The sequence below is a fragment of the Lysinibacillus antri genome, assembly GCF_003977595.1.
GTDB classification, from domain to species: Bacteria; Bacillota; Bacilli; order Bacillales_A; family Planococcaceae; genus Ureibacillus; species Ureibacillus antri.
On the sequence record NZ_RYYR01000013.1, the window covers coordinates 57,672 to 105,036 of the forward strand.

At 34.4% G+C, this 47,365-nt stretch carries 38 protein-coding genes and 1 pseudogene; 25 read left to right on the forward strand and 14 right to left on the reverse strand.

The features are described 5' to 3' along the window. Positions 1-665 precede the first annotated feature (665 nt). Complete coding sequence (locus EK386_RS11175; RefSeq protein WP_126659254.1) at positions 666-1,781, forward strand: M20 metallopeptidase family protein; 1,116 nt, start codon at positions 666-668, stop codon at positions 1,779-1,781. A 444-nt stretch (positions 1,782-2,225) separates the two neighbouring features. On the opposite strand, the gene EK386_RS11180 is transcribed toward EK386_RS11175, so the two are convergent. After that, a complete protein-coding gene (locus tag EK386_RS11180) occupies positions 2,226-2,615 on the reverse strand; it encodes a hypothetical protein (RefSeq protein ID WP_126659255.1) in 390 nt (129 codons plus the stop codon). 325 nt (positions 2,616-2,940) lie between these two features. Here EK386_RS11180 and EK386_RS20640 point away from each other — a divergent pair, with 325 nt between their 5' ends. The 8 genes from EK386_RS20640 to EK386_RS11220 all read left to right on the forward strand — a co-directional run bounded on the left by EK386_RS20640 (position 2,941) and on the right by EK386_RS11220 (position 10,938). Continuing rightward, positions 2,941-3,090 carry a helix-turn-helix transcriptional regulator gene (locus EK386_RS20640; RefSeq protein WP_342774254.1) on the forward strand — a complete coding sequence of 50 codons (150 nt, stop codon included), beginning with the start codon at positions 2,941-2,943 and terminating at the stop codon, positions 3,088-3,090. 187 nt (positions 3,091-3,277) lie between these two features. Continuing rightward, positions 3,278-3,721: a histidine utilization transcription antiterminator HutP gene (gene hutP / locus EK386_RS11190; protein WP_126659256.1), complete on the forward strand. Its 444-nt coding sequence runs from the start codon at positions 3,278-3,280 to the stop codon at positions 3,719-3,721. Positions 3,722-3,850: 129 nt separating this feature from the next. Further along, a complete protein-coding gene (gene hutH / locus EK386_RS11195) occupies positions 3,851-5,371 on the forward strand; it encodes a histidine ammonia-lyase (RefSeq protein ID WP_126659257.1) in 1,521 nt (506 codons plus the stop codon). 65 nt (positions 5,372-5,436) lie between these two features. Further along, positions 5,437-7,113 (forward strand): urocanate hydratase, encoded by a 1,677-nt coding sequence (gene hutU, locus EK386_RS11200; protein WP_126659258.1) that lies wholly within the window; start codon positions 5,437-5,439, stop codon positions 7,111-7,113. Further along, positions 7,113-8,369, forward strand: a complete 1,257-nt coding sequence (gene hutI, locus EK386_RS11205) for an imidazolonepropionase (protein ID WP_126659259.1) — start codon at positions 7,113-7,115, stop codon at positions 8,367-8,369. Before hutU ends, hutI begins: the two co-directional genes overlap by 1 nt. A 5-nt stretch (positions 8,370-8,374) precedes the next feature. Next, on the forward strand, positions 8,375-9,364 hold the full coding sequence (locus EK386_RS11210; protein WP_126659260.1) for an agmatinase family protein: 990 nt from the start codon (positions 8,375-8,377) through the stop codon (positions 9,362-9,364). A 502-nt stretch (positions 9,365-9,866) separates the two neighbouring features. Beyond that, on the forward strand, positions 9,867-10,286 hold the full coding sequence (locus EK386_RS11215; RefSeq protein WP_126659261.1) for a CidA/LrgA family protein: 420 nt from the start codon (positions 9,867-9,869) through the stop codon (positions 10,284-10,286). Then, on the forward strand, positions 10,261-10,938 hold the full coding sequence (locus tag EK386_RS11220; RefSeq protein ID WP_126659262.1) for an LrgB family protein: 678 nt from the start codon (positions 10,261-10,263) through the stop codon (positions 10,936-10,938). Before EK386_RS11215 ends, EK386_RS11220 begins: the two co-directional genes overlap by 26 nt. Positions 10,939-11,049: 111 nt before the next feature. Here EK386_RS11220 and EK386_RS11225 read toward each other — a convergent pair whose 3' ends face one another. Then, the gene (locus EK386_RS11225; protein WP_126659263.1) at positions 11,050-12,519 is read right to left on the reverse strand and encodes an aminotransferase class I/II-fold pyridoxal phosphate-dependent enzyme; all 1,470 of its coding nucleotides are present in this window, start codon (positions 12,517-12,519) and stop codon (positions 11,050-11,052) included. A gap of 144 nt (positions 12,520-12,663) precedes the next feature. On the opposite strand from EK386_RS11225, the gene EK386_RS11230 reads away from it, so the two are divergent. Together EK386_RS11230 and EK386_RS11235 are read left to right on the forward strand one after the other, a co-directional pair. Further along, a complete protein-coding gene (locus tag EK386_RS11230) occupies positions 12,664-13,623 on the forward strand; it encodes an NAD(P)H-dependent flavin oxidoreductase (RefSeq protein WP_126659264.1) in 960 nt (319 codons plus the stop codon). A gap of 20 nt (positions 13,624-13,643) precedes the next feature. Then, positions 13,644-13,922: a UPF0223 family protein gene (locus EK386_RS11235; protein ID WP_126659290.1), complete on the forward strand. Its 279-nt coding sequence runs from the start codon at positions 13,644-13,646 to the stop codon at positions 13,920-13,922. A 345-nt stretch (positions 13,923-14,267) separates the two neighbouring features. Here the strand turns inward: EK386_RS11235 and EK386_RS11240 are convergent, their stop codons facing one another. Beyond that, entirely contained in the window at positions 14,268-14,894 is a 627-nt protein-coding gene (locus EK386_RS11240) for a YktB family protein (protein ID WP_126659265.1), read from the reverse strand. A gap of 118 nt (positions 14,895-15,012) precedes the next feature. On the opposite strand from EK386_RS11240, the gene EK386_RS11245 reads away from it, so the two are divergent. Both EK386_RS11245 and EK386_RS11250 read left to right on the forward strand, forming a co-directional pair. After that, a complete protein-coding gene (locus EK386_RS11245) occupies positions 15,013-15,210 on the forward strand; it encodes a YkzI domain-containing protein (protein ID WP_126659266.1) in 198 nt (65 codons plus the stop codon). Positions 15,211-15,350: 140 nt separating this feature from the next. Then, positions 15,351-16,142 carry an inositol monophosphatase family protein gene (locus tag EK386_RS11250; RefSeq protein ID WP_126659267.1) on the forward strand — a complete coding sequence of 264 codons (792 nt, stop codon included), beginning with the start codon at positions 15,351-15,353 and terminating at the stop codon, positions 16,140-16,142. 164 nt (positions 16,143-16,306) lie between these two features. On the opposite strand, the gene EK386_RS11255 is transcribed toward EK386_RS11250, so the two are convergent. Beyond that, positions 16,307-16,492, reverse strand: coding sequence for a DUF5325 family protein (locus EK386_RS11255; RefSeq protein ID WP_126659268.1), 186 nt, complete (start codon positions 16,490-16,492; stop codon positions 16,307-16,309). A 143-nt stretch (positions 16,493-16,635) separates the two neighbouring features. On the opposite strand from EK386_RS11255, the gene typA reads away from it, so the two are divergent. Together typA and EK386_RS11265 are read left to right on the forward strand one after the other, a co-directional pair. After that, positions 16,636-18,477 carry a translational GTPase TypA gene (typA, locus tag EK386_RS11260; protein ID WP_126659269.1) on the forward strand — a complete coding sequence of 614 codons (1,842 nt, stop codon included), beginning with the start codon at positions 16,636-16,638 and terminating at the stop codon, positions 18,475-18,477. 119 nt (positions 18,478-18,596) lie between these two features. Continuing rightward, positions 18,597-18,899, forward strand: a complete 303-nt coding sequence (locus EK386_RS11265) for a YlaH-like family protein (protein WP_126659291.1) — start codon at positions 18,597-18,599, stop codon at positions 18,897-18,899. A 173-nt stretch (positions 18,900-19,072) separates the two neighbouring features. Here the strand turns inward: EK386_RS11265 and hpaB are convergent, their stop codons facing one another. From hpaB to EK386_RS11280, 3 genes are all read right to left on the reverse strand, one after another. Next, positions 19,073-20,524 (reverse strand): 4-hydroxyphenylacetate 3-monooxygenase, oxygenase component, encoded by a 1,452-nt coding sequence (gene hpaB / locus EK386_RS11270; protein WP_126659270.1) that lies wholly within the window; start codon positions 20,522-20,524, stop codon positions 19,073-19,075. Between the two features lie 699 nt (positions 20,525-21,223). Beyond that, on the reverse strand, positions 21,224-23,680 hold the full coding sequence (locus EK386_RS11275; RefSeq protein ID WP_126659271.1) for a heavy metal translocating P-type ATPase: 2,457 nt from the start codon (positions 23,678-23,680) through the stop codon (positions 21,224-21,226). A 12-nt stretch (positions 23,681-23,692) separates the two neighbouring features. Then, complete coding sequence (locus EK386_RS11280; protein ID WP_126659292.1) at positions 23,693-23,992, reverse strand: ArsR/SmtB family transcription factor; 300 nt, start codon at positions 23,990-23,992, stop codon at positions 23,693-23,695. 399 nt (positions 23,993-24,391) lie between these two features. On the opposite strand from EK386_RS11280, the gene EK386_RS11285 reads away from it, so the two are divergent. Next, a complete protein-coding gene (locus EK386_RS11285) occupies positions 24,392-25,507 on the forward strand; it encodes an S-layer homology domain-containing protein (protein ID WP_126659272.1) in 1,116 nt (371 codons plus the stop codon). A 381-nt stretch (positions 25,508-25,888) separates the two neighbouring features. After that, positions 25,889-26,440 (forward strand): annotated as a pseudogene (locus tag EK386_RS11290) (ABC transporter substrate-binding protein); the annotation flags it as partial. A 210-nt stretch (positions 26,441-26,650) separates the two neighbouring features. Here EK386_RS11290 and EK386_RS11295 read toward each other — a convergent pair. Next, positions 26,651-28,054, reverse strand: coding sequence for a restriction endonuclease (locus EK386_RS11295; RefSeq protein WP_126659274.1), 1,404 nt, complete (start codon positions 28,052-28,054; stop codon positions 26,651-26,653). Between the two features lie 283 nt (positions 28,055-28,337). Between EK386_RS11295 and EK386_RS11300 the strand changes: the two genes are divergently transcribed. After that, entirely contained in the window at positions 28,338-29,336 is a 999-nt protein-coding gene (locus tag EK386_RS11300) for an SMODS domain-containing nucleotidyltransferase (protein WP_126659275.1), read from the forward strand. Then, positions 29,329-30,222, forward strand: coding sequence for an S-4TM family putative pore-forming effector (locus EK386_RS11305; protein ID WP_126659276.1), 894 nt, complete (start codon positions 29,329-29,331; stop codon positions 30,220-30,222). The genes EK386_RS11300 and EK386_RS11305 overlap by 8 nt, the downstream gene beginning before the upstream one ends. Before the next feature lie 462 nt (positions 30,223-30,684). Here EK386_RS11305 and EK386_RS11310 read toward each other — a convergent pair whose 3' ends face one another. The 5 genes from EK386_RS11310 to EK386_RS20235 all read right to left on the reverse strand — a co-directional run bounded on the left by EK386_RS11310 (position 30,685) and on the right by EK386_RS20235 (position 36,080). Further along, positions 30,685-32,277 (reverse strand): recombinase family protein, encoded by a 1,593-nt coding sequence (locus EK386_RS11310; protein ID WP_126659277.1) that lies wholly within the window; start codon positions 32,275-32,277, stop codon positions 30,685-30,687. A 48-nt stretch (positions 32,278-32,325) separates the two neighbouring features. After that, positions 32,326-32,529: a hypothetical protein gene (locus tag EK386_RS11315; RefSeq protein ID WP_126659278.1), complete on the reverse strand. Its 204-nt coding sequence runs from the start codon at positions 32,527-32,529 to the stop codon at positions 32,326-32,328. Positions 32,530-32,994: 465 nt separating this feature from the next. After that, positions 32,995-34,521 (reverse strand): recombinase family protein, encoded by a 1,527-nt coding sequence (locus EK386_RS11320; protein WP_126659279.1) that lies wholly within the window; start codon positions 34,519-34,521, stop codon positions 32,995-32,997. Then, complete coding sequence (locus tag EK386_RS11325) at positions 34,518-35,903, reverse strand: recombinase family protein (RefSeq protein ID WP_158674413.1); 1,386 nt, start codon at positions 35,901-35,903, stop codon at positions 34,518-34,520. The genes EK386_RS11320 and EK386_RS11325 overlap by 4 nt, the downstream gene beginning before the upstream one ends. Positions 35,904-35,924: 21 nt before the next feature. Then, a complete protein-coding gene (locus tag EK386_RS20235; RefSeq protein ID WP_158674414.1) occupies positions 35,925-36,080 on the reverse strand; it encodes a hypothetical protein in 156 nt (51 codons plus the stop codon). 568 nt (positions 36,081-36,648) lie between these two features. Here EK386_RS20235 and EK386_RS11330 point away from each other — a divergent pair. From EK386_RS11330 to EK386_RS11345, 4 genes are all read left to right on the forward strand, one after another. Next, positions 36,649-37,593 carry a helix-turn-helix transcriptional regulator gene (locus EK386_RS11330; RefSeq protein WP_126659281.1) on the forward strand — a complete coding sequence of 315 codons (945 nt, stop codon included), beginning with the start codon at positions 36,649-36,651 and terminating at the stop codon, positions 37,591-37,593. 11 nt (positions 37,594-37,604) lie between these two features. Then, positions 37,605-38,984: a hypothetical protein gene (locus tag EK386_RS11335; RefSeq protein ID WP_126659282.1), complete on the forward strand. Its 1,380-nt coding sequence runs from the start codon at positions 37,605-37,607 to the stop codon at positions 38,982-38,984. Between the two features lie 88 nt (positions 38,985-39,072). Beyond that, a complete protein-coding gene (locus EK386_RS11340) occupies positions 39,073-39,879 on the forward strand; it encodes a hypothetical protein (protein ID WP_126659283.1) in 807 nt (268 codons plus the stop codon). 35 nt (positions 39,880-39,914) lie between these two features. After that, positions 39,915-40,955, forward strand: a complete 1,041-nt coding sequence (locus tag EK386_RS11345) for a ferredoxin (RefSeq protein ID WP_126659284.1) — start codon at positions 39,915-39,917, stop codon at positions 40,953-40,955. 378 nt (positions 40,956-41,333) lie between these two features. On the opposite strand, the gene EK386_RS11350 is transcribed toward EK386_RS11345, so the two are convergent. After that, on the reverse strand, positions 41,334-44,384 hold the full coding sequence (locus tag EK386_RS11350) for a metallophosphoesterase (RefSeq protein ID WP_158674415.1): 3,051 nt from the start codon (positions 44,382-44,384) through the stop codon (positions 41,334-41,336). A 1,075-nt stretch (positions 44,385-45,459) separates the two neighbouring features. Between EK386_RS11350 and EK386_RS11355 the strand changes: the two genes are divergently transcribed. Both EK386_RS11355 and EK386_RS11365 read left to right on the forward strand, forming a co-directional pair. Next, a complete protein-coding gene (locus EK386_RS11355; RefSeq protein WP_126659286.1) occupies positions 45,460-46,476 on the forward strand; it encodes a hypothetical protein in 1,017 nt (338 codons plus the stop codon). 648 nt (positions 46,477-47,124) lie between these two features. Beyond that, the gene (locus EK386_RS11365) at positions 47,125-47,349 is read left to right on the forward strand and encodes a hypothetical protein (RefSeq protein WP_126659288.1); all 225 of its coding nucleotides are present in this window, start codon (positions 47,125-47,127) and stop codon (positions 47,347-47,349) included. Positions 47,350-47,365 lie beyond the last annotated feature (16 nt).

Here is a 47,365-nt window from a genome sequence, read left to right on the forward strand (position 1 = left end):
ATAATGAGGCAATAGAGTGACACTTGAATAATTACTATGGAAAGGATATTAAAGATAAAAGGGGTACCTTCTTCGCAAAACACTTTAATATTTTTGGCATAGGTATTTTTTGCTTCGAGAGTTCCAGGGGCCTTAAAAGAGCGCATTATTTTTTAGTATGGGTGCATTACTAAAATGCAATGAGGTATGGAATGAGTATGGTTCTTAGTCAAGCAGATGTTTCGGTGAAGAGCTATAATAGATTATAAAAAAATGTAGAGGTTACTATATGTAATACCACTATAATTCGAAAAAGTATTTATTCAATAGCATAAAAACAATCCTGTTTCAAAAGAGATAGGGTTATTTTTTTATTGAAAAAACAAAATATAATATATAATATATAATATACAAAAATACTTAAAATTCTATTTATCTCGCATTAACGGGCAGTAAAGACTCCCACCTCAAGACTTAAGTAAAACAAAAAGGATAGGTGGGAGATCAACTGCCCGTAAAAGCCCGATTAGTTCAACTAACAATCCGTGGGGGATGAAGAAAACTCCCACGGATTGAAGTTTCACTTTATCTATATATTTAGAATATATACTTTCTAAATCAAGAAGTAGTATTAAGTAGAAAAATGAGCTAGATGAAAGAATTGAGATTATAGGGGGATTACTTAATTGAAAAGTCAAAATTACCAATTAGCAACTAAATTACGACATGAGTTACATCAGCATCCTGAACTTTCGAACGAAGAAATTTGGACAAAACAACACTTGATGAATTTCTTAAAAACAAATACAAATTTAGAAATTGTAGATAAAGGAAATTGGTTTTATGCGATTTATCGCGCAGGAACGGATAAGCTAAATATTGCATTCCGAGCAGAATTTGATGCACTTCCAATGGATGAAGTCATTGATCTTCCATGGGCTTCTCAATTCCCTGGGAGAGCACATAAATGTGGTCACGATGGCCATTCAGCAACACTGGCAGGATTTGCCCTTGAAATTGATCAAGAGGGTGCAGATAAAAATATATTTTTCCTCTTCCAACCCGCTGAAGAAACAGGAGATGGAGCGATTCAATGTGTTGATTTCATTAAAGAACACAATATTGATGAAATTTATGCCTACCACAATATGAGTGGTATCCCTTACAAAACTGTAGGAATTATGGATGGAACGATAATGTGTGCATCTAAAGGAATGACGATTCATTTGGAAGGTGCTCCTGCTCATGCTAGTCAGCCAGAAACAGGTATTAACCCATCTTTCGCAATCGGAAATATTCTCAGAGCAATTCCTGAATTCACCTCTCCAGAAAAAAATAAAGGTCTAATTTTGTGCACAGTTGTACAAATTGATGTAGGTGAAAAAGCATTCGGTATTGCTGCTTCACAAGGGAATCTTCGTATGACAATACGCGCTCTGTACGAGGAAGAGTTAGACCGTCTTCAAGAAAACCTTGAAAACTTTACAAAAGCGCAGGCCGAACAATTTGGGCTAAAAGTAAGCTTCCATTACAACGATGAATTCCCGGAAACGTTTAATCATAAAGAAAGTTCGGATAACATTCGTTTTGCTGCAAAATCCAAGGAAATGAAATTAATTGAACTGAAAGAAGCTTTTCGTGGTTCTGAAGACTTTGGTCACTTTACAAAGTTAACAAAAGGTGCATTTTGTCTAATTGGGAATGGAGAAGATTATCCGCATGTTCATACCTATGAGTACGACTTCCGTGATGAACTTATTGAATCGGGAGTTGAACTATTCAAGGGATTAGTTCAACTGTAATTTTAGAGAAAATGTCAGAGTGGTTTGGAGATTTTCATTAAAACAATAAATTTTGTGGCATTTATATAAATTTAAATGCTGATTATATAAAGTTAGGACCATTCCGACTATGTAATTCTAGAAAAAGCAACATTAAGCGGAAATATGCGTAGCTATGACTAGGAAGTTCGTAATCATTTATGTACACATATTCCAGAAATGATTGATCATGTTGTAAAAGCTTGGTGCGGGGAATATAGTATAACGAAATTCCTTACACCAACAACCTATAATGATCCTGAATTTGTTGATACCATTACACTTTTCTTATATCTCGATCACTGCACATACAAGAATTCAATTTAAATAGAGGACTATACATATTAGTTGATGATATGTATAATCCTCTATTTTTTTTAGAAATGAATAATTATACAATGGATTACTAATATGATTCGAAGAGACCTATTTTTCTTCCTTAATAAATAACGTTATTAGGCAAAACAAGAAGAAGCTTGCAAGCAATGTAACCCCACCAACGATATAAAAAATTAGCGTTATTCCTTCAGGTAGATTAAATGGTTTAACCATGTATAACCACATACCAAGTGTTAAACCAACAGATCCTATTATTGCAGTCCAAACATGTAGCCTGGTTAAAATCGTCTCGGATGTTTGGAAAACCTTATAAAAAACAGCCCATCCGAAAAGGGTTAACCAACCAACGACAAGAATATGTGCATGAATTGGACGAAATGCATACGAACCAGAACCGGCCATATGTGCGCCTAATATTGCTCCAATCAACCCGAAAACTCCTGCAAATCGTAACAGAGTTTTACTGTTTTTATTCATACAAAATTTTCCTCCATTTGTTCATCATTGTTTTTAAATCAATCATCTATAATGTACTTCTCGAATATGAACGGAGAATGAACAAATGTTTACAAAAAATAGCATGCAAACTAATGGATTAATTTCTACGGTATGAAATTATTAATCTTTCAACGTTTGAGTTGTTATCCTTTTGAAAATTAAACTATCAATTATTTAGGTGAAGGAAATACTTTTATAGTAATCATTACGTTGCATTATATATGTATACCATGTTCAAGCACTTGAAAATGTTCTATTAAGTTGTTAATATACTCGCCAAAGATAAAAGGTGCACTAAGTACGAATTCGGGAAGCTAAACGCGTTTTACAGGAAACGGATTTACCGCTAGAAGAAATTTCACGGTTAACAGATTATTGGCATCAAACGTATATTAATGCCAAGTTCAAGCAGCTAGAGGCATGCACACCATTAACACGTCGGTCTAGAATATAAAAAAGTGCTACGAATACTAAACTACACTATAATCTATTATTAGCTTTACAATTAACTAGTTTCGTTAACTTTGGAAAATTCTCGTTGACACTCTTTTTTTAAGCGTTTACAATGAAAATAGCTATTAGACATTAGAGAATTCAGCTAACTACCCTACGTTATTTAGAAAAGAGAAAGAGTTGTTTAAATGGCATTAATTAAAGATCGTCGTATTGGTAAACACGCTATCTTACTTTTACTTTCTGATAATTCTACTGAATATCTGGCAACACTTGAACAGTTGAATTGGAAGAGTTGTACAGGAAAAGTTGGAGCAATGGATGCGCATAAGGTAGTTGCTGCAATTGAAACAGCAGCTAAGAAAAGTGGAGTTATTCATCCGGACATTTATCGTGAATCACATGCATTATACCATGCGATTATTGAAGCGTTGAATGGGGTAACAAGAGGTCAAGTACAGATTGGAACGGTACTAAGAACAGTTGGCTTATCATTTGCGGTTTTACGAGGAAACCCATATGAAAGCGAGCATGAAGGCGATTGGATTGCCGTTTCCTTATATGGAACAATTGGCGCACCTATTAAAGGATCTGAGCACGAAACAATTGGTTTAGGTATTAATCACATATAATATGCCCATAGTATTTTAGTTAATAGGGGGCTATATCAAGAAATCGCTTTTTTAGTGATTTCTTAGATATAGTCTCCTTTTTTTATTGGGACTTTACCTAACTAAAGGATATTGAAGGGAGAAGAAAAGATGGTTATATTAAATGGTCAAACGCTTACTTTTTCAGATGTACAAAAAGTTTTATTTAAGGGAGAAAAAGTTACTTATTCCGAAGAGAGCATGAAAAAAGTTCAAGAAAGTCGAAAAGCGGTTGAAAAAATCGTTTCCGAAGGGCGAATTGTTTATGGTATTACAACGGGATTTGGAAAATTCAGTGATGTGTTTATAGGCAAAGATGATGTTGAGGCGCTGCAGCTAAATTTAATTCGTTCCCACGCCTGTGGGATTGGGGAACCTTTTCCAGAAGTTGTATCACGCGCGATGATTCTCCTTCGAGCAAATGCATTATTAAAGGGCTTTTCTGGTGTACGTCCTGTTGTCATTGAAAGATTACTAGAATTACTAAATGCCGGTATTCATCCGGTAATTCCTCAGCAAGGATCACTAGGCGCTAGTGGTGATTTAGCTCCACTTTCACATTTGGCCTTAGTATTAATTGGTGAAGGAGAAGTCTTTTATAAAGGCGAGAAAACATCTGCAATACATGCATTAAGGAAAGAAGCCATTTTCCCGATTACTTTAACAGCAAAAGAAGGTTTAGCTCTTATTAATGGTACTCAGGCGATGACAGCAATGGGTGTTGTGGCTTACTTGGAAGCAGAAAAATTAGCTTACCAAACAGAACTAATTGCATCCGCTACAATAGAAGGACTGCGTGGTATTATTGATGCATTTGACGAAGACATTCATCTTGCTCGTGGCTATAGAGAGCAAGTAGAAGTAGCTGAACGTATGCGTTCGTACTTAGTAGATAGTTCTTTAACAACAAAGCAGGGAGAACTTCGTGTACAAGATGCATACTCAATTCGTTGTATTCCTCAAGTACATGGGGCTACATGGCAAACATTAAACTATGTGAAAGAAAAATTGGAAATCGAAATGAATGCTGCTACTGATAATCCGTTAATTTTCGACGATGGTAAAAAAGTTTTATCTGGTGGTAATTTCCACGGGCAACCGATTGCATTTGCCATGGATTTCTTAGCAATTGCCGTAGCGGAACTAGCAAACATATCAGAACGCCGAATTGAACGACTCGTAAATCCACAATTAAATGATTTACCACCGTTTTTAAGTCCTGAACCAGGCTTACAATCAGGGGCGATGATCATGCAGTATGTGGCAGCATCACTTGTATCTGAAAACAAAACTTTGGCACACCCAGCAAGTGTTGATTCTATTCCTTCATCAGCGAACCAAGAAGATCACGTTAGTATGGGAACGATTGGGGCAAGACATGCATATCAAGTGATTACAAATACACGTCGAGTATTAGCAATTGAAGCCATTTGTGGACTACAAGCTGCAGAAATTCGTGGGAAAGATAAAATGGCTTCTGCTACACGCAAATTTTTAGAAAATGCTAGAAAAATTGTTCCATTTATTCATGCCGATCGAGTATTTTCTAAGGATATTGAAGCGATGAATACCTGGTTAAAGATTGAATCTTTCCAGTTTAGTAATTGTAAAGATAAAAACGCTACTTGTTAAGAAATTTTATAAAGAAAACATAGGATAAATTGTAAAAAGTATAAATTTATTAGGGGGAATTTAATATGAAAGCAACAAGTAACAATAGAGTTATTCGTTATGTAGGAACAAAACTAAATACGAAAGGCTGGCAACAAGAGGCCGTACTTCGGATGTTGATGAATAATTTAGATTCAGATGTGGCGGAGAGACCAGAAGATTTAGTTGTATATGGTGGAATTGGAAAGGCAGCACGTAACTGGGAATCCTTCGATGCAATTGTTAAATCACTTAAAGAATTAGAAAGTGATGAAACTTTACTTGTACAATCCGGTAAGCCAGTAGCTATTTTTAAAACGCATACTGATGCACCACGAGTTCTTCTTGCAAATTCTAACATTGTACCAGCTTATGCAAATTGGGAAACATTCCATGAACTTGATAAAAAAGGTTTAATAATGTATGGACAAATGACAGCGGGTAGTTGGATTTATATTGGATCTCAAGGCATCGTCCAAGGAACGTATGAAACATTTGCGGAGTTAGCGAAGCAGCATTTCAATAATACTCTTAAAGGTACTATCACTGTAACTGCAGGTTTAGGTGGAATGGGTGGTGCACAGCCACTTGCCGTAACAATGAATGGTGGTGTATGTATTGCCATTGAAGTGGATGAAACAAGAATTGACCGCCGAATTGAAACTCGTTACACAGATGTAAAAGCGTATACATTAGATGAAGCTATTCAGTTGGCTGAAGAGGCGAAGAAAGAAGGAAAAGCGTTATCCATTGGTTTATTAGGTAACGCAGCAGATATTCTTCCTGAAATGATTGCAAGAAACTTCATTCCTGATGTATTGACAGACCAAACATCTGCTCATGATCCGCTAAATGGCTACGTTCCTTCAAAGATGTCACTTGAAGAAGCAGCGTCTTTACGAAGCTCGAATCCTGAAGAATATGTGAAGCTTTCAAAAGTATCGATGGCAACACATGTAAGAGCAATGCTTGAGATGATGGAAAAAGGAGCAATTACCTTTGACTACGGAAACAATATTCGTCAAGTTGCCAAAGATGAGGGCGTAGAAAATGCATTTGACTTCCCAGGATTCGTACCAGCTTATATTCGTCCGCAATTTTGTGAAGGAAAAGGACCTTTCCGTTGGGTAGCATTGTCAGGAGATCCTGAAGATATTTATAAAACAGACCAAGCAATTTTACGTGAATTTAGTGATAACGAACATTTATGCAACTGGATTCGTATGGCGCAAGAAAAAATACAGTTCCAAGGTCTTCCTTCCCGAATTTGTTGGTTAGGCTATGGTGAACGTGCTCGTTTCGGAAAAATCATAAATGACATGGTGGCAAGCGGCGAACTAAAAGCACCTGTTGTAATCGGTCGTGACCACTTAGATTCTGGATCTGTTGCTTCACCAAATCGTGAAACAGAAGCTATGAAAGACGGATCAGACGTTGTAGCAGACTGGCCAATTCTAAATGCAATGGTAAACGCAGTTGGCGGCGCTACTTGGGTTTCTGTACACCACGGCGGTGGAGTAGGAATGGGTTACTCATTACATGCAGGAGTAGTTATTGTTGCAGATGGTACGAAAGAGGCAGCGGCACGTATTGAGCGAGTATTGACAACAGATCCAGGTATGGGTGTCGTTCGTCACGCTGACGCTGGATATGAACTTGCAAAGAAAACTGCACGTGAAAAAGGGATCAAGATGCCAATGCTTGATAAAGGGGCTGATCAGTAATGACAAAACCTCTCTGGATTAAACATGCTGCACAATTAGTGACACTTGCTTCTGATGTAAAGGGTCCACGCACCAAAGAAGCTATGTCTAATCTAGGTTTAATCGAAGATGGCAGCTTGTGGATTGAAGATGGAATTATTCAAGCTGTAGGGACAACGAAAGAGCTTGAAAAACGCTATTCAGAAAAGCTACATGAAGCAGAAATTGTTGATGCCAAGAACCATTTAGTCACTCCAGGATTAGTGGATCCCCATACACATGTTGTTTATGGGGGGAGTCGTGAGCGTGAATTTGAAATGCGCCTTGAAGGTGCGACTTATATGGATATTATGAACGCGGGTGGCGGAATTCATGCGACAACCCGTATGACAAGAGAAGCAACAGAAGATGAGCTAATTAAGCAAACAACACGTCGCCTTGACTCATTTCTAGCACATGGTGTAACAACTATTGAAGGAAAAAGTGGTTACGGGATGAATCTTGAAACCGAACTGAAACAGTTGCGCGTCATGAAAAAGCTACAAGAACAACATGTGATTGATATCGTTCCAACATTTATGGGTGCCCATGCTGTACCACCAGAATATAAAGGGCGTGAGGATGAATTTGTCGACCATCTTATTCAAGACATGTTACCAGTAGTAGCTGAGGAAAAACTGGCAGAATTTAATGATGTGTTTTGTGAAAAAGGTGTTTATACACCTGAACAATCTGAGCGCATTTTAGAAGCAGGAAAACGCTTTGGGTTAATTCCGAAAATTCATGCAGATGAAATTGAGCCTTATGGAGGAGCAGAATTAGCTGCAAAAATAGGGGCCATTTCAGCCGAACATTTGTTAAAAGCGTCAGAAGCAGGTATTAAAGCGATGGCGAAGTCAGGAACAATTGCTTGTTTACTTCCTGCAACAGCCTTGTATTTACGAGAGGAAGCAGCTGCAGGAAGAAAAATGATTGACGAGGGTGTAGCTGTAGCAATTTCAACGGATTGCAATCCAGGATCTTCACCAACAACATCAATGCCACTTGTTATGAATTTGGCTTGTATATCTATGCGACTTACTCCTGCAGAAGCATTAACAGCAGCAACCTATAATGCAGCTTGTGCAATCAACCGACAGGAACAAGTGGGGTCGCTTGAAGTTGGGAAACAAGCGGATATCGTGCTATGGAAAACGAAAAATTATCAGGAACTGCAATATTTATTTGGTGTGAACCATGTAAAATCTGTATGGAAAAAAGGGATAAAGGTGGTGTAAGTAGTATGAGTAAGCATTGGCTTCAAGTTCCTGAATGGTCTTGGAATCATCCTGAGGAAAATCAACCAACTTATGTTCATCATTGGGTTCAACAACTTAACAACATAAAACATACGCCTGATATGATTCTCTACGGTGCACCCATTTCGAGATCTTCGATTAGTGTTTCCGGAGCTTCCTTATATCCAACAGAGTTCCGACGAAATTGGAAAGGTTTTGCTACATATAATTTGGACGAAAATGTTGATCTAGTCCACTATAGAGTAGCAGATGCTGGAGATGTAGCAATGCATACGACAGATATTCTTTTATCACATCAACGGATTCAAGATACAACTACTTATCTAGCAAAACATTATCCAAGTACAACTACATGTATGATTGGTGGCGACCATTCCACAACAGCATGTGCTGTTCGCGGAATTAAAGAAGCTTTTTTTAATGAAACAATCGGAATCTTGCAGCTTGATACCCACCTTGATGTGAGAGATCCAAAAGAATTAGGACCGGCAAACGGAACACCAATTAGGCAATTAATTGATGGGAATATTGTCAAGGGCGAGAATGTCGTTAATATTGGTTTACATGGCTACTATAATGCGAGACCGCTGATTGATTATGCGAACGAACATAATATTCAGATGGTGACATTAAAGCAAGCACGTAAGCAGGGGCTGATCAAGACAATTCAAGGAGCACTTGAGCAATTAGCAACAAAAGTTGATCGTATCTACGTCACTGTTGATATGGATGTACTTGATATATCAGTTGCGCCGGGTGTACCAGCGTCTACCCCAGGTGGTATGACAACGATTGAACTGTTTGATAGTTTACTTGAAATCGGAAAGCATCCTAATGTACAGCATATTGATTTTGTTTGTCTAGACCCTAGCAAAGATTCGGCGGTTGCCCAAACAGTTAAGACTGGGGTATATGCATGGTTACAATTTGTTACAGGGTGTATTTTACAGACTAGGCAATTCAAAAGGGTTTGATATTGATTATTTACTCGAACAATGGGATAGCTTTGGTATATTAGTATCCTTTCAAAATTAGCTTTATTCTAGAATAAGTATATAAGGGATTATGTAGTACTTGTAAAAGCAGGGATTGAATGTTGCTATTCAATCCTTGTTTTTTATTTTTCGATTGTAGAGAGCAAGCTCGTTGATTAGGAAATAAAACATACATTCCGCAAAAAATAATCTACTACAGGTTTAAAGTCTATTGAATATGAACGTGCTTAATAGTAACAAAGAAAGAGAGATTACTATTAAGGAGTGTTGTTATGGGAGTATTTAATTAAGAAAAACGGACAATATTTAGCTTCCATCCGATCTCATCCAACAATTAATAACGAAATTCTACTAAACTTCAATCTGATATTTTTGTTATTCGTAGACAGTCGTTTTTCCTAGGCGTAAAATAGCTTTTAGGGGGGGTGTATGGCAATTAAGGAAGACAACCATAAATGTAGTGCCTTTTTTTGCCTTAACAATGAGAATAATCCGAACAATTTTACAAATTATCATATTATATATTTTTTATTATATGGGCGTATTAATCGTCCATTATACAGGGTTGCCATTACCTGCCAGTGTTATCGGATTAATTTTATTAGCCGCATGTCTACAATTTAAGCTAGTTAAAGTAGATTACATTCGTGAAGGTGCGGGGTTTTTACTTGCCTTCATGACGTTATTCTTTATTCCACCGATGATTGGGATTATTGATTACCCAGAGTTGCTATCTCTTCACGGGGTTATATTAATGATAGCAGTCTTTCTTAGTACCATGTTTACAATATTTATTACGAGTACATTGAGTGAGAAAATAGAGAAAAAGGAATTAGCGGTAAAAGAAAAAAAGGATCGAGAGGGGGAAGGGGCAATTGAAAGCAGTCATATTCATCATTAGTACGGTTGTCATTTTTTTGATAATGAATCAATTATATAAAAAATATACATACCCATTTCTATTGCCTCTTTTGACAACGACCATTATATTAGTGATCATTTTACTTTCATTTGATATTCCATACGCTGATTATATGGAAGGTGGTCAATATATTCAGCATTTATTGGGACCAGCTGTCGTAGGGTTGGCCTTTCCTTTGTACAACCAACGCCATTTAATTAGCAAATATAAATATACAATCATCTCAGGAATATTCATTGCTATGATCAGTGGGCTCTTTACGATTTATTTTATGTTAAGGATTTTTAAACTCGATGAATCGCTTATTTTAACAGCCTTACCCAAATCATTAACAACACCTATTGCGATGCAAGTAAGTGAAACAATTAACGGAATTCCGCCGTTAACAGCAGTCTTAGTAATGATTGCTGGTTTTGGTGGTGCTTTATTTGGACCATTCGTTTATAAATTAGGGAAAATCCAATCGCCCATTAGTAGAGGTATTTCGATGGGAAGTGCAAGTCATGGAGTGGGTATTTCAAAGTTAAGGGATTATAGTGAAGAGGATTTATCAATGGGTTCTCTTGCAATGGGGTTAAGTGCAATCGTTGGAGCAATTTTATGTCCGATTTTTGTTATGATCTTTTTTTAAATTGTATAGTATTGTCAGAATTGTTTGCGTGCCAGGCACCAAAATAAAAAGCATTCTAGTTATTTCGAACTAGAATGCTTTATTCGTCTGAAAAGGATTTATAGGTGCACATTAATAAATTGGTTTTCTCTCTTTAATGACACGAATTGTCTTCAAGCTACTATCTTCAGGGCCTTGAACAGGTAATCCTGCGTCAATATTCATTTTAATGTACTCAATATTATCTTCAGTTATTATTTCCCCGGGAATGAAAATTGGAATTCCTGGAGGGTATACCATAATAAATTCTGCGCAAATATACCCAGCAGACTTATCAAAATCTATTACTTCTGTACTAGCGTAAAAGGCGTCTCTTGGTGACATTGCTAAAGCAGGAATATCCGGAACATTTACATTTGTTTCCTTTACTGTCGCATCCGATTCAAATGCATTTGACATTCTTTGGAGTGCATTAATCAGTAAATTAATTTCCTTTTTCGTATCCCCTAAAGTAATAAGGCAAAGGATATTATAAAGATCGGATAATTCTACTTCGATATTTGCATTTAATCTTAACCATTCTTCTGCTTGATGGCCTGTAATACCAAGATCTTTTACACTAATAAGTAGTTTCGTTGGATCCATATCATAGGTAGCTGAAGAATGAAGTATTTCTCTTCCTGCTACTTTTAAATGTGGAATCTTGTTAATTCGTTTTCTTGCGTCTTTTGCAAGGCGAATCGCATTATCTATTAAATCATACCCATGGACCGCCAATTGACGTCTAGCAGTATCTAATGAAGCTAAAAGTGGGTACGATGTTGAAGTTGTCGTTAACATAGATAAAATGGATTGTGCTCGGTTTACTGAAACTAATCCTTCACGTACATTTAATACCGAGCTTCCTGTCATGGAACCACCAAGTTTATGAACGCTTGTTGCAGCCATATCAGCTCCAGCTTCCATTGCCGATATTGGCATTTCATCATGGAACTTAATATGAACGCCATGCGCTTCGTCAACAATAACAGGAATATTGTGCGCGTGAACGATATCCACAATACGTTTTAAATCTGTAGCAAAACCAAAATAGGTTGGGTTAATTACTAGCATAGCTTTTGCATCTGGGTATTTTGCTAAAGCCTTTTCTACAGACTCTGCTGAAATACCATGGGCAATACCGTACTCTACATCAACTTCTGGGTGAATAAAAATTGGAATTGCACCAGCTAAAACAATTGCAGACATTGTTGATTTATGAACATTCCGTGGTACCAATATTTTATCACCTGGACCGACGACGGTTAAAATCATCGCCATTATGGCGCCACTAGTACCTTGGACGGAAAAAAATGTATGGTCAGCACCAAAGGCTTCAGCTGCAAGTGCTTGTGCTTCTTTAATTGCGCCTTTTGGTGAGTGTAGATCATCTAGTGGAGCAATATTAATTAAATCAATTGATAAAACGTTGTCGCCGACGAACTCGCGAAACGCTGGATCCATTCCCTGTCCTTTTTTATGTCCAGGAATGTGAAATTGTATAGGATGTCTGTTTCGATGTTTGAGTAATACGTCGAACAATGGAGTCTCTAACTGTGACAACGCAGGTACCACCTCACTTTATGTAATTTACAAAACAAAATGAATTATAGCACCTATTGAAGGTTATGACCATAATTAATTAAAGGAAATTTACTTAAATTAGCGAAACTAGTTTTATAGAAATGGAAAAAAGGGGATGACTTCATGAATTGGAATACAAGAGTTACGGAATTATTAAATATTAAATATCCGATTATACAAGGAGGTTTAGCGTATTTAGGGTACTCAGATTTAGCAGCAGCCGTTTCAAATGCTGGGGGACTGGGTCAAATAACTGCGATGACTTTGGAAACACCTGAAATGCTTAGAGAAGAAATTCAAAAGGTACGCGAAAGAACAAATCAGCCATTTAGTGTAAACTTTGCATTTGGTCATTACGGTCAGGGACATGAAGAGAAATTAAAGATTGTAATGGAAGAAAAAGTACCTGTAGTTTCACTTACCGGGGCCAATCCAACGCCTATTTTTGAACTATTAAAAGGTACTGATATTAAAAAATTAGTGTTAGTCGCTTCAAAAAGACAAGCACAAAAGGCAGAGCAACTTGGAGCGGATGCAGTCATGGTTGTCGGGCATGAAGGAGGAGGACATTTAGGACGTGATGATGTAAGTACGATGGTTCTTGTTCCACAAGTTGTAGACAGTGTATCAATTCCTGTTATTGCGTCAGGAGGCATTGGAGATGGTCGTGGCTGGATGGCCGCACATATGCTAGGGGCAGAAGGGATCGAAATGGGAACCCGCTTTGTAGCAACAAAGGAATGCGTCCATGCATCAGCGCAATATATTGAGGCAATAGTAAATAGTACGGAAGTAGATACGACCATTATTAAACGGTCGCTAGGTTCTCCTGCTCGTGTTTTACGGACTGATTTTACTGAAAAAATTTTAGAAATTGAAAAAATTTCACCTACTTATGAAGCGTTAAAAGAACATATTAGTGGTAAGGCAAATAAAAAGTTTATACATGATGGTGACGCTTCAAATGGATTTGGATGGGCAGGGCAAGTCGTAGGATTGATTAAAGATGTTCCTACTGTAGAAGAACTAATTGGGCGGATGGTTGCAGAAGCACAATCGTTAAGGCTAAAATGGGGACAATAACTGAAGGAGAAGGTGTAGTGATGGAATATTCATATCCAATTTTGCCAGACTGGTCAACAGAAGAGATTATTGATGTAATTAAATTTTTTGAAGGAATTGAACAAGCCTATGAGAAAGGGATTAAACGGGAAGATATTTTAGCTAGATATCGTCGCTTTAAAGAAATTGTCCCTTCAAAAGCAGAAGAGAAAACATTATTCCGCGAGTTTGAGGAAGTTAGTGGATATGTAAGCTATCAAGTTGTGAAAAAAACAAAGGAATTAGAAAATAGTCAATTAGTTCAATTAAATAAAAATTAAACAACCCATACAAAAAGGGCTTTTTTGCAATTATTGTTTAATTGTAAAAAAGTCCTATTTTTAATTTTTAGTAGTAAGTTTTTAAGAATTTCTGCTTGTCAATAATAAATATTAAATAAAAATTTAAAAAACAACAAATTAACAGTAGAAATATGTAATGTTTAGTTGTATTTTGTGCATATTAATTATACAACACACTAAAAGTTAGTGGAAAATTCAAAAATTCCCACTCCCTTTATATAGTTACTAGCTCTTCGACAACCCTGGGGCTGTACCAAAGGAAAAAAACTCCCTTGTGTTAGCCTCAACAGTTATTTAAGCTTGCGCAAACATCTACTGTTTTTCCTATTTACCAGTAATAATGTTGTAGATGGGCAATAATGCTTCAAATGTTTCTTCAGTTAATTGTAAAAACTGATCAGATGACAGATTAATTGCTTCATCACGGGATATGTGGCGTCCTACTAAAAATTCACCTTTTTTGACGTCACGTAATCGGACTAACAACGGTTCAAGCTGTTTTTCACGACCTGTTTTTAAAAGAATTGCGTCTTGTGACATATGATCACCCGAAATAATAAAATCTTCAGGTAACTCGTTAAAAATATGAATATTTTCTAATAAACGAGTAGCCATTTGAGATTTTTGAGGTGCTTCGTAAATAATTGCAACAATTATGAATAAATGTGTATTCCAAAGTCCAATTTGAAAATGAGGAAGCGATTTATAACCACGTTTGTATGGTGCAAATGCTACCCAAGAATCTTTAGGAGGATTGATTGTTCTTCTCGCATGTTTTGCGATATGTGGAAAAAATTCTTCACCAGTATTGACACTAAAATAATTTGAAAACTTTTCAGCTAAAATTTGAAATTTTGGGCGAACAATTGTAGATAATGCATCCATACGTTGTTCAAGACCGTCAATTTCAAAAACATTAAAGTCGTTACTTGTCCAATTTACATTGTTCATGGAGAAACACCTCTATCTTTCGATTACATGTTTATTTTATCTGTTTTTTGGGAAAAATTTTGTAACAAACCATTCATGAGACCAAAATTTTTAAAAAATGAAAGGGAAGTGAATTATTATGAAACAGATGATTAAAATTATACGTAAAGTTGATATTGAAAAGCAATATGAACAAGTTCTACGTTTAGAGCTGGATTATGAACTTGCGTCACTGTATGCCGCTATGCAAGATAAAGATTCAAAAGAGATGGAAAAGAGTAAAAAACGATTGAAAGAGATACAAGACGAATTAGACGGTCTTCACGCATATGTTTGAAATTTTCATAATAATTTAAAAAATCACTTGCTCCGATATCGGATTGCAAGTGATTTTTGTTATAATCAAAAGAAAGGGTACATGAATACGACAGAAGTTCTTAAAGTAGAATGGATGTTTGTTAAAAAGGTGGGGGCTAAATGGACATACAACGAATTGACCAATACGCAAAAGAAATGATTTTTGAAGCAGGAAAGCGAATTCGTGATGCGTTTTCGTACGATTTAAAAGTTGAAACAAAATCAGGAGCAAATGATTTAGTGACAAATATTGATCGGGAAACAGAGCTTTTCTTTATTGAAAAAATCAAAGCATTCGATGCAACTCATAAAATCATCGGGGAAGAAGGTATGGGTGAAAAAGTGGATTCACTCGAAGGTCCTGTTTGGATAATTGACCCGATTGATGGGACGATGAATTTTGTCAAACAACACCGCCATTTTTTTATAACTATTGGATTTTTCGTTGATGGTATTGGAAAACTAGGATACATATTTGATGTGATGCGAGAAGATTTATTTTATGCAATCGAAGGTAAGGGGGCATGGTATAACGACTCCCCAATGCGTAAACTTCAGCCATTAAAGATTGAGGAAGCAATTATTGGTATTAATGCAAGCTGGGTTACGCCCAATTCGTATTTAAATCACGAGAAAATGATTGAATTAATTCATACGATAAGAGGTACGCGTTCCTATGGTTCAGCAGCTATGGAAATCGCTTTTGTTGTTAGCGGTAAACTAGATGCTTACATATCAATGTGTTTATCGCCTTGGGATATCGGTGGAGGAACTGTGATAGCGAAAGAGGTAGGCGCAATTGCAACGAATCTAAAAGGGGAATATTTCGACTTTTTAAATCCTGATACTTTTATTATTGCGAATCCATCAATCCACCAAAAAATATTGGAACATTATATTGAAGAAAAATAAAACAAACCGCAAAGGGGCGTACGAAAAGTGATTTTCGAACGCCCCTTTGCGGTTTTTAGTTGACTATGGCATGAAATCTTGTTTTTAAATGAATGTTAATAATCACTTGTGGAATGATAAGGATACAACCTGTTGTCAGAGCTTTCGCGAGCGTTCTTTCGCTTTTATAGTAACCCTTGATTTTGAAATTTGCGTTTCATTTTGAATCCTGTCATCATTACAACACATAATGCAACAAGTCCTGCGATTGCGGCTATAACGGATTTAATTGCGATTGCATAGCCTATTGAAATCATCGACAAAATTGCTGCCACTGCAAAAATAAACATCACCATTTTTGCCTTGTTCATTTGACATAAGCCTCCTTATTTATGTAGAAAAAGAAAATTTTTTTATTAAGAATGTCGAAATTGCTAAAATATGAAAAAGACATGAGCTTCTTCTTGTGCTATAATAACACAGTTAATCAGAAAATAGAATGTGGAGTGGAATAATGACAAAGTTACGCGAAGATTTACGCAATATTGCAATTATCGCACACGTAGACCATGGTAAAACAACATTGGTAGACCAATTATTAAAACAATCAGGTACATTTCGTTCGAACGAACATGTAGAAGAACGAGCAATGGACTCAAATGATATAGAACGTGAACGCGGGATTACAATCTTAGCGAAAAATACAGCAGTAAATTACAACGGTACACGTATCAATATCCTAGATACACCAGGACATGCCGATTTCGGTGGAGAAGTAGAACGTATTTTAAAAATGGTAGATGGCGTTCTTTTAGTAGTTGATGCATATGAAGGTTGTATGCCACAAACTCGCTTTGTATTGAAAAAAGCATTAGAACAAAAATTAACGCCAATCGTAGTAGTAAATAAAGTAGATAAAGATTCAGCAAGACCAGAAGAAGTTGTGGATGAAGTTCTTGATTTACTAATTGAATTAGGTGCAGATGAAGATCAATTAGATTTCCCAGTTGTTTATGCGTCAGGCGTAAATGGTACAGCATCACTTGATTCAGACCCAGCAAAACAAGAAGAGAACATGCAGTGCTTATTTGAACAAATTATCGAATCAATTCCAGCTCCTGTAGATACGCGTGAAGAACCATTACAATTCCAAGTAGCATTACTTGATTATAATGACTTTGTTGGTCGTATCGGTATTGGTCGTGTATTCCGTGGAACAATTCATGTGGGACAACAAGTTGCTTTAATGAAGCTTGATGGTTCTGTGAAAAACTTCCGTGTAACAAAATTATTTGGTTTCTTCGGTTTAAAACGTGAAGAGATTCAAGAAGCATACACTGGTGATTTAGTGGCTGTTTCTGGGATGGAAGAAATCAACGTTGGGGAAACAGTTTGTCCAGTTGACCACCAAGAAGCATTAACACCACTTCGCATTGACGAACCAACTTTACAAATGACTTTCTTAGTAAATAACTCACCATTTGCAGGTCGTGAAGGTAAATGGATCACTTCTAGAAAAATTGAAGAGCGATTACGTTCACAATTACAAACAGACGTGTCTCTTCGTGTAGAAGATACGGATTCTCCAGATGCATGGGTTGTGTCGGGTCGTGGAGAACTTCACTTATCGATCTTAATCGAAAACATGCGTCGCGAAGGTTATGAATTACAAGTGTCAAAACCACAAGTAATCATCCGTGAAATTGATGGCGTAAAATGTGAGCCAATCGAACGCGTACAAATCGATGTACCAGAAGAATCAGTAGGTTCAGTCATTGAATCACTTGGTAACCGTAAAGGTGAAATGTTAGACATGATCAATGAAGGAAATGGACAAGTTCGTATTATCTTCATGGTTCCTGCCCGTGGATTAATTGGTTACACAACAGAATTCATGTCGTTAACAAAAGGTTTTGGTATCATTAACCACACATTTGATTCGTATCAACCTGTTGTTGCTGGACGCGTTGGTGGTCGTCACCAAGGTGCACTTGTATCAATGGAGACAGGAAAAGCGACAACTTATGGTATGATGCAAATCGAAGACCGTGGTACACTGTTTGTAGAACCAGGTACTGAAATTTATGAAGGTATGATCGTTGGGGAAAATAACCGTGACAACGATATTACTGTTAATATTACGAAAATGAAACAAAAAACAAATGTCCGTTCAGCAACAAAGGATGCTACAAATGTTATTAAACGTCCGAAAATTTTAACACTTGAAGAAGCATTAGAATTTTTAGATGATGATGAGTATTTAGAAGTAACTCCAGAATCAATTCGTTTACGTAAACAGATTCTAGATAAAAATGAACGTGAAAAACAAGCGAAAAAGAAAAAGTTCGCTGAATAATTAATTGGTAGCTGGGGAAATGATGAAAGGTGTTGTGGAAGGTGGACTTGTTTGGAGTTTTAAATTTTGTTCAAGCTGCACCTACGAATGCGAAGGAAAGTGAGTTTGTCTTTGGTAAAATGTCTCAGATAACACGTTTTATTTACGAGAACATGCCGAGTGATAAAGCTGCAGGTTGGGTAGTTTTTATTCTTGTATTTTTATTATGTGCACTTGTATTTAAACTTGGATTTGCTAAAAATGACTTACCTTTAATAAAGAATATCATTATTTATATTTTCCTCTTCGTAGGGTGTATCGTCCTAACGTTTTTAGCATTGTTCTTACCAATGATCGAAGGCCTTATTGTAGCCGCGTTAATTTTAATTATTTATAAAACAAGATTATGGCGCGAAAAACGAGAAGAAAGAAGCGCAAGTTAATACCAACTAGTAGAAAAAAAGTCGATTCTTAAGTGAATCGGCTTTTTTATTGATTATTCATACTTACTAGAGGAAAGGTTTTTAAAATATTAGCCAAACTGTAGGAGATATTAGTCAAATACATGCAGTTATTAGCCAAACTGTAGCGGATATTAGCCAAACTCCTACCGTAGTTATAACGAATTTTTCAAATGTAAAAATTCACTAACATGATTTACATATTGCTCTTTAGGAAAGTTCTTATATAAATCGCTAGCTATTCGAATAGGATCCCCAAAAAAGTACCGCTCATATTGTGTTTCCCTTGTTCCAAATGAACTCATCGTTAAATCCCAGGCTAAACGAAATATCTTTACTCGATCTTCAGCTGACTTCGTTGCTCCTTGAAGGTACTGTTCTAGATCGAGTTTTATACTTGAATGAAAAGCCTTTTCGGTTGGTATAGTAATCACTCCGCTTGCACCAATTATTTGAACAATCTCAGTAAAACGAGGATACATTTTGGGGAAAATAAGACTTGCGACATTTAGGGGAGTAATATCCGGACGCATTACCCCATGCTCATCAATCGAAGCGTTATTTTCTGCTTTTTCTAGCAAGGCCTTCATTGTCTCTAGACCAGTAATGATTTCTGATACTTTTTCTTGTATATGTTGATATTCATTTACATTAATTGTTTCAGTTAGTAGCTGTGCAACTCCTAAAATAAACTCAGTTTTTACAATTTGTCTCGTTAATACTTGTTGTTTAGCAAGAGCATGAAACGAACTTTGATTAACAAATTCTTCTGCTACTTCACTATTATTGAAATAAAATACTCTATCCCAGGGAACTAACACATGATCAAATACGACAATAGTATCCATTTCCTCGAATCTGGAGCTTAATGGATGATCGAACTGAGAAGTACCTCCAATAAAAGTATCTCGGCAAATAAATTTTAGTCCCTTCGTATTTGATGGGATTGAGAATGCAAATGCCTCTTCTTCATTAAATAAAAATTTTCCGACACTAAAAACTAAAACTTCATCGGTTAGTCCACCTTGTGTAGCAAGTAACCGTGCACCTTTAATGACAATCCCCTCATTAGTAACTTCAACAATTTTCGCTGCAATGGGTTCTTTACTATTTTCAATATAAACTTGCGAACGATTTACCTGTGGACTAATAAATGTATGTGTAAACGATAAGTCTTTTTCTCTAGCAGTTTTATAAAATGTTATAAGATTTTGTGGAAAACAATTTTCCTTTCCATCTAAAAAGCTAGCGGAAGAGGCAAAAGCCATTAATACGGTGTTCAAATAATCAGGACTTCTCCCCATCATTCCCGAAGTTTGTTTTGCCCATTGTTCAAACATTTTCCGTCTTATTAGTAAATCTTCTTTACTTTTTGGTTGCATATAAGATAGCCCAATCGGATCCCCGGATTCAGGCGAAATGAAAGTCATGCTACTTTTATAATTGGGATCTAGCTGTAAATCATAGAGTGCGGCTTTTTCTTGAATAATTCCTTTAAAGGCAGGATGATTGGAAATTAACCCTTCAACTTTTTCACCATCTAACCAAACCTCGTTGTTCAACTGATTAATTCGATTAATAAACTCTTTTCCATTAATAGCACCCATACGATACGCCACTCCTAATAATTATTATTTAATTTAATTTGACACGCATGATTGTCTACGAATAAAAGGAATATACAAAAAAGTTGAAAACCTCAATCAGTGGTGGTTTCGCACATCTCCTTCTTTTTGTTAGTTGAACTGATCGTACATTTATTGGTATTTAGCCCCAGCTTACCTTTATGGATGTTCCTAAGTAGTTCTTGAAGGGTAAGGAGTGTCACTTATGTTCTCTTTTGATACAGGTAAATTATTACAATAAAGATGAGGAAAATATCCTACAATATTGTATTATAAACAAAAAGAAATGGTGATATTTCAGTGATGGATCGAAGTAGTAAATTTGATTGTAGAGCAAAGGCTGCCTACTTAGTGTAGATTGGAGCATAGGATTTTTTTGTTGTACGAACGGACCATCGTGAGCGATAGCTTTAAAGGAATTTAGCGTTGAAAATAAAAGCTTAGAAGAGATTGTGAATGCTTTATCCCGCATTAACGGGCAGTAAGACGCCCACTTCAAGATTTTAGTGAAGCGAAAAAGATAAGTGGGAGATCAACTGCCCGTAAAAGCCCGATTGGTTCAACTAACAATCCGTGGGAATGAAGAAAACCCCCACGGATTGAAGTTTCACTTTATTTTAGGTAACGTAAAGTTTAACGCAAAAAAGAGACGTCTCTTTTCAGAAACATCTCTTGGAATATCTATTCTTTAAATTTTAATAATCTGATTGAATTTAAAATAACGATTAATGCAGCACCTGTATCGCTTAGTACAGCCATCCAAAGTGTAAGAAATCCAGGGAAAATTAAGACAAGTGCAGCCGCTTTAATAATGATCGAGAACCAAATATTTTGTTTTATGATTGTTAACGCTTTTCTACTCAACTTCATTGTATGAGGAAGTTTATCAAGATTATCAGCCATTAAAACGATATCCGCTGTCTCCATTGCAGTGTCTGTTCCAGCACCACCCATAGCAATTCCTAAATCTGCTGTTGCGAGTGCTGGGGCATCATTAATACCGTCTCCAACCATTGCCACATGATGACCTTCATTTTGTAATTTCTTAATAGCATCAACTTTATCCTCTGGTAATAATTCTGCGAAATAACGATGAACATTCGCTTCTGAAGCAATCAATTTGGCAGTACCTTCATTATCACCCGTCAACATGACCGTTTGCTGAACGCCACTTTGTTCTAAAGCGTTTAAAGCAGATGCTGACGTTTCACGAATGGTATCTGAAACGGCAATAACCCCGATAATTGAATGTTTCGTCCCAATAATTACGACTGTTTTACCTTTACTCTGTATATCTTGAACATATTTTTTCACTTCGGCTAAAGAAATATGAAGTTCCTCGAATAACTTTGGATTACCAGCGTAATAAATTTCACCTTCAATTGTCGCTTGAACCCCTTTACCAACTATATTTTTGAATAACTCACCGTGTTTAGGTGGAATGCCTTTTTTGTTTGCATATCCAACAATCGACTTAGCAATGGGATGTGTTGAATGATCTTCAAGTGTTAAGGCGATGGAAAGTAATTCACCTTCAGATCCTGTTAATGTCTTGGTATCTGATACTTTTGGCTTTCCTTCAGTTAAAGTACCAGTTTTATCAAATGCAATAGCAGTAATAGTACCTGCTTTTTCTAGGAACGTTCCACCTTTAATTAACACACCATTCTTTGCAGCGTTGCCAATAGCTGAAACGATGGCGACAGGGGTAGAAATAACTAAAGCACAAGGACAAGCGACAACGAGTAGTTCTAAACCTTTATAAAACCATTCTCCCCAAGTGCCAAATCTGAATAGGGGAGGTAGCACCATCATAACCAAAGCTAAAATGAAAACAATCGGTGTATAAATCTTAGCAAATTTATCGACAAAAGCTTCAGTAGGTGCTTTTTGTTCTTGAGCCTCTTCCACTAAGTTAATAATTTTTGATATCGTTGTATCTTCCACTAATTTTGTTACCTTAATATCAAGGGAGCCGTGTTCGTTGATTGTTCCGGCATATACAGAATCACCAATTGACTTATCGACAGGTATGGATTCGCCGGTAATCGGAGCCTGATTCACACTGGATTCACCGAGAATGATTTCACCATCTAATGGAATTTTCTCACCTGGTTTCACAACGATTATGTCACCGATATTTATTTCTTCAACCGATTTTTTAATAAGATCTGAATCAACCTTCACCCAAGCTTCGGGAGGTGCTAGGTCCATTAGATTACGAATGGAATCCCTCGTACGTTCAATCGATTTCGTTTGGAGATAGTTACCGATTGCGAATAACCATACAACGGTAGCACCTTCAAGCCATTCACCGATTAAAGCAGCTCCAATAGCAGCAGTTGACATCAGTACATTCATATCAAGTGAACGACTTTTGATGGCATAAAAGGCACTTCTAGCGGGTTTATATCCGCTAATCACCATGGCAATGGCGTAAAGAATTGTGGAGAGCAACGGTGATATATCACTGAATGATCCGATAAAGCCGAGTGCAATTAAAGCACCAGACAACATAACTAAAGCATTTCCGTTTTTATTTTTTGCTTTTGGTGAAGATTGCTTATTTACTGGTAATGATGCTTTATAACCAATTTTAGAAACCTCTGCAATAATGTCTTCAGCGGTATTAGAATGTTCAATTTTCATTTTTCCTGTAGAGAAATTCACACTAACACTTTTTACAGCGGGATTGGTATTTAAATGATTTTCGATACTTTTGGCACAACTACTACAATCCATTCCTGCAATTTCATATGTCTTAAAATTTCCTCTACTATTTAAAGGCTCCGCAGAATACCCAAGTTTTTGGATCTCCGTTTCGATTGGGAGAAAGGCATCAGCGTTGCTTGCGGCTACCTGCATTTTCGCTGTACTAAAATTAACCTTTACTTCATCAATATCTTTTAGCTTACTCAATCCTTTTTCAATGGTTAAGGCACAAGCAGCACAATCCATGCTGTGAACCCTGTACGACATAGTTTCAACGGAGGGATTAGAATTCAAGATGGTACTGACTGTTTGTTGTTCATTATGATTACAACAACTTGATTTCTCTTGTTTTGTACTTGATTGGACAGTAGAACTGCAGCAAGTTTTCTCTGAATTTTTATGTGAATTACAACATTGGTTAGTCAATGTAATCCCCTCCTAATCTATATGGCGCTCACAACATGCAACATCATTCTCAACATCTTCTAGAACAACATCGAACATCGTTAATAAGTCTCTAATATGTTGGTTTCGTAAACTGTAAAATATATATTTCCCTTCATTTCTCCCAATAATAATTCCACAGCCCTTTAAACAGGCAAGATGTTGTGAAATGTTTGATTGATTTCCCTTTATTTCTTCAACAATTTGAGACACCGTTTTTTCCTCGTCCTTAATACATTCAAGAATTTGTATCCTTGTTTTATTCGAAAATCCATGGATTAGTTTAATTTTCATATCGATATCCGCTTTTTGACTTTGCACGAACTTACCCCCTTCATATTAGAGATAACTAATATGTTTTATTGTTATCATATTAGTTTTTGCTAATATGTGTGTCAATATTTTCTGAAAGTTTATTTATCCCGCATTAACGGGCAGTAAAGACTCCCACCTCAAGACTTAAGTAAAACAAAAAGGATAGGTGGGAGATCAACTGCTGGCATGCGCCCGATTGGTTCAACTAACAATCCGTGGGGGATGAAGAAAACCCCCACGGATTGAAGTTTCACTTTATATAGATTTAGGAAAGCTACCATTAAAAAGGGACCTTTCCATAATTTTTGCAATATCTAAGTGAAGTTAATTCAAGTAATATCTTCTTGTAAGAGATTTATAAGAAGAGAGGGTAATTAATTGAAGTCAGTTCGTATTTTTATAGTTTTACTTATTACTTGTGGACTTTTTGCTGCTCAACCTGCTTTTGCGGCAGAAAAACCAATAGATCATTATTTCTTTGAGGATGTCGATTACGATCATATGGCATATGAAGAATTTGAACGATTCGTGTATGCAGATCTTTTAGATGGTTTTAAAGAAACTGAGGTTTATGAAGAAGATGGCGAAGTTTATGAATATACATCAATTTTATTAAAACCAGATAAAACAATCACTCGTGCAGAATTTACAAAAATGTTAGTGAGTGCAATGAATTTAACAAGTGGTGGGATTAAAAAATCGTTCCCGGACGTAAAACCATCTGCTTGGTATTATGACTATGTTCAAATTGCGAGCAGCAGAGGGATTGTTGCAGGGAAAGACGATGGAAGCTTTAAACCAAATGAAAAAATTACACGTGCTCAAATGGCTGTGATGATTTATCGTGCATTCCAGTCAACGGTTGATTTTTCAGCAACAGGAACGCCTTTTAAAGATGTACCTCAAAAAAATTACGCATTTGAAGCAATTGCGAAAACAGCAGGTGCTGGAATTGTAAAAGGGTATGGTGATACTTTCAAACCGAATAATTTCGCTTTACGTTCACATGCTGTCATGCTGATTGATCGTGCGTTACATCAAGAACCTGGAACAACTGATGATGAGCTTGCCGTGATTCAAACTGTTGATCGCAATGTCACAGAAGAATTACTATACTCTGAACAACAAAATTTAGAAGCATTAGAAGCTCTTTATCGCGAAACAACAATAGGTTATTATTTAGCATACTCACTAGACAGCCTATCTTTACTAGATGACCCTGAAAATTCGGAGGGCTCCATTTCGATGGTACAAGTAGGGGAGCATTCAAGTAATCTTGTTTCTTTAAATAAGCGTTTTGCAGAGGTTCGCGTAGACAATTTAAAGGTTCATATTTCGATGAGTGAACCAGACATGTCTTTTGAAATGACGATCGATATTTCAGGAAATGCATTTTTAAAGAAAACAGAAGATGGAACATGGAAAATTTATAACATCGTTCAGGATGAAGAAAACTCAGAAGAAATGTTCACTTCAGCGATGACCGGTAATTAACGAAAAGAAAGATTCCCAACTCTAATGAGAAGGGAATCTTTTTTATTATTAGCGAATGCGTTCCACTTTTCTATGTCTAGTTCCGGCGGCTAGCTCCTCGGTCACTTCAACTTCCTCCTCTACATGCAAGCATGCCTCGTCGAAAGTCTCCAGTGCCTGTCGGAGCTGGGCGAGCCGCCTCCACTTTTCTAGATGTCTAGTTCCGCGCGTTAGGCCCTCGAGCGCTTCAAAACCTGTCTGCGCGTGTAAGCACACTTGTCAGGTTTCTCCAGTTGTTTTCAGAGCTGGGCGAGTATTCTTCGCTTTTCTAGGTATTCACACATTTTTCTTCCTATGCATAATCTACTCTAGGTATAAGAACGATTAAAGGAGGTTGGAGCATTGAAGAAGTGGGTGAAGTCTAGTTTGCTTGTTTTGGTTGCTTCTCTTGGGGTTCTCATCTTGGCTGCTTGTGGTGGTGATGAGGAGCTACAAGAGGTAAAGGTCGGTGAAGTTACGCGCTCCATTTTTTATGCACCTCAATATGTAGCTATTTCTCAAGGTTTCTTTGAGGAAGAAGGATTAAAAGTTGATTTAGCAACTGTTGCTGGTGGAGATAAGACGATGACCGCGCTCCTTTCAGATGGTATTGATATTGCACTAGTGGGATCCGAAACTTCGATTTACGTTTCTGCTCAAGGTGCCAATGACCCAATTAAAAACTTTGCGCAATTAACACAAACAGATGGTACGTTTTTAGTTGCTCGTGAAAAAATTGAGAATTTCACATGGGATCAGTTAAAGGGTTCTACATTCCTAGGACAGCGAAAAGGTGGAATGCCTCAAATGGCTGGGGAGTTCGTGTTGAAGAAACACGGTATTGATCCACATGCTGATTTAGAGTTAATTCAAAATATTGATTTTGCGAATATTTCTACTGCCTTTGCGGACGGTTACAAAGAACACTACTAGTTACAATAGCTAACCGTATTAATTTACATTAATGGTAAGAGTGCCATAGGCACTTTTCAAATAATGTCAGATTAAGTTTAAGCTGACTCAATAAAAAAATGAACTCCCCAAAAAGAGGAAGTTCATTTGCTGTTTCTATTTCAACAATCGCGCTCTATATTTAATAAATAAGATATAAGTGAATACGACACTTTATCGTTTCATAAATGTATTGATTTTATCTTTTAAGATTTCCCTATCCCAGAGCAATATATTATTTGCTCTAGCTAAATCCTCTGCTGACTTTGTAAACTTATTATTTGTGATAACTATTCCTTGATCAAGCTTATAATAGTTTAATCCAGCCACAACCTCTTGAACAGCTTTATTAGAAACAACATTGGAATAACATTTTGCTTGAATTCCAAATGATTTTCCATTTTTCTTTGTTATAATATCTATACCTTGATCACCTGAGGCTTTTGTTACTTCAGAATCATAGCCCATTTTTTTAAATAAATCATTAATAAAGTTTTCAAATTCGATCCCATTCATTAAATCAACTTCATGAATTGTAGTGCTTGATGATGCTTTTTTTGAGTCATTATTTAATAAAAAGTTTTCAAAATCCATGACCTTATTTTTTTTCAGTCTTTTAATCCAATCTTCAGAAAAAAGTATAGCTTGAAAAGATTCTTTTATCTTAGAATCTGCATGAAGTAAATTGTTCAGCTTAATTTTTTTCTTTTGCATTAGAAAACATGTAAACAAAATTGTATTGGTGTCCTCGGTATAAAAAAACTCCCAAGTAGATTTTTTCTTTTTTTCTATAATATCGATCAATTCCTCAGATGATTTATCCTGCCTCCATATATACTTAAGAAAAATTTCAATACACTGCTTTGAGTCTAAATTAGAGAGGTTATTAAAGTATTTTTCCTCATAACGTTTCGAGAAAATATCTGAATAGTATTTAATAGCTTCCTCTCTTAACAAAAGCCATAATGTTAAAGAAGCTATTTCAGTTGATCTGAATTCTTCATAACTTTTTATTATTTCAAGTAGCTGACTGAATTCCTCTTTATAAAACCTTTCCGTTTTTTTAAACAAAGTTTTATCATTTAACCTAAATTGAATGTCTTTTTCAAAGGATTCTATTGGCTGAAAAAATCGAATTTTCTCATTGTTTGGATATGGAGTTGAGTGGTCATTATTTGAATATGGGGTCGTATTATAACCATCAGACCATAGAAGCATTCTACTATTAGGATATATTTTATACAAATATCTCTCAAATACCATAATGTGATACGAAGAATTAAAAATTTCAGGGTCATATTTCATAAAAAAATTATATATAATCTGGGTTGCTTTTTTATTTGCAGATAACCTATTTCTATATCTAATAACTTCCTTTTTACAGCTTTCTAATTTGGTTTCTATCACCAACTTTTCGGATTTCCCTTTTTCAATTGAGGAATATCCTATTACAAAAAAAATTAATAATAAAGCTATTAATATTAATGATAGTACAATTATAAAAGTCCAAATAGCGTATCCCCCCAAATTGGTTACCGAGCAATAAAATCTCATACTATTATACAGGGTAATTACCATAAAAAACCTCTTTATTTATTAATTATTTTGTCTCATTAACTTAGGTATATATTTCACAATCTCTACTGAATTTTAAATTATATACTAAAATTTCTTTAAAGCCATTGCTTCACAATATGGTCCTTTAGCTAAAAAAGGGACAAATCTTTTTCAAGAATTGAGCCTGATTGTCAGAATTCGACTAGTTATGACTATATTTTTTAGGGGAGGTAGAATAGTAGTGGAGGCTGGAAGAAATATGTTAATTTTGTTATAATTTGTTTAAAAAATAGGAGATAACTGGATGGCGAAAAGTGTATTTACAAGCATTAGAGATTTCTCTAAGAACTGTGTAGATTTAGATCCGACTAGACTTGGAACAGCAAGAAGCAGCCGAAATTGGCTAGTTGAAAAAATTGAAAGTTTCCAGAATAGTGATTCGTACTTCCCTGAAATTTATAGAGAAGAAAACAATGTTCAAATGGGTTCTTTTGCAAGAAGAACAAAAATTCGTCCATTGGATGACATTGATTTTATTATAGTCTTTTCAGCAAACGGAAGTACTTATAACACATATTTTAATAACGAAATTACTATTTCCGTTCCTGATACAGCAACTAATTTAAGGCGTTTAACGAATGAAGACAATACTCTAAACTCGGTTAGGCTTTTAAATAAGTTAAAAAGCTCTTTACAGAATGTCCCTCAATATTCTGCGGCAGATATTAAACGGAATCAAGAAGCTATAACACTTAAACTAACTAGCTATGAATGGAACTTTGATATTGTACCGGCTTTTATAACGTCTCCTGATAGCTCTCAAAGAACTTACTATTTGATCCCCGATGGTAATGGGAAATGGAAAAAAACTGACCCACGGATAGATGCTAAAAGAGCGACTGAAATAAATCAAAAGCGGAACGGGGGAGTACTAAGGATTATCAGGCTTATAAAATATTGGCAAAAAAGACCTGTTGTTCCAAGTATTAGATCTTACTTGTTAGAAAATTTAGTTTTAAATTATTTTGATACTAACGAGGTATCTATCTCAGACCAGGTGACTTTAAAGGATCTTTTTTATCATTTAAGCATCAGTATTTATTCTAGCTGTTATGATCCCAAAGGAATACAAGGCGATTTAAATACACTTACTTCTGAAACCAAACACAAATTCTCTGAAGCAGCTGCAAAAGCTTCTTTGTGTGCACAAAATGCTATTGGTTTCGTGGCTAAAGATGACCATAAATCAGCCCACGACGAGTGGAAAAAAGTTTTTGGAAGTGAGTTCCCTGACTATGGATGAAATTTATATTAATGTAAAACAGAATGAACCAGAATCATTGCGTCTTTTGGCTGCCATGCGAATTCTGTATACAAGAGCAAAGAAATTACGGTCTTTTAGAGTCTTAATAACAGTATTGCTTCCTATTGTTAGTATTTTAGGCTTAAAATATTTCCCTAACTTAAAGGAAGAATTAGCTTTTATAGCTGGAGTTTGGCTCGTTCTAAACAGAGTTCTCTTTATAGAAATTGAAAAAAGTATGGTAAGAGATGCGGCAAAAATTCAGGAGCAATTTGATGTGGATTTATTTAAAATCTCGTGGAATAACCTTATAGTTGGTGAGAAGATTCCAATTGAACGAATAATGAAGTTAAATGAAATGTCCCAAGAAAAAGAGGAACATCTTAAAAATTGGTACCCTGGATTAAAGAGTCCTGATCATTATTTTAATGTTTTATTGGCTCAAAGGACAAGCATTGTTTGGGATATAGAACAAAGGAAGTTTTATAAAAATATATTAATCTGGATTGTTATTCTGTATATTTTAATTATGTTAGGAATTTGCTTCCTAATGAATTTACCTACCCAAACTTTGATAATTTCCTTTTTAGTTCCTTCTTTACCTTTAATCTTGCACTTAATTGAGATAACGAAGGGGCATATAAAGCGGCATGAATCATTAGAAAAAGTTTTACCGAAAGTGACAGTCGATGTAGAAAATTATTCAAGAGTTGATGATGACATAGTAAATAAGTGTAGGGGTTACCAGGATATTGTGTTTCTAACACGATGTGACGTAAACATGGTTCCTGACAAAATTTACTGGTTAAAGAGAAATCTGTTTGACAAAATAGCAAAAGATACAAATGAAGCTCAGAGCGATAAACAAAAAACTTCCGGTTTTTAACTGGAGATTTTTTTGTTTATCGTTTACCAGCAGCATATATTGCTCATATCAGTGACATTCCAAACAAATAGGCGTAGCGTTAGGATTGTGGCCAATTTACAACGATAAGAGAAAAAATTTGTATCCTTTGTAATTTAAAAACGTTTTGCGTAAAGTTTTTCTAGTAATTCTTTAATCCATCTCTCTAACTACACCTTACTTTAAAATTGTTATTAAACAATATAGTGTATGAGCTAATCAGTATATTATAAATGTATTGAATCCAGTTAGACTCACTTCCTATTAATTAAAAAATGGACTGTTGATTTGGATTCTAATCAACAGCCCAATTATGTGTGCGTTTTATTTTCATTTTGTACCAGAGAACTAAACGGATTATTTTAAGCTGATGTATATTCTATGCAAAGCATTTTATATTTTTCTTTTCGGTTAATTCATAAATAATTTCTTCCCCAAAAGATTCTAATTAAATTTCCCTTCAAAGTAATCTGATAACCATATATTCAGTTCAATTTCTATTTCATTTTTCCCTAAATAAACCTTATTAATTATTCTTGAGAGCATTGCTTTTTTTAGATCCTCATCTGCTTCATTAAACTTTTGTTCCCAATTTTCTAATTCATTTGCCAGATAATTTACATCGGAATAGTTTTCTCTCTCTTTTTCTAATTCTTTATTCAAAGAATTTATTTGTGATACCTTTACTTCTATTTGCTTTTCTATTGCATTAATGGTCCCAGATAACTGTTCAGGAGTAAAAGAACTCTCACCAATTAAAGTTTTCCCGATTTCAAGGTTTAATTTTTCATGTTGCTTTGTTAAATCTAAATACTCTTTTTTCAAATTATGAACATTCCGTTCTTTTAGCTTTAATAATTCAGCTTTCATATTTTTGCTTGTATCAAGGAAGGATCTTAAGTCAAATTGTGATAGGATAATTTTTATCTTATTAATAATTAATGTATCGAATTTTTTTCCACCCCAGATATTTTGTTGATGATCACAATATAATCTACCTTTGTTTAAAGGACATTTATATCGATAAATGATATTTTTATAATATCCTTCTTTATTATTATATTTTGAATTTCTGTAAAGATAGTTAGGGGTTAGTTTTGAACCGCAATATTTACAATATGCCAAGCCCGAAAATAACAATTTTCCTGTTCTTGGTATACCAGATTTGTCTTGTTCTTGAATATTACTACTCCTAATATTTCTTATTTGTTCCGCTTGGCTAAATAGCTCATCAGAAATAATTCTTAAATTTTCGTTAAATGGCTGCGTTCCTCCTACAGCAGTTTTATATCTCTTAAATCCAATGTAAATTGGATTTGATAATATTCTCTGTATGGTAGTCACTACAAAAACTTTACCATCTCTATTTCGATATCCATTTTCATTTAAATAATCTGCAATTTTTCTATAACCCATATGTTTGTTTACATATAAATTATAAATTAACTTAATCATTTCTGACTCATTTTCATCTGGCAGTAATTCTTTAACTAGACGATCTTTATTTTTCCAATGTTTTTCTGATGTTTCAACAATTTTGTATCCAATTGGTGCCACTCCACCTTGAAAATAGCCTTGTTCGCTTAGCTGTTTTTTCGCTTCTTTTACCCTAATCGATGTTTTTTGACTTTCACCATCCGATTGCCAAAAGCTTATATAATTTAGAAGCTTATCAACATGAGATTCAATTTTTCTTTGGCCTTCTTTTACAGACCAAACCTCAATACCGTTTTGAATTAAAAAATTTACCATTACTGGTGTTTCATCTTCTCTTCGACCTAAACGATCGAACATGAAAACTAATAATACGTCAAATTCTTTATTTAATGCGCCTTCTTTTAGAATTGCCATTTCATCTCGTTCGTTTAATGATTTTTTCCAACCAGATACTCCTTTTTCGTATAACTCATTTGTTATTATCCAATTAGGTTTGTTTTTAACGAATTCATGGCAAGCATTTTTTTGCATCGGTATATCATCATCTGTACTTACTTGTTGTTTCTTCGATACTCGAAAAAGACACCAAACTCGTTTCATTTTCGCACACCCGTTTCATTTGCCAATTATGTTAAAATATACAGATATTTATAATATCTCTAAGAAAAAGGTTTTTAATGCATTTTTTGCTTCTTTTCTTTTTTCTTGATCTTTGGTGAATTTTAGATGTATTTTCACTTCGTTTTCTGATATATCCTTTAAATAATCAAAGTTATCATCTGGTACGTGTAGATACTTCACTCCACCTACGTCAATTTCACCCAATGATTGAGGGTGACTTACATCCTTCATAATAAATCACTCCGATATTATGGGGTGTTAAATTGTATTCGCTTTGAATCGATAATATTAGTCATTTTTCTTATCGAAGATGTCTTATTAATAACACCTAATTCAACACCTTTAGTTCTTTAAAAAAGAAAACCCCATAGAAGGACCTACACATTTGTGTAAATCTTCTATGGGGTTTTCCCTTTTTTGTCTATTTAGTATTAAAAACATTATATCTTCATATTTTTATATTTTAAGTCTTCTAAAAAATAATTATATTTTTATTTTAGGTTTAGATTTTCGGTTTTTTGACCATTATTAAAATATAGCGTTCGGTATATTAACCATCGAGGAATTCCAAGATGACTGGAAAACCGAATGAACATGCTCTAAAAGCCTTGATTACAAGGGATTCTAAGAATGGCGATTTTACGAAAGTAAATTTAGCACATTTAATTCGGTTTCCTAACCAGTCAAAACTTCTTCTTATCTTATTTGTTCGGTAACATAACCAGTTGCATTTTCCAACAAAATGAATGGGGAGAGACGATAACTGATGTGAATTTCGTTATTTCTCTCAAAATTAACTACTACTTCATCGAAAAACATTAAGAAGAATACTCTTAGTTCGGTATCTGTAAAATCAGAAAAGCTATGTTCGAGCATTTCTTTTAAAATAATAACAAGATACTCTTCTTCGAGAAGTAGGTTAATTTCTTCAATAGTCTCGCTAATATAAGTTATTTCTTCTTGTAAGTGATTCTTAGTTGTTAAAAATACTTCAGATAATAGCGGTGAATTTGCTATATCATCAGCTAATATTTTTTCATTAAGAAGTGTTAATTCTCTTTTCTGTTTTAATTTATCTTTTGATTTGATAAGTTTAGTATTCCAACGTTTAAGTTGTTCCCTAGATGTGGTTAAAAAGGTATTGAGCTGGGTACTCCATTTCTTCTGTAAATCACCTAAAACAGTTTGATGAACAGGGATAATGGAAACACTATTTTTACAAGAAGCACATTTATATATCCTATATTGTCCCGGTTTGTTCTTTGGTGAATTATCTTTAGCTAATAGATACGAATCACAGCTTTTGCATTTAATAATGGAACGAAGGTAAAATGGTGTATTCATTGTTCCATATAGGTTTTTTAAATCGGTTATCTGCTGAACTAGGTGAGCAACAGTTGGATTAATAATAGAAGAATGTACATTTTTAAATAAATCAATATCCTTTTCCGGTTTTGGTTTGCTAATTTCATAGCTTGTTCTTACATTCCAAGCTAAGTTTCCTGAATAAGCACGGTTTGAAAGAATATAACTGATTGTACTACTATTCCAACTCTTTACTTTTTTAGTTGTTATGGCACATTTATTTAAAAACTCAGCAATTGTAGCGTGTGAATGTCCCCAGCTAGCAAGATGGTAAATCAACTGTACTACCGTAGAATCTTCATTAGGATACAAAACTCCATTTTCCAAATCGTATCCGACAGGTGTCCGGGAACCGGGGCGCTTTGGTTGATCCAGTTGTAGCAAAGTCATTTGAGCGTCTATTGCGCGGGTGGATTTTATTTCAGACTCTTCTGCGGCAAAGACAAGTTTTGCTTGTGTAATTGGATCATCTGGATTCCATTCACCGTCCGATTGGGTACTGAAAAACTTTACATGAGGGTACTGCTTTCTTATAGGAATATAAATTTCATTGTAGAAATCTGTGATACTCCTAGTAATCCTAGATTCCTCATAAAAGCAGACTGCCTCTGCTCCATTTGCAATATCTTCTAGGAGCAGTTGGATACCTTTCCGTTTCCTCACATTATTATGAAAGGCACTTGTTGCTTTATCTGCACGCCACTCAGTAATCTCTAAGTTTTCCCTTTCAGCTAATAGTTCGATTTGGCTTTTTTGAATTTCTAAAGAGTTATTTCCATCTTGTTTTTTATCAGAATAACGAAGATAAGCAGTCGCTTTCACTTTTTTGTTGAATTTGAATTTCTTTTTCGTTTTCATGAGGCATTCGATTCCTTTACAAAAGATGAAAGAAACAGATCTATATGCACGTAAGTTTCATAAACTTGAGTTTTATCAACAATTAATTCGATGAGTCGATAAAGTTCTTGCTCCTTAAAGTTATAATTAAGCTGAGATAATAACCGATTAATGTCCGTAATTTCGCTACTTAGAATTTGTAAAGACAATAAATCTTGTTCTAAGTCACTGTACTTGTTTTTAAGTGCAGCAATTTCCTCCAAATACTTAGACATAGCAGATTTCACTTTTCTATCAAGTGTGCAAATTTTTAGAGAGGTATCTAGATATTCTGCTGTAGTACTTTCTAAAGCCTTTTGTACATTTTTCTGTGCCGCCGTAATTTGTTTTGAAATTATTTTTTTTGCAAGATTAACGGAAATCGATTGGACATAATCTAAGACGGTTTGTATTACTAATTTATCAATCTCTTCAACAGGGATAGAAATTCTCTTGTGATTAGAGCTACATACAAAGTAACCTAAGTCAAGTTGGTTCTTCTTCCGATATTTCATTGTACCCCCACATTCACCGCACATCGGGCTTACCAAATGCTGTTTATTCACCTCTGCCATTTTTTCAAGATAGAAAGCAATAAACAAATCGATTTTTGATTTACACTCAACGTATAGTTCTAGACTTACAAAAGGCTCTACATGATGCAAAAACTGATAACTATTTTTCGATTCGTAATGTCCTGAGTAGAAGGGATTTGTTAGAATTTTAATAATTTTTTCAGGGTTATTTAAACCTTTTCTGCGTACTAATAAAAACTCAAGAAACTCATCTTCACCTTGAACATTACTAAAATCAATAAATAACGATTGAATGACATCTTTTTTATCCTCATTGATAATATATTGAGGTTTATTTCCATTATCAGTAATACGTTTATACCCCAAGATCTTTGATGGATATTGCTTTCGAGCATCAGCAGTACGTGTACCGATATTTTGACCTTCCATTTGCGAAAACATCCCATAAAAGGCTTCTAAAGATAGTTTATTTTTAAATGGCGGTTCATTACTAGCTGTATAAATAACCTCCACATCATATTTAATAAATAACTTCGTAATATCAACAAATTCATAAAAGTTTCTGGCTAATCGATCACGCTTATATACAATAACCGTTTTGACTTTTCCTTCTTTTATTAAACGGATTAAATGCATTAGATTCGGTCTCTCTTCTATTTTCAACTTCGTAGCTGAAATATCGTGATCGTCTAAATAATTAATAAAATCATCATCTTCCTTTAGGCCGAGTGATTCAAGATACCTTTTTGCTGCAGAGATTTGTAGATCCAGATGTTGTTTAGCAGAACTTACCCTGCAATAAACAATAATTAAATTTCTTTCCTTCATGTAATTATCCTTTCTCATAAGTTATTTTCTACTAATCAGTAAGGCTCTGAGTCTGTAATCATCTTTTGCAACATGGTCAAGAAGCATTTTTTCAATAAATCTTTTAAACCATAATTCAGATTCGGCTGATAACTCTTCAGAGTAACTAACTTTGACAACACGGTATTGCTCGTTCATTCAGTTCCCTCCAGTCTTATTTTTGTATTCATCTTTGACTGGAAAGGAACTTTTTATACTTTATTTCTCTTTATCTGTGTTAGTAGATTTCATCTCCGTGAAATTAAGTGATAACTGAACATCATTAATTTCCTTCAATGAATGATTCTTTCTTGGACGAATAACAGTGCTTATTTCATAGCCGGGAATTTTCAGCTTCTTTATTATTTTGTTCATGTTTTTGTTCCTGTAGGTGGATGAACAATTTGATAGTGGTTTTGGAGATACCAAAGGCTTCACAATGTTCAAGACATTGCTGATACCATCTATTGTTGTTTTGGCAATGATTCTTGTCCTCCACTGAGGAAGCCCTCCTTTCTATTTAAAATAGTAGATATATAAGTTGAATGCTCTTGGCCTCAAGCGTTAATCATCTTAACTTTAAGAAATTAATATTCTAATAGGTAAAAAGTTCTGTTTTTGATAGAATAAAAAGATATAGATAATTGGAATATTTTCCATTAAAATCCCATTATTTGTCCATCTTATTCGATATAATGATAGTAGTTTATTAATAGGTGGTGAGGACATGGACTTAGGGATTAATTACAACGGAAACAAGGGTTTTAGATTATTAAGTATTTATGAAAGGTTAAATAAGGGAGAGATTTTAGAAAAAGCACAACTAGCAAGATACTTTGGTGTTACTCAAAAAACTATTCAAAGAGATATTGATGATCTTCGTGTATATCTTACTGGGACATACTTTTCGGAAATAGAGACAACAATTAAATATGATAAAGCTAAAAATGGTTATTATCTTGTTCGCTTTGAACGGGAGTGGTTGACGAATGAAGAAGTACTGGCACTTTGTAAGATTTTACTAGAGAGTCGTGCCTTTTGTAGAGAAGAACTAGATAGTCTAATCTCTAAGTTGTTAATCCAAGTAGCACCAAATGACCGTAAAAAGGTTGGAAATATGATAAGAAGTGAGCAACATCATTATGTACCACTAAGACATGGAAAATATTTATTTTCTATTTTGTGGGAATTGTCGCAATTAATAACGAAAAGTGAAATGGCAAAATTCACTTATACTCGTCAAGATGGTATTTTGAAGAAAAGAGTAGTAAAACCGGTATCTATTATGTTTTCCGAATATTACTTTTATCTAATTGCCTACATGGTAGATAGAAGTATGGATTTTCCAACAATTTTTCGGATAGATCGGATTACAGAATTAAATGGTACAAAGCAATTCTTCAATATCCCATACAAGAACAAATTTAATGATGGAGAGTTTCGTAAGCGGGTACAGTTTATGTATTCTGGAGAACTAAAAAAAATCACATTCAATTTTAGTGGCGCTTCAATAGAGGCAGTATTGGATCGGTTACCAACGGCGGAAGTTATTGCAGAGAAAAATGGAGTATATACCATTAAGGCTGAGGTTTATGGTAATGGCATTGATATGTGGATACGTAGTCAGGGGAACAATATAGAGTTACTACAAGAAAATCTTACTAGATTTTAGGAGTTGAGTTTATGGCAAGAGAAATAGATGATCTCTATAAAAGAAAAATATATAAAGAACAACAATATGGTGATAAAAAATCTCGTATAGATGATTATACAGGTGAGAGAGTTTTTATGGGGAATAAAAGAGATGCAAAGTATAAGCATCCTACTAATAAGACATCGGATACAGATCATATTACACCGATTAGTGTTGTTGAAGAACGTTATAAGTGGTTATCCAAAGAACAACAAAAAGCATTAGTAAATAATGAAAAGCACAATTATGCAACAACCAATTCAAAATTAAATAGAAGTAAGGGGGATTTGGAGAACCATAAATATTTAATACGCCAAATAAAAAAAGGTGAGCCAGAAAATCTTAAAACGTCTGCAACAATGTTGGCAAAGGAATTTGATAGTCGTATTCACATGGATGCTGAGGCAACTACTATGTATGTTAAAAATGTATCGGATACAATCGCACCTAAAGCAACAGAAATAGCAAAGCAAACGTCTAATATGGCCAAGTCTGCTGGTGAAAGTTTTGTTACAGGAGCAGCCGATACCTTAGTCAAATCAGCAATCCCTTTGACAGCTGAGGCTGTAAGAAGGTTATGCAAAGTGGCTAGTGGAGAAGAGTCTTTAAAAGAAGCTACCAAAGATATGGGTAAAGTCGTTGTAGATGTTGCAGTTGCAGGAGGAACAAATAAGCTACTTTTAGATGTTGTGAACTCACAATTGAGTAATAGCGGGAATACAGTATTTACAAAACTTGCGAGTAGTAATGGAGTAGCACAAATTGTCACAGTTGCCGTAATTGTACAAGAGTCTGCTGTAAAATATATTAATGGAGAAATAGATGGGAAGGAGTTTATTGAGGAAGTTGGCGTAAAAGGTGCAACTATGGTAGCCGGCATGATAGGAGGTGCTATTGGGGGAGAAATTGGTACTATTTTAGGTGGTATCGCTGGAACTATAGCTCTCCCTGGAGTGGGAACTGTAGCTGGTGTAGTTGCTGGTAAAGTAATTGGTGAAATACTCGGTACAATTATTACAACAGTTGCTTGTAGTGCTATTGTCTCGGTCTATAATGTATCAAAACATTTGAACGATTATAAGATAAAAGAAAGTCAAATTAGGAGACTTGAAACAGAGGCCCTGAAGGAAATGGAAAATCAAAGAGAAAAATTTAAAAGTATAGTAGAACGCGAATATAAATACTGGGACGAACAAATTCAAGATGGATTTAATATGATGCTCAGTAGCGCTTGTGAACAAACTTTTAATCTACAAGGTGTGACAGACGGTTTAGATAAAATACTTGCATTGTTCGGAAATAGTGTTGCCTTTAAAAATCTTGATGAGTATGAAGCACAGTTGGATATGCCGTTAAAATTAAAATTTTAAGAGTAAGCGGTTATTTAGTGATACTTTAACAATTAGCTTAGGAAAGGAGATATCTAGTCATTAACAAATGATTGGATAAACAATAAAAATGATAATTGAAGCTTTAGCAGTAGGAGCATTGGCGAAGACGTTTTATAGTGCTGATAAGTCGCTTAAAATGGATGAGAAAGCACTAAGAAAATACGCAAAAGCTTTTGAAAGAAGCGAAGAAGCTGAATTAATGGTTAGGAAAAAAGCTGAATTTACGGATAAGAGACTTATGAATGTTGCAAAAAAGAAACGAGCAATAGTTCAGGGTACTGTACCCAAATTTGTAGATGTCTATAATCAGATACAGAAAATTGAGTTGGAAAATAATACAACAATGAATGAAATAGCAATGCGTGATAATGTTAGAAAATTGGCTGTTTTAGATGCCCTATCTTTATCTGTAAAAAAAGATTTTACTGATAAAGAATTGGTCTGTGGTTGGATTACAAAAGGATTTGGTAAATTGATGGAGATGGACTCGGAAAGATATCTATCTGCTGCCAATAGTCAAATGAGAGCAGCGAATGTAGTATATTCACAGTCTGAATCTATTGTAGCATTGTATGATGCTATAGTAGCGCGTGCTGATAGAATATCAAACTTACTTATGGCAATGAATGCATTGTTTATTAAATCAATTAACGAAACATCAAAGACTATAGAAAAAAATGGATTAGATGTTCGAGGTTATAGTGAATACGATAAAGGTATTTTGATGACTTGTGTAAATATTGCAATGGCGATATCTGACATTATAAATGTTCCTGTAGTTGATGAAAAGGGTCAAATATGTGAGTCAGCAAACGAAATGATCATGACAGGAGAAAAATACTTAGAAAAAATGAATCAAGCAATAATAGAATAATATATATAAATAATATTTTACAAGGAGTTTTTATAATGAAACAGATTCATGTTAATGAAAAATGTAGTGGCTGTGGCTTATGTATAGTAAATAGCCCTTATTTACAGGAAAATGCTGAAGGTAATGCTGAACCAGTAGCTGGAATGGCTATTCAAGAAAAAGATATGGACAGTGTTATGAAAGTTGTTGGGGAATGTCCTGAGTCAGCATTGCAGATTGTTGAAACTGGAAATACAAACAAAACAGGCGCTGCAGGGATTACTGATATAATTAATGCATTGAAGAATCAATGTGACAATTTTTCTGTTAAAAAAGTTAGTAATTCGGATATTAAGTTAAACATAAAAGACTATTATATTCCGATTCCAAGTAGCAGTAGGGAATATAAAAGAGACTATTCATCTGAGAGTTCAGCAAAATCTGCAGCAAAGGATGAATTTAATCGCTTGTGTTATTCAGAAACTGCTTTCCGACCAATGATTAAGAAGGTTTTTGTAGAGTACAAGGTTAATGTTTTAAAACCATATTATACTTGTACAGACACCGAAGATAGTGCTTATTATGCTTATAATCAACAAATAAGAAAATTGTTGTCAGATGCATATGCAGAAATTGGTGAGGTGCTTGGCGGAAATAATAAAATACCAGAGGATTGGAAAAAATTTTCTGTATATTTGAAAGAGAAAGATGGAAATATAGTACAATTAACGATGTTTGATGAGCGTAGCACAAGTTCAGGCATTATTTCTACAATGAAGGATATTTCACATACCGGACTGAATGATTATGTAAATGGTATGGATTTTGACTACGATGAAAAATATGTTGGTGAAGGTTTATTTGGTAAAGTAAAGTACAAAAATGTGTGGTACTACTCGGGATTTCATGATGCAGCAAAAGAGTTTATTGACGATTTAACATGGGCAATTGGACATATGTCTAGTGATATCGAAGAAGGAGTAGTTATTGATGTAAATCATGCATTGAAAAGTTTTGAGAAGAAAGTCAAAGAAGAATTAAGTGCAAAGATTTCTGAATTGGAAAACCTTTGTAAAAATCAAATGATACCGAACTAAAGATTGGTGTAAAGTTTTACTCCCAAATGTTAACATTTTGCTAATGTGATTTAGTGGGAAATAAAGGAGAAATATTACGATTTGCTTTTTGTAATATTGATTTATCGTACTTTGGAAATACATCGTGACAGATATTACAGGCGTATTAATGTAAAGCATAATTATAATATAAGAAATAGTGTAGAAAAGCAGGTAAGCTCCATCCATAGAAGGAGCTTACTTACTTGGATAGACCCACCAACATCCATATGTTTCCATAAACACTCTGCACATTGTAAAGCGGTCGCGTGGTTGGATTTATTTTAATAAATTGAAAAAAGCAGACGATTTAGAAGTCGATAAATTACTCCTAAATCGTCTGCTTTTCCTTTAATTAATTTATACGGATTGTGTACTTAAGAATACCAAATTGCCATTTTTATTATTAGTCTTTATTGAATTCCAAATAGAGTTATTTGAATATTCTTCAATTTTGTTGTGTATTATGGATGTGAAACCAGGTGCATATTCTTCCCAAATGTCTTTTGCATCAAATAGTAATTCTTTTGAGGTTTTAAAATCTTCTTTATCGTACATAATTTCTGAATACCATAAATAGGCATATCCAAGATTAGTAAAAGATGAATAAGATGAATCTTCTAGTAGTAATTCAAGCGATTGTTTGATTAATGTTTCAGCTTTATCAAAATCTCCAAGTTTATGGTAGCATTTAGCGCAGTTGCCTAGATATTCTGCTTCTTTAACTGAAGTATCTTTAAGTTCATTAAAGAGTGATAAGGCTTCTTCTACTTCTCCAAAATCTCTTAATGATAAAGCTCTAGTATATTTTATATCTCTATGTTCAGTAAAATTATCTAATGAATTGGCTAATTTTTCATATTCATAGCTGTAATGAATAGATTTATTGTAATTTCCAATTCTCCATTCCACATCGGTTAGTAAAGTTAAATAACGAAGATATGGAAGTGTGTTTGGCTCAACTAAAGTTTCATACTTTTTTAAGTAGTTTTCATATGTTTTATCACCAAAGTATATTAGCTGTCTTATTAAACTACGTAAAAATAGGACGCTTTTTGATCTAAATGCTATTTTATGTTCATTCCAATCTATAGAATCCAAAATCCTGCATGAAATTGAGAGTGATTGATGGTGATAACCATTATCTAATAATGCATTCTTGTATTGTTCCATAAGGGTCAATGCCTTAGCGCTGTTTCTGGAATTTAAGCATGTTTCGAGAGATTCTAATAAAGCACTAGGTGAGGGAATTGTTGACCCTGTTAAATCAGTATTTTTATTGAATAGTATATCAACTATATTTCTAGGTAAAAATACATAAAGTACTTTCTGAACGTATTGTTCTTGTGCTGAAGGTGTATAAGTTTCATGTATAAATTCGCGTACTAAAGGATGCACCTGATAAGAGGTAATATCGTTAGAAACGCTTTCGTGAGGTTCTACTAAACCAAAACGTTCAAGTCTACGTAGTTCTTTACGAATTTTATCGGGACCATTCTCTAAAATAGAAATTTCCAGTTGATTTAGTGGACGATGGGCTTCTACTAAATATCGTAATAGTCTTTGACGATCTTTGCTTAACTGATCCCATACACTTTTAAAATATTCTTGAAGTCTAGCCCGTTCATAAACTTGTCCTACTGAGTAATTCTCGATTAATTTTTTAAAGTTATCGCGCCCTGCCGCCACTTGTCCGGCAATTAAACCTAACCAGTATGGATGTCCTTGAGTCATTGAGATTATTTTATTACTATATTCAACACTATTGTTTTTTTCTAATTTTATTCCACGTTTATTAAAAAATTGTATTCCATCTTCTTCTGAAAGCCCGGTCAATTTTATACTGTGAAAATCCGCATTATGGTATATAAGAGATGGTCTACAAGTAAAAATAATAAAGCTATTATGCTCTATATTTAAAAAGCAATTTAAAAATGGTTCAAGCTCTTTAGAAACTTGTTCTGTATCTACATTTACATAAGCATCGATATTATCAAATACTATTAATAGTTTATATATTTTTAAATGTGCCTCAAGCCTATTAATTGTATCTTCAAGTTTTTCGTCTCTGTATAAAGAAACACTCTCCTTCCCATCTGTTAATTTTTCTAGAGTTTCAATTATTTTATAATGTAAAGAGTGAGGAAGTTCTCGGCAATCTATCCAAATTCCAACATCATATTTTTTGTTGGAACCTCTAGAATATCTTCTTAAAATTTCAGATGCTAAAGCAGATTTACCTTGTCCACCAGTACCTGTAATTGCTAAAACAGAAATTTTTTTAGATTCAATTAAAGTGAATTCTTCTTCACGACCTACCCAATCTGACACTTTTTTAATCGAGTCCACTTCAATAGAGGAAATGTCAAAATTATCAGCATAATTATTCTTAAGTAAGGTATGATTCTGAGGATATATGTTTTTCGTAAAACTACCATCCTCTCCAGCAATTTGGTAAAGTTGAGTGTCTGCAACAAAATATCCATTATCAAGGGATATTCTTAAATATGTTGTAAGAAGGTTATTTTCAAAGTTAAAGTTATAAATAGAATAGCGGCATTGTCCATTTTTAATTTTACTTAATCCTTTTTCTCCTTTGTTTGGATAGCCTATCCCTGTTACTAAAGATGCTAAAGTTGAATCAGGTGTAGTTGTAGTCTCAATTTTTCCAGTATGAATATGTCCATTTAATATGTAATTAGCTTGTATGTATTTTGTATCGGTTAAGTAATGTGTTAAAAGCTTCTGTTCATCTGTAGTTAGCCAATCAATAGGGTGATGCATTAGAGCAAAGGTTAAATCAGTTGGTTCTGTTTTATTTATTAAAGAGCGAATTCTTTCTAATTGCCATTTTCCAATTTTTAAAAGACCATAGTCTTCATTGTCTAGAGAACACCATGAAGAATTTATTAATAAAAATCTAATAACTTTTGAATTAATTTCGAAAGTTGTTACAGCTCCTCCTAAATTTTCGTTTAGGAAATCTTCTCGCCCAGTAAAATTCTTAACAAATGTATTAAAAGAATTGAATCTAGAGCTAGCTAAATCCCAATACTCAGTTGCTAAATCTTCTTTAAATAGATCTTCTGACGATTTATTATGTAGTTGATGTTTTATTAATGATTTTCTAGGTATATCATGATTACCAGGGACAAATAGGAATTTTTCTTTTTCGATTTCACATTTACTAGCTAGCTCATTAAAAAATTCCTCAGCAAGTGCATATGATTTGTCACCAGTGCCTTTGTCAATTATGTCACCTGTCATTGCTACTATATCAATTTTAATATTTTTGTTTTCTTTAATTTTATTGATATCCTCTATAAGAGATTCTCTCAAAATGGAACAACTAGAATCTTCATTAAAATTTATATGTAAATCAGAAAGGTGCAATATATTAACATTATTCACCTTAGACCACTCCTTACATTTCGTGTATATTAATGAAAATAATACCATATTTCTAACACTCTGAGCAATTTATGGAGATGTATTTTGAAGGAGCAATTAAGCGATTATATGTATTTGTTAAACTATAGCAGAGTCACTTTTATATGAATATAATGCTAACTTCATAGAGTTAGGGGCGTAGCATCAGTAAAGAACTTGCCGAATGGTTGTAGGTTGTTTTTTTGCATCGGTTCAACTCAACTTCCCTATTATTTAGTGGGACTTAAGGGAATTCACAAAGTTATTCATTTTATGTTTTTTTCTTGTCCTTGTCCCAACCATTAAAAACGACAGTATTTTGTCAGAAAGCGGCTCTAACAACCTTTGAGGATAAAGAGTGAGTAGAAAATGTTTATTTTAACACTTCAAAAGGTGCGGAAAAAAGCGTGAAAAAAGAACGACTTTATTTTAACCGCCACGTTGGAAAGCGGGTTGGTGTGGGGTAAAAATGTAGGGAGTTTTTTAAAACTCCACATATTAATAGACCTCGCACGTACATAATTCATAAAAAACTCTGGATAGTAAACACTTATTTTGATATATAAGTAATTTGAAATTACACATTTCCTAGTCTGGCTCTGAATTCGTAAAAAGTCTTTTGCGAATCCAGAGTCTTTTTTGTGAGGAACCTGTGCCAATTTAGAGTGAGGTACCAGCATAGTTGCAAAGAGTCCTCATGTTTATAATATACAGTCGAATCTTTGGCGTAAGAAACTAGGGTGAAAATTATGAAATGAATAAATAAGGTTAATAGAATTATTATTTCTGCTACATATTGATGGTATAAAAAAATGTAAATACGTTAACTCGTCCAGGACATGTTAAGAACTAAATTAAGAAAGATTCCGTGGAAAAGAATGTAGGTAACCCCTCATACAAATGTATAGGGAGATAAATTTCTTCATTACCCCGATATTCACACTACTTAAAAACTTTCTTTACATGGAGAATATTATAGTTAGGAAATTTGGGAATTTAGGGAAAGTACCCTTAAAAAATCACTTGATATTATATACTTTAAATAGAGGTGATGAGAGTGAGTATAGGAATTAAAGTAAATATTTCGGAAGAACAATATCAACAGCATGGAGAAGTGATTTGTGCTACTGTGAATAAATCCTTTACAGAGATGGTAAGTATTGCTAGATGGAATGGTTCAGAGAATTTGCAAGATTTAGGTGAAAAACTCATTCAAGCTGCTTTAGCACAACGTAAGGAAAATAATAAGCAACCATTAGAAAAAGAATCATTTACCTTACTAGGTAAACTAAATGGTTACCAAAGTGGAAAAATACCAATAGGACAACTACTACAAGAATATAAGAGAGATATTGCAAAGCAATCAGAATCAGTACGCAAAAGATTAAGTAGTCACTGTTCTACAGATGTTACTCAATTTTTGGGTAAGCCAGATCGTTATGTAAAAGCTTTTTTTGAAGTAGCTGAAGTAATAGCATATGCATTTGAAGGAGGTTACTTAACATTAAAAGAACCAACTAATGCGCATTTCTTTGTTAACAAAATTAGGGACGTTAGTGACAAATTGGAAGTTGATTTGAGCAAAATTATAAGTGGACAGATAAACCAATTAAAGGAGAATTTAAATTTGGAATTAATGAGACTACAAGATACATTACCATCATACAAGATGTTAACAAAGGTTCAAATTTGGAATCGCTTATTGGGAGGCCTATCAACTGAAGATGCATTAGATTCAATTAGTGATGAACATTATGAAATATTTAATGAACAGGTACACAATGTATATGTAACAGCATCGGAACTAGCGTTATTTACATTTTATATTAATGAAGGATTTATAGAAGAAATGGTTGTAATCGCTATAAAACTATTTGGTGGAAAATATTTAATGGTGAATTATTCAACTGTTGAAAATGAATTAGAAATCTTACATCTATCCGATTCTAATAGTTTTGTAGATAAATTTCAAGAAGTAGTGGATGAATTTTATAGTCAAATTCCGTTAGAATATCATACTACTCCGATGAACGAAAAACAAAGAAATATTTTAATGAATCAGTTGTTACTATAAATAGATGTTTAAGAAGTAGGTATTTAATGTGCTAGTTTGCACTTCAATTAAGAGTTCAGAAGACTGAGTTATAATAATGTTACCAAAAGCTGTGGATGACATTTTGAAAATCGCACATTCCACTATAGATTTAAAGGAAGAAATTAAAACATAAAAAGGTGGAGAGTTAGCGCGTTTTATACGAAAAAATATATTCCAGATTTTCAGATTTGTTAACGAGTGCAGAGAAAGACTACATAGAAAGGCAGATGGAAGAATCGATCGTGAATATGACAGTGGATAAAATAAAGCGATTATTATCGGGCGAAAACATAGATTGGTTAACTGATAGAAAGGATGAGGAAGATGTTTACGTATTCATATTCAATTGAAAAAACTGGCACATGTTCAAAATGTCAAAATGAACTATCATACGAAAGTGGATTAAAAGCAGTTTGTAATCAGTGTAAAACAATTAATCATGAATGTCCGCAATGTCATCAATTGATTTCGAATAATGATTCAACACACCGCTGTGATAAGTAGAGAGAAGAATTAAAAGGTGGAGTAACCTATGATTCCGCCTTTTTCTTTTATATAAAAATTACTTTTCACTATTTAATTTACCATAATATACCTTTAAAATGGTATTATGGGAGGGGTGGATTTGTGAAAAAAATAGGAGTTTTGTTATCGCTAGTATTACTGATGTCCGCATGTACCGAAAAGACTGAAGATAAACCCGTAGATGCAGAAACTTCCAGCATTGATTTAGTACCATTTGAAAAACAACTGAGCCAATCAAATCAATTAGTTGGTTATGGCAAACTAAAAATGTACCTTTCGGACATTAATTTGTGCATGAAAAAACCACTTGTCAACATTATCCAATAAAGTTACACTCCTCGTT

What these genes read in the sequence shown, in the direction of transcription:
- EK386_RS11315 (WP_126659278.1), bottom strand. Translation starts at nt 32,529, where the DNA reads ATGAAGGATGTAAGTCACCCTCAATCATTGGGTGAAATTGACGTAGGT.
- EK386_RS11325 (WP_158674413.1), bottom strand. Translation starts at nt 35,903, where the DNA reads ATGAAGGAAAGAAATTTAATTATTGTTTATTGCAGGGTAAGTTCTGCT.
- EK386_RS11265 (WP_126659291.1), top strand. Translation starts at nt 18,597, where the DNA reads ATGTCTCAGATAACACGTTTTATTTACGAGAACATGCCGAGTGATAAA.
- EK386_RS11255 (WP_126659268.1), bottom strand. Translation starts at nt 16,492, where the DNA reads ATGAACAAGGCAAAAATGGTGATGTTTATTTTTGCAGTGGCAGCAATT.
- hpaB (WP_126659270.1), bottom strand. Translation starts at nt 20,524, where the DNA reads ATGGGTGCTATTAATGGAAAAGAGTTTATTAATCGAATTAATCAGTTG.
- hutP (WP_126659256.1), top strand. Translation starts at nt 3,278, where the DNA reads ATGGCATTAATTAAAGATCGTCGTATTGGTAAACACGCTATCTTACTT.
- EK386_RS11310 (WP_126659277.1), bottom strand. Translation starts at nt 32,277, where the DNA reads ATGAAACGAGTTTGGTGTCTTTTTCGAGTATCGAAGAAACAACAAGTA.
- EK386_RS11235 (WP_126659290.1), top strand. Translation starts at nt 13,644, where the DNA reads ATGGAATATTCATATCCAATTTTGCCAGACTGGTCAACAGAAGAGATT.
- hutH (WP_126659257.1), top strand. Translation starts at nt 3,851, where the DNA reads ATGGTTATATTAAATGGTCAAACGCTTACTTTTTCAGATGTACAAAAA.
- EK386_RS11240 (WP_126659265.1), bottom strand. Translation starts at nt 14,894, where the DNA reads ATGAACAATGTAAATTGGACAAGTAACGACTTTAATGTTTTTGAAATT.
- typA (WP_126659269.1), top strand. Translation starts at nt 16,636, where the DNA reads ATGACAAAGTTACGCGAAGATTTACGCAATATTGCAATTATCGCACAC.
- EK386_RS11280 (WP_126659292.1), bottom strand. Translation starts at nt 23,992, where the DNA reads ATGAAAATTAAACTAATCCATGGATTTTCGAATAAAACAAGGATACAA.
- EK386_RS11340 (WP_126659283.1), top strand. Translation starts at nt 39,073, where the DNA reads ATGATAATTGAAGCTTTAGCAGTAGGAGCATTGGCGAAGACGTTTTAT.
- EK386_RS11180 (WP_126659255.1), bottom strand. Translation starts at nt 2,615, where the DNA reads ATGAATAAAAACAGTAAAACTCTGTTACGATTTGCAGGAGTTTTCGGG.
- EK386_RS11335 (WP_126659282.1), top strand. Translation starts at nt 37,605, where the DNA reads ATGGCAAGAGAAATAGATGATCTCTATAAAAGAAAAATATATAAAGAA.
- EK386_RS11305 (WP_126659276.1), top strand. Translation starts at nt 29,329, where the DNA reads ATGGATGAAATTTATATTAATGTAAAACAGAATGAACCAGAATCATTG.
- EK386_RS20235 (WP_158674414.1), bottom strand. Translation starts at nt 36,080, where the DNA reads ATGAACGAGCAATACCGTGTTGTCAAAGTTAGTTACTCTGAAGAGTTA.
- hutI (WP_126659259.1), top strand. Translation starts at nt 7,113, where the DNA reads ATGACAAAACCTCTCTGGATTAAACATGCTGCACAATTAGTGACACTT.
- EK386_RS11250 (WP_126659267.1), top strand. Translation starts at nt 15,351, where the DNA reads ATGGACATACAACGAATTGACCAATACGCAAAAGAAATGATTTTTGAA.
- EK386_RS11300 (WP_126659275.1), top strand. Translation starts at nt 28,338, where the DNA reads ATGGCGAAAAGTGTATTTACAAGCATTAGAGATTTCTCTAAGAACTGT.
- EK386_RS11210 (WP_126659260.1), top strand. Translation starts at nt 8,375, where the DNA reads ATGAGTAAGCATTGGCTTCAAGTTCCTGAATGGTCTTGGAATCATCCT.
- EK386_RS11320 (WP_126659279.1), bottom strand. Translation starts at nt 34,521, where the DNA reads ATGAAAACGAAAAAGAAATTCAAATTCAACAAAAAAGTGAAAGCGACT.
- EK386_RS11345 (WP_126659284.1), top strand. Translation starts at nt 39,915, where the DNA reads ATGAAACAGATTCATGTTAATGAAAAATGTAGTGGCTGTGGCTTATGT.
- EK386_RS11330 (WP_126659281.1), top strand. Translation starts at nt 36,649, where the DNA reads ATGGACTTAGGGATTAATTACAACGGAAACAAGGGTTTTAGATTATTA.
- EK386_RS11230 (WP_126659264.1), top strand. Translation starts at nt 12,664, where the DNA reads ATGAATTGGAATACAAGAGTTACGGAATTATTAAATATTAAATATCCG.
- hutU (WP_126659258.1), top strand. Translation starts at nt 5,437, where the DNA reads ATGAAAGCAACAAGTAACAATAGAGTTATTCGTTATGTAGGAACAAAA.
- EK386_RS11215 (WP_126659261.1), top strand. Translation starts at nt 9,867, where the DNA reads ATGAGAATAATCCGAACAATTTTACAAATTATCATATTATATATTTTT.
- EK386_RS11295 (WP_126659274.1), bottom strand. Translation starts at nt 28,054, where the DNA reads ATGGTAATTACCCTGTATAATAGTATGAGATTTTATTGCTCGGTAACC.
- EK386_RS11245 (WP_126659266.1), top strand. Translation starts at nt 15,013, where the DNA reads ATGAAACAGATGATTAAAATTATACGTAAAGTTGATATTGAAAAGCAA.